Here is a 47,268-nt window from a genome sequence, read left to right as displayed (position 1 = left end):
CGCCAGGCTCATTGCTCAGTGGAATCACGAGCCCGGCTCCAGGCTCATACCTCGTTGGACAAGACTCGGACTTGCTCGCAAGAGCAGTCCGCGTTATACTTTAAGGCTCTGCGCAAAACGGAAGTCCCTTTGGGGTCGCTGCAAGGCGCGGGTTTTATCAACCTTCTCCCACAGTACGAACGCGTACAAACGCCGCTGCCAATTGAAGTAGCGCGCGGTGGGGGTTTTGGAGAAACAAATGAGTCTGAGCAACTCCCTCGGGTTGCTGGGCCGCAAGGTGGGCATGATGCGTCTGTTCACCGATGACGGGGACGCAGTGCCCGTCACGGTGGTGGATGTGTCCAACAACCGCGTGACCCAGGTCAAAACCCAAGAGAACGATGGCTACGTCGCCCTGCAGGTGACGTTCGGCACGCGCAAGGCATCGCGCGTGACCAAGCCTGAGGCTGGCCATCTCGCCAAGGCGGGAGTCGAGTCCGGCGAAATCGTCCGTGAATTCCAGGTCAGCGCCGAAGCCGCGTCCAAGTACGCCGCTGGCGCTTCGTTGCCAGTGGGCGACCTGTTTGCTGTGGGCCAGAAGGTGGACGTGCAGGGCACCTCCATCGGCAAGGGCTTCGCCGGCACGATCAAGCGCCACCACTTCAGTTCGCAGCGCGCCTCCCACGGCAACAGCCGTTCGCACAACGTTCCGGGCTCCATCTCGATGGCGCAGGATCCGGGACGCGTGTTTCCGGGCAAGAAGATGTCGGGCCACCTCGGCGACGTGACCGTGACCACACAGAACCTGGACGTCATCCGTATCGACGAATCCCGCCAACTGCTGCTGATCAAGGGCGCGATTCCGGGCTCCAGGGGTGGTTTCGTCACCGTGCGTCCGTCCGTCAAAGCCGCGCCGAAGGGAGCGAACTGATGCAGCTCGAACTCCTGAACGAACAAGGCCAGGCCGCATCCAAGGTGGATGCGCCTGAAACGATTTTCGGCCGCGAATACAACGAAGACTTAGTACACCAGCTCGTCGTGGCCTACCAGGCCAACGCACGTCAAGGCACGCGCGCCCAGAAGGACCGCGAACAGGTCAGGCACTCGACCAAGAAGCCTTTCAAGCAAAAGGGCACGGGTAACGCGCGTGCAGGTATGACTTCCTCGCCTCTGTGGCGCGGGGGTGGCCGCATCTTCCCGAATCTGCCGAACGAAAACTTCACGCAGAAGCTCAACAAGAAGATGTACCGCGCGGGCATCGCCGCTATCCTGTCGCAACTGGTGCGCGAAGGCCGCTTGGCCGTCGTCGAATCCTTCAAGGTGGACTCACCCAAGACCAAGCAGTTGGCTGCGAAGTTCAAGGCGCTGAACGTCGAGTCCGTGCTGGTGATCGCCGAGGAAGTCGACGAGAACCTGTACCTCGCATCGCGCAATCTGACCAACGTGCTGGTGGTCGAGCCGCGTTATGCCGACCCCGTCTCGCTCGTGCACTACAAGAAGGTGTTGATCACCAGGGGCGCGGTCGACAAGCTCAAGGAGTTGTACGCATGAGCACCACTGCAAAAATCGACGAAGGCCGCCTGTACCAGGTGCTCGTCGCGCCCATCGTGTCCGAAAAGGCCACGATGGTGGGCGAGAAGTCCAATGCCGTGACTTTCAAGGTGCTGCAAGACGCCACCAAGCCCGAAATCAAGGCTGCGGTCGAGCTGCTCTTCAAGGTGCAGGTCAAGGGCGTGTCCGTCGTCAACATCAAGGGCAAGACCAAGCGTTTCGGCAAGTCGATCGGGCGCCGCGACAACGTTCGCAAGGCCTATGTGACGCTGCAGGCTGGCCAAGAGTTGAACTTCTCCGGGGAGGCTGCGTAAATCATGGCAATCATCAAGATGAAGCCGACCTCGCCGGGCCAGCGCGCCGTGGTGAAGATTTCGCGCGAGCACCTGCATAAGGGTGCTCCGCATGCGCCGCTGCTGGAGCCCCAGTTCCAGAAGGCTGGCCGCAACAACAACGGCCACATCACCACCCGCCACAAGGGCGGCGGCCACAAGCACCACTACCGTGTTGTCGACTTCGTGCGCAACAAGGACGGTGTGCCGGCCAAGGTCGAACGCATCGAGTACGACCCGAACCGCTCCGCCCACATCGCGCTTGTGGTGTACGCGGACGGCGAGCGCCGCTACATCATCGCCCCGCGCGGCGTGGAAGCCGGCGCGACGCTGATCTCCGGCGCGGAAGCGCCGATCCGAGTGGGCAACACGCTGCCGATCCGCAACATTCCCGTCGGCTCCACGATCCATGCGATCGAACTGCAGCCGGGCAAGGGCGCGCAGATCGCCCGCTCGGCGGGTTCGTCGGCTACGCTGCTGGCGCGCGAAGGCACCTATGCGCAGGTCCGCCTGCGTTCGGGTGAAGTGCGCAAGATACACATCGAATGCCGCGCCACCATCGGCGAAGTCGCCAACGAAGAGCACAGTCTGCGCCAACTCGGCAAGGCTGGCGTCAAGCGCTGGAAGGGCATCCGCCCGACCGTACGCGGCGTTGCGATGAACCCTGTGGACCACCCGCACGGTGGCGGCGAAGGCAAGACCGGCGAAGGCCGCCATGCCGTCGACCCGTGGGGCAATCTGACCAAGGGTTACCGCACCCGCAACAACAAGCGCACCCAGGTCATGGTCGTGTCGCGCCGTAAGAAATAAGGGATAGCAAATGACTCGCTCTCTCAAAAAAGGTCCGTTCGTTGACCATCACTTGGTGGCGAAGGCCGACAAGGCCGTGACGACGAAGGACAAGAAGCCGATCAAGACTTGGTCGCGTCGTTCCATGGTCCTGCCCGAGTTCATCGGCCTGACCATTGCCGTGCACAACGGCAAGCAGCACGTGCCGGTCTACATCACCGACCAGATGGTTGGCCACAAGCTCGGCGAGTTCGCCCTGACCCGTACGTTCAAGGGTCACCCGGCGGACAAGAAGGCCAAGAAGTAAGGAGTTCGACATGTCTGAAACACGTGCAGTCCTCCGCGGTGTCCGCCTCTCGGTCGACAAGGGTCGCCTGGTCGCCGATCTCATCCGCGGCAAGAAAGTGGACCAGGCCCTGGACATCCTGACGTTCACGCAAAAAAAAGCTGCGGGCATCGTCAAGAAGGTTCTGGAATCGGCTATCGCCAATGCCGAACACAACGATGGCGCCGACATCGACGAATTGAAGGTCAAGACCATCTACGTCGAACAAGGCACTACGCTCAAGCGCTTCACCGCGCGCGCCAAAGGCCGCGGCAACCGCATCAGCAAGCCCACGTGCCATGTGTACGTGACGGTTGGCAACTGAAAGGCCTGGAAGAATATGGGACAGAAAATCCATCCTACCGGCTTCCGCCTGGCCATCAGCCGTAACTGGTCCAGCCGCTGGTATGCCAACAACCGCGACTTCGCGGGCATGCTGGCCGAAGACATCAAGGTGCGTGAGTACCTGAAGGCCAAGCTGAAGAATGCCGCGGTTTCGCGCATCCTCATCGAGCGCCCCGCCAAAAATGCGCGCATCACCATTTTTTCGGCCCGTCCGGGCGTGGTGATCGGCAAGAAGGGCGAGGACATCGAGAACCTCAAGAAGGAACTCGCGACCCGTCTGGGCGTGCCGGTCGCCGTGAATATCGAGGAAGTGCGCAAGCCCGAAATCGATGCCCAACTGATCGCCGACTCGATCACCCAGCAGCTCGAAAAGCGCATCATGTTCCGCCGCGCCATGAAGCGTGCCATGCAGAACGCCATGCGTCTGGGTGCCCAGGGCATCAAGATCATGTCGTCGGGCCGACTGAACGGTATCGAAATCGCACGTTGCGAGTGGTACCGCGAAGGCCGCGTGCCACTGCACACACTGCGTGCCGATATCGACTACGGTACCTCCGAAGCCAAGACCACCTATGGTGTGATCGGCGTCAAGGTCTGGGTCTACAAGGGCGATACGCTGGGCCGAAATGACCTGCCCGCTGCCGTTGAGCCGCGTGCCGATGAAGAGCGCCGCCCGCGTGGCCCGCGCCGCGATGGCCGTCCGGGGGACCGCCCGGGTTCTGACCGCCGTGGCGGCCCGCGCCGCCCTGTTGGCGCCAATGCCGCCCCTGCCGATGGCAGCGACAAGCCCGTCGAAGCCGGCGGTGCCGATACAAAAACCGTCGTTAAGCGCGTCCGCAAGGTAGGCGCGCCCGCTACAGCAGCGGACGGCAAAGGAGAATAAACATGCTGCAACCCGCTCGCCGCAAATACCGCAAAGAGCAGAAGGGCCGTAACACCGGCATCGCCACCCGGGGCAACTCGGTGGCGTTCGGTGACTTTGGCCTGAAGTGCACGGACCGTGGTCGCCTGACGGCCCGCCAGATCGAAGCCGCGCGCCGCGCGATCTCCCGCCACGTGAAGCGTGGTGGCCGCATCTGGATTCGCGTGTTCCCCGATAAGCCGATTTCCACCAAGCCCGCAGAAGTGCGGATGGGTAACGGCAAGGGCAACCCCGAATACTACGTGGCCGAGATCCAGCCCGGCAAGATCATCTACGAAATCGTGGGTGTTCCTGAAGAGCTGGCCCGCGAAGCCTTCCGCCTGGCTGCCGCCAAGCTGCCGCTGCGCACGACCTTCGTCGCCCGTCAGATCGGCGCCTGATTCAGGAGAATGGATATGACCAAAGCTGCTGAACTGCGCCAGAAAGACGTTGCGGGCCTGGAGGCCGAGATCAAGGATCTGCAGAAGGCCCATTTCGGTCTTCGCATGCAGAAGGCCACGCAACAGTTGACCAACACGACGACGCTGCGCAACACGCGCCGCGACATCGCCCGTGCCAAGACCATCCTTGCCCAAAAGCAAGCCGCCAAGTAATACGGAGCGAACATGACGGAAGCCAAGAAATCCCTCAAGCGCACCTTGATTGGCAAGGTGGTCAGCGACAAGCGCGCCAAGACGGTCACCGTCTTGGTCGAGCGCCGCGTGAAGCACGAGCTGTACGGCAAGATCGTCGGCAAGTCGAGCAAATACCATGCGCACGACGAAAAGGGTGAATACCATCTGGGCGATCTCATCGAGATCACGGAAAGCCGCCCGATCTCGAAGACCAAGAACTGGGTGGCTACCCGCCTGGTCGAGAAGGCCGCGATCGTCTGAGCGCTTTTGCGCTGCAATCAGCACAGTCCCAGGAAACGACCCACAATGTGGGTCGTTTTTCTTTGTGGGCACCCTCCCCGGGAGGCATGCCCGTTCCACATGACCTGCGAGGTGCATTCACATGATCAAAGTTGGCGACTCTCTCCCTGCGGTGACGCTGCAGGAATATTCCGAAGTGGAAGGCGACGGCTGCAGCCTGGGCCCCAACCTGGTCGATGTGCGCCAGGCCGCGACGGGCAAGACCATCGCGTTGTTCGCCGTCCCGGGAGCGTTCACGCCCACCTGCTCGGCCAAGCACCTGCCGGGCTATGTGCAGAAGGCCGCCGAGCTGCATGCCGCCGGTGTCGATGAAATATGGTGCCTGAGCGTCAATGATGCGTTCGTGATGGGCGCATGGGCGCGCGACCAGCAGACCGCTGGCAAGGTGCGCCTGCTGGCCGATGGCGATGCCGCATTTGCCAAGGCGGCGGGCCTTACGCTGGACCTGACCGGCAAGGGCATGGGCCTGCGTAGCTGCCGCTATTCGATGCTGGTGAAAGATGGAAAGGTCGCCACGCTGAATGTCGAGGCGCCGGGAAAATTCGAGGTCAGCGACGCGCAGACGCTGCTTGCGCAGGTGGCCGGCTGAAGTCCTGTGCCGAAACCCAGCGCGCAGGAGGCTACAGTTCGGCGCGCAGGTAGTGCGCGCCTGCGACGGGGTTGTGGTAGTACGGCGGGATTTCCGCAAACCCCAGTTCCTCGTACAGGGCGCGCGCAGCCTCCATGTCGTCGAGCGTATCCAGCAGGATGCATGCATAGCCTGCGCGACGGGCGGTGTCGAGCGTCTCTTCCGCCAGGAGCCTGCCGATGCCGAAGCCGCGGAAAGCGCGGCGTACGTACAGCCGTTTCATTTCGCACGCGTTGGGGTAGTCCACTGTGTCCAGCGGGCGCAGTGCGCAGCAGCCCGCGATCGCGCCACCGACCAAGGCAAGCAGCAGCGTGCCGCGTGGCGCCGCATACTCGCCCGGCAGGCCTGCCAGTTCCTCGGCGAAGCCCTGGAAGCACAGATCGACCTGCAATCCGCGCGCGTATTCCTCGAATATTTCCCGGACAGCTCCCATTTCGTCCGGCTGGGATGCAACGATGAGGCGGATGTCGGTGGAATTCACGGGCAAAGGGCAGTCGGCGTCCTCTACAGTCTAGTGCAGTGTTCAACGCTAAGCAGCACATAAAACCGCGCCTTTTGACGCATGGCGGCGTTGCAAATCCTCGCGATAGCTACGGCTATCGCTGTGGTTTGCGCCTTGCCCTGCGCCAAAACGCATCGCTTTTATTGGTGCCGCCAAGCATCGAACACTGCACTAGCCGAGCGAGGCAACTGCCACTGCCACTGCCACTTCACGCCCGCCGCAACGGCGAACAGCACCTCAAGTGCCAAACCTGGTGCCGGCGCTGAACAGGTTCAGGTGGTTTGCGACAGCAGTTGCTCGATCAACTGGTGCAGTTCCGCGAAGTCGGGCTCGCCTACATAGCGCTTCACGATGCGCCCCTGCTTGTCCACGAGATAGCTGGTCGGCGTCAACTGGACTTCGCCCCAGGCCTTGGCGATCGCGCCTGTATTGTCGATCGCCACGGGAAACGGCAGCTTGCGCGTCTGCGCATAGTTGACGACGTAGCTCGGCGGGTCGTAGCTCATGGCCACGGCCAAGGTGTCGTACCCGCGGTCCTTGTACTTGTCGTAGGTGGATGCGATGCGCGGCATCTCCGCGACACAGGTGGTGCAACTCGTGGCCCAAAAGTTCACCAACGTTACCCGGCCATGGAGGTCGGACGTGGTTGTGCGGCTGCCATCGAGCAGGACGAACGTGGAGTCGGGCGCCACCGTGGTGGTGGAACGCATGGCCCATACGCCGCCCGCCACAAGTACCGCGGCCACGACCGCACCGGTCAGAAAGTGCTTCAGCTTCATCGGGAAATTCCTGGGCTAGGCGGGCAGTGTAGCGGCGGCGCACAAAGCGTGCTTTATCCAGGTCATGGAGTGTGCGGGCGCGGGGAAAGTTCTGCGTGGGCGGCACCTAGTGCAGTGTTCGATGCTTGGCGGCACCAATAAACCTAAATCCGGCAGTTGAACCAACCGAAAAACTGAAAAAACCCAATATCCATGCGGGTTTCCAAAGACTTCGCGTGACTGCAGAGCAGTTCCAAATGGGTGAGTCTGGAAAGCATGGAAACTCAATGCGTGACAGGCACTTGCTCGAATTTTGGGGATTCAACTGCCGGAAATAGGATAAAAGCGATGCGTTTTGGCGCAGGGCAAGGCGCAAACCACAGCGATAGCCGTAGCTATCGCGAGGATTTGCAACGCCGCCATGCGTCAAAAGGCGCGGTTTTATGCTGCTTAGCGTTGAACACTGCACTAGCCCTACTGGGCACGCGACAGTTCCAGCGCCAGCAACTGCGGCAGTTGCGTGCGCAGGCTGGCGCGGCTGACGCGCAGGCGGTGGCCAGCGTCCCAGTTCGGCATGGCCAGCGTGCCGGTCGCGTCGATGATTTCGATGACTGCGGGCGTCGCTGCCGCCGCAGAGGAATGCCCCGGACCGCCGCCGTGGGAGGTACGGGTGTCGACCAGCAGCACGTCGGGCCGGGCGTCATCGCCCGACTGCAGCGCCACGGCGGCGGACTCCGCGCACTCGAGCGACAACTGCAACTGCTCGCACACTGCGCGCACATCCTGTTCAAGCGCGTGGTCGGACGTCACGAGCAAGATCCGGTGCGCCGCCAAGGCATGCAGCTCGCTATGGAGCACGGAATCCGTGCCCGCGTCCGCATCGCCGATGGCCATGTCTTCCATCTGTGCCACGGTGCGCGGGAACTCCAACTGCACGCGGACCTGGTGGGGCGATGTCTGGTGCACCATGGGCACCTCCATGGTCCGCGCCAGCTCGGACAGCAGGTGCCAGCTCAACTGGCCGTGCATCGCCGGATGGGTGCGCGCCAGTGTGCTGTCATCCTCGATGCCCAGTGCATTCAGCGTCAGCAGCGCATGCTGGGGCCAGGAGTTCACCTCCAGCGACACCAGCAGCCGGCATGCCTGGGGGCACATGCAGTCCAGCAGCGCCTCCAGCAGGCTGGCCAGCAGGCTCGGGTCCACCAGCACTTCCACCGGACGGATGCGCTGTGACACCTCCACGCCCGCACGCTGGAAAACGGCGCTGCGCTCGGCCAGCGCTTGGCGCAGGATGTCGTCGAGGCCCACGCGCTCGTGGGACTGCCGCAGCCGCCCCTGGGACAGGCGCGTGAGCTGCTGGCTTTGCATCGCCACGCGGCGCGCAGCGGTGATGCTGGCCAGCAGCGTCAGCACCTGCTGGCGGGAAATCTTGCCCGTGTGCAGCAGCTCCTGCACGATGGCTTCCATCTCGCCCAAGGGCTGCGACAACTGCACGCCGATGGCGTCGGCCAGCGCATAGGCGTCCCCGAGCGCCGCCGCGCTCTCGGCACCCGCTTCGCCAGCGGTGGGGAGTGTTGCATGAACCGTCTGGTCGGGGGCCATGGTCGTGTGCATCTCGGCGAGGGCAGGGTGATACGGTTTGAAACAGTGTAGTGGCAAGGTCAAGGTGATCGGAGCGCACCGGTTTCCATGCAGCGCCGGGTTGTTGCCAGCCATGGAGGCGCTGGCGGTGTACTGCAACTCCACGGCACCGATAATCGCGCCATGCGCTTCCTGCCCCGCGCCGCCGCCATTGTGTTGCTGGCTGCGTGCAATCCTACCCTCAACTGGCGCGACGTGCGCCTAGACGATGGCGCGCTCACGGCCGCGCTGCCTTGCAAGCCCGATCAGGCCGTGCGCGACATGCAGGCCGGCGCCGCGCCGGTTTCCGTGCACATGGCGGGCTGCGATGCCGGCGGCGCCACCTACGCGGTGGCCTACACGGCTTTGAGCGACGCCGCCCAGGTCGCGCTGGTGCTCGAACGCTGGCGCGCGGCCGCGCTGGCCCGCCTGGGCGCGCAGGCGCCCGATGCGAGTGTGTCTTTTGCCCCACTCGGCGCCTTGGCGCTGCCGGGTTCGGTGCGCATCACGGCGTCCGGACATCGCCCGCAAGGCGCCGCCACCACCCTGCATGCAGCCTGGTTTGCCGCCACGGTCCACGGCGCGGTGCATGTGTATCAGGCGGTAGTGCTCGCCGACGCGCCGCGGCCCGAGGCGGCGGATGCGTTCTTCTCCGGCCTGCGTTTGGACCTGGAGCGCCATAATGCGCCGCAGACCCCTGCCCCATGAGCAACGCCATCCTCATCATCGCCCACGCGCCACTGGCGCACGCACTGCGCCAGTGCGCCCTGCATGTGTTCCCCGACGCGGGCGCGCGCATCGGCGCGGTGGACGTGCAGCCCAACGTGACGCCCGACGAGACCCTGGCCGCCGCGCGCATCGCCATGGAGCAGCTCGGCGGCCGGCAGACACTGGTGCTGACCGACCTGTTCGGCGCCACGCCCTGCAACGTGGCCCAGCGGCTCGTGGACGGCGTGCAGTCGCGCCTGATCACCGGCGTCAACCTGCCCATGCTGCTGCGCACCGTCACCTACCTCAACGAGTCGCTCGACGCCCTGGTCACCCGCGCCGTGGTCGGCGGCACACAGGGGGTGATGCAGGTGGCGATCACCGCGCCGCAGAACCAAGCCCGACGCAAACATGATCAAGACCACTATCAGCATCAGCAATAAACTCGGCCTGCACGCGCGCGCATCGGCCAAGCTCACCAAGCTCGCGGGCAGTTTCCCCTGCGAGGTCTGGATGTCGCGCGGCGAACGCCGCGTCAACGCCAAGAGCATCATGGGCGTGATGATGCTGGCTGCGGGCATCGGTACCGAGGTCGAGCTGGAAACCAGCGGCGAGCGCGAGCAGGAGGCCATGGACGCGCTGCGCGCGCTCATCAACGACAAGTTCGGAGAGGGCGAGTGACCCGCGCCCCCGCCCGGCCGCCCGAAGGCGCCGCTCCCTCGTGGTACGGCGAGCCAGGCGTGGGGGCTGCATGACCTTTGCCTTGCACGGCCTGGCCGTCGCCCGCGGCATCGCCATCGGGCGGGCGGTGCTGGTGGCGTCCAGCCGCCTGGATGTCGCGCACTACTTCATCGAGGCCGGCCAGGTCGGCGAAGAGATCGCCCGCGTGCGCGCCAGCCGCAACGCCGTGATCGAGGAAGTGCGCCGCCTGCGGGCCGACATGCCGCGCGACGCCCCGCCCGAACTCGACGCGCTGCTCGACGTGCACCTCATGCTGCTGCAAGACGAGACACTGGTCAGCGGCGTCAAGCACTGGATCGCCGACCGCCTCTACAACGGCGAGTGGGCGCTCACCGCGCAGCTCGAAGTCATCTCGCGGCAGTTCGACGAGATGGAAGACCCCTACCTGCGCGAGCGCAAGGCCGACCTGGAGCAGGTGGTCGAGCGCATCCTGCGCCACATGCGCGGCGTGGCCAGCCCGGTGGCGCCGCCCACCGCGCCGCGCCGCCGCACCCAGCAGGATTTGTTGCTCGGCGACACAGTGGACGTGCCCGTGGTGCTGATCGCGCACGACCTCTCGCCCGCCGACATGCTGCAGTTCAAGAAGAGCGTGTTCGCCGGCTTCGTCACCGACGTGGGCGGCAAGACCTCGCACACCGCCATCGTGGCGCGCAGCATGGACATCCCCGCCGTCGTCGGCGCGCGCAGCGCCAGCCATCTCGTGCAGCAGGACGACTGGGTCATCATCGACGGCGACGCGGGCGTGGTCATCGTCGACCCGTCGCCCATCATCTTGGCCGAGTACGGCTTCAAGCAGCGCCAGGGTGCGCTGGAGCGCGAACGCCTGGCGCGCCTGCGCCACACGCCCGCCGTCACGCTCGACGGCCAGAAGATCGAGCTGCTCGCCAACATCGAGGGCCCCGACGACGCGCCCGCCGCCCTCAAGGCCGGCGCCGCCGGCGTGGGCCTGTTCCGCAGCGAATTCCTGTTCATGGGCCGCCAGGGCCGGCTGCCCGACGAGGACGAGCAGTACGATGCCTACTGCCGCGCCGTCGCCGGCATGCAGGGCCTGCCCGTGACCATCCGCACCGTGGACGTGGGTGCCGACAAGCCGCTGGACCGCAGCCTGCGCGACGACGCGCACCTCAACCCCGCGCTCGGCCTGCGCGCCATTCGCTGGAGCCTGGCCGACCCGGCCATGTTCCGCACCCAACTGCGCGCCATCCTGCGCGCCGCAGCACACGGGCCGGTGCACCTGCTGGTGCCCATGCTGGCCCACGGCGGCGAGATTCGCCAGACGCTCGCGCTGATCGACCAGGCCCGCGGCGAGCTGGACGCGCGCGGCGTGGCCCACGGCCCGGTGCAGGTGGGCGCGATGATCGAGATCCCCGCGGCGGCGCTGGCCGTGGGCATGTTCCTGCGCTACTTCGACTTCCTCTCCATCGGCACCAACGACCTGATCCAATACACGCTGGCCATCGACCGCGCCGACGAATCGGTGGCCCACCTCTACGACCCGCTGCACCCGGCGGTGCTGCGGCTGGTGGCCGACACCATCGCAGCCTGCAACGCGCAGGGCAAGCCGGTCAGCGTCTGCGGCGAAATGGCCGGCGACACGGCCATGACGCGCCTGCTGCTGGGCCTGGGGCTGCGCAGCTTCTCGATGCACCCCTCGCAGATCCTGGCGGTCAAGCAGGAAGTGCTGCGCGCCGACACCCAGCGCCTCGCCACCTGGGCGCAGGCCGTGCTGCAGGCCGAAGACCCCGCCGCGCTGATGGCACAATGATTGGTAGCAAAAAGTGCCTCCAGCGCAGGTAAATACTGCGGCGACAGCTATCAATTCAGGAGCAATCTCAGTACACGTCGCGCCGGTAGCGCCCGCTGCGCGCGAGCGCGGTCACCTGCGCATCGCCGAGCGCCGCGCGCAGCGCGGCATCCACCCCCTGGGCCATGCCCTGCAAGCTGCCGCAGACATAGAGCGCCGCACCGCGCCGCTCCACCCAGTCGCGCAGCGCGTCGGCGGCCTCGGCCAGCCGGTCCTGCACGTGGATGCGCTGCGGCTGGTCGCGCGAGAACGCCACGTCCAGACGCTCCAGCACGCCGCTCGCCAGCCAGCCGCGCAGCTCGTCGCCGTACAGGAAATCGTGCGCCGCGTTGCGCTCGCCGAAGACGAGCCAGTTCGGCCCCGTGCCCGCCGCGGCGCGCGCGCGCAGGTGGCTGCGCAGGCCCGCCAGCCCCGTGCCGTTGCCGATGAAGACGATGGGGGCCGCGGCGTTGCCTTCCAGCCGGAAGGCGGGGTGCGCGCGCAGGCGCATCTGCACCGCACCGCCGATTTCGAGCCCCTTGTCCTGCGTATTCGCCAGCCAGCCCGAGGCCAGCCCCGGCGTGCCGTCGGACCGCGTGGTCGCGCGCACCAGCAGGTGCACACGCCCGTCGCGGGCGATGGAGGCGATGGAGTATTCGCGCGGGTGTTCCGGGTCCGCGGGGACGCGGATTTCCGCCAGATCGCCCGGCTCCCATACCGTGGGCGCCGGGGGCTCGAGTTCGAGGTGCACCACCGGCGCGCCCACGCTGCCGGGGTTGAGCTGCCGGCGCGCCACCAGTGTCCAGGCGGCGAAGGTGGGCGCCTGCCAGTCCGGCAGTTCCGTGAGGCTGGCGAACTGGCTCAACTGGTGCCGCCAGGCCTGCAGCGCGCCGGCGTTGGCATTGTCCATGTCGATGCGCGCAAACAGCGGCGTGGCGCCCGCCCCGTGCAGCCAGGCGTCGAGCGCGCGACCGAAGCCGCAGAAATGCGCGTACTGCCGGTCGCCCAGCGCGAGCAGGCCGTAGCGCAGGTGCGGCAGCAGGGCAGCGCCGGCCTGGCAGCGACACCAGAACGCCGCGGCGTTGTCGGGCGCGTCGCCCTCGCCGTAGGTGCTGGCGATGAACAGCGCGCGCTGGGTCAGCGCGAGCAGCGCGGCGTCGATGTCGTCTAGCGCGGCCAGCCGCACCGGCTCGCCCGCCGCGTGCAGCAGCCGCGCGGTTTCGTGCGCGATCTCCTCGGCATGGCCGGTCTGGCTGGCATAGCCGACCAGCAGCGGCACCGCACCCGTGCGCGCTTCGGCCAGCGCCGCGGCCTCGGTGCGCGCCTGCGCGGCACGGCGGCGCTCGCGCAGCCAGATGCCCGCGCACAGCGCGGCATAGGCCGCAACCAGAAGCGCCGCCGCCGCAACGCGGCCCATGTCCAGGCTCATTGAACCTAGTGCAGTGTTCAACGCTGAGCAGCACATAAAACCGCGCCTTTTGCCGCATGGCGGCGTTGCAAATCCTCGCGATAGCGACGGCTATCGCTGCGGTTTGCGCCTTGCCCTGCGCCAAAACGCATCGCTTTTATTGGTGCCGCCAAGCATCGAACACTGCACTGGAAACGGCAGTTGGATGCGCCTGCCGGTGCCGTGATCGGCGTGCCAGGCAAGACCGGGCGACGCGGCGGGCTGGTGCCCGCAAGGAGGAGCAACGCCGCATGGCGCGCCGAGCGCGGTGCTGGCAGGTGCATGGCGCTCTCACCCACGAGGCGAACCCCATCGAAGCCGTCAACGCTCGATTTCATCCGGCCTGGCAAGGGATACGAAGCGGTCAACTGCCGTTTCCAGGTTGAAGCGCTGCAAATGCCGTGGTGGCCGTCAATACCGGCCCCTGCGGCCCGCGTACGCAAAACAGCGCGGCCACGCCGTACGCTTCGGCGAATGCCGCGCCCTCCTGCGGGCCCAGCACCGTCAGCACGGTGGCCAGCGCGTCGGCGTGCATGCACTCGGCGTGCACCACGGTCACCGCTGCGAGCGCGTGGCGCGCGGGCGCGCCGGTGCGCGGGTCGATGGTGTGGGCGTAGCGTTCACCTGCATGCTCGAATGCATGCCAGTGATCGCCCGAGGTGGCGATGGCCTGCCCGCGCAGCGCCAGCGGTGGTGCCGCTCCCGCTGCGTTGTGAGGCATCGCGGCCACCGCCACGCGCCAGGGCAGCCCGTCGGGCCGCTGGCCGCTGGCGCGCAGTTCGCCGCCCACTTCGACCAGGCAGTCGCTCCAGCCCGCGTCGCGCAGCGCCAGTGCCGCAAGGTCCACCGCATAGCCCTTGGCGATGCCCGAGAAGTCGAGCTGCGCGCCGCCGGGCTGCAGCGCCGCGCGGTCCGCGGGCCGCAGCGCGAGGCGCGCATGGCCGACCTGCGCGCGCGCCGCCGCGATGGCCCGGGCATCCGGCACGCGTGGCCCGCCGGTGCGGGCATGCGGGCCGAAACCCCACAGCGCCACCAGCGGCGCCACGGTCGGGTCCAGCGCGCCGCCGCTCGCGCGCGCCCAGCGCAGCGCGGCATCGAGCACGGTGAAGAACCCGGGCGCGAGCAGGTGCCAGCTTCCGGCGGGCGCGCGGTTGTAGCGCGACAGGTCGGAAGCCGGCTCCCAGTGGCTCATCTGCCGCACCACGGCGGCGAGCGCGGCCTCGACGATGGCGCGGGCCTCCTCCAGCGGGCGCAACCGCGGGTTGGCAAGCCGCACGCGCCAGGTGGTGCCCATGGTTTCGCCCGCCAGCGTGTGCAGCGCCGCCGGGTCGGCGCGGCGCGGCGCCATGGCGCCCGCGTATCCGGGCTGTGCGAACGACGCGCCCGCCATGGCGGGCGCGCGCATGCGCGGCAATTCGGCGCTGTAGCGGAGCTGCATGGGCGGCGGCAGGGCTTAGGGCAGGACCTCGAACGTGCCGACGTAGAACAGCCGGCGCTCCTTGACCTGCGGCAGCGAGGTCTTGTCGTCCTTCGTGTCGGCGTCGATCCAGTACATGCCCGCGGCGGGCCAGGTCACGCTGAACTGGCCGGCGGCGTCGGTGGTGGTCTTGATCTCGTCGATCTTGTCGCGGTAGCGCGTGCCGCCCAGCGCGATGGCGACCCCCAGGCCGGCGGCGGGCTTGCCGTCCACCTGCAAAACGAAGGTGGCCTTCTCGCCTTGCGCCAAGTCGTTAGGGTGCGTCACCGGCACCAGCTCCAGCCCCTGGCCCGTGGGCTTGATGGCGCTGGGCTTGCCCACGGTGACGAAGGTCTCCACGCGGCCCGCGGACTGCGTGACGCGCAGCTCCAGCGCGTCGGTGGGCACTTGCGCCGCGAACATCTCGGGCGTGCCGCGCCAGCGCCGGGGCTGGCCCGTGGCCTTGTCCTTGTAGCTGGCGAACAGCCCGCTGTTGACCACCGCCAGGCGGTAGGTGCCGGTCTGCGTGAGGTTCAGGTCGAACACGCTGCGCAGCTTGCCGCGCCACGCGTTCTCGGGCTGCACGGCGCTGCCGTCGGGCGCGGTGACGGTGAGGTTGTCGAGCGCCAGCGGCACGTGGTTGAAGAAGAACATGTCGTTGGACACGGCGGCGTCCACGGTGATCCATTCGGCCTTGGACAGCACCGTGCTCGACGGCAGCAGCCAGATGTTGTGGGCCTGTGCGCACGAGATGGCGCCGCAGAGCACGGCGGCGCAAAGGGCAAGGCGGGACTTGAGTTGCATGGTGGTTCCTTGGCTGTTCCCGATGGGCGGCGGCGGGGGCTCAGGGCTTGAGATCGAGCTTCACGGCGCCGATCTCGCTGCTGCCCTGCGCGCCGAGCGGCGCGGCGGCCTTGGCGGGCGGCCAGTCGAACGGCACCGACACCACTTCGCGCCCGCCCGCTTCGCGCGCCGCCTCCACCACGAGCCTGTAGCTGCCCGCGGGCAGCTTGGCGAGCGGCGCCGCGTCCTCGGCGAAGGCCAGCTGGTGCGGGCCCGCCGGGCGCGTGGGGCCGGTCACGCCGTCGATCGGCACGGCCAGCTCGCGGCCCGCGCGGCGCCACCACTGGCGCAGGTCCTTCAGCCACTTGGCGCCCTCGCCATCGCGCTTCTTCACGTCGTACCAGACCGCGAGCGTGGCGGCCACGCTGCTGTCGGCGCGCTCGATCCATACGGCCATATAGGGGCGGTGGTATTGCGCCACGTCGAGCCGCGGGATCTCCACGCCCACGTTCAGGCTGGCGGCGAACGCCACGGGCGCGCCCAGGCAGGCGCCGAGCGCCATGGTGTAGCGCAGGAGCGGTGCATTGGTCATGGGCTTTCTCTCTTTCGTCGGGTCAGTGGATGAACAGCAGCGCCAGCAGGACGGGAACGACCAGCCCCAGGCCCACCAGGGGCCAGGTGAAGGGCCGCCGCCCCGCGTGCATCAGCAGGATGAACAGGCCGGTCACGGTGAACACCAGGCAGGCCGCGGCGAAGATGTCGATGAACCAGCCCCAGGCCGCGCCGGTGTTGCGTCCCTTGTGCAGGTCGTTGAGGTAGGAGATCCAGCCGCGGTCGGTGCGCTCGTATTCGGCGGCGCCGTCTTCCAGGCCCACGCGCAGCCAGGCGTCGCCGCCGGGGCGCGGCAGCGAGACATAGAGTTCGCCGGGCGACCACTCGGCCTCGCGGCCCGCGGTATCGATGCCCCATTCGCTGCGCGCCCACGCCTGCAGCGCGGCGGGCACGGCGGCGTGGGCCGGGGCGGCGCGGGCCTGCCGCGCCAGCGCGCCGCGCAGCGCCTCGGGCAGCGTGGCGCGCTGGCTGGTGACCTGCGGCTTGGCCTCGATCTGCCCGGCGTGGTTGAGCGTGAAGCCGGTCACGGCGAACAGCAGCATGCCCAGCAGGCAGGCAGCGGCGCTGACCCAATGCCATTCGTGCAGTGTCTTGAGCCAGTAGGCCCGGTGCCGGTTGTCCTGTGTGCCTTCCATCGCGTTCGCGGCGCGGGTGTCCTGCCGCGATTGCCGATCAGTGAAAGCCCCGGATTTTAATGGCAGCAGATAAAAGTAATTTTCATTTACCGGGTCTTTACATGGACTTGGCGGCGCTTGCGCAGGCGCAGCGCCAGGCCGATCAGCAGCGCGCCGAAGACGATGGCGTAGCTGCCGACGATCCATGCCAGCACCACCGCGCCCACGGCGGGCTGCAGCAGCACCAGCACGCCGAACACGATGGACAGCAGCCCCGACAGCGCCTGCAGCCATTCGCCCGCGATCTTCCGGCGCAGCGCGATGGCAGCGGCGATCTGGAACACCCCGGCGGCCACGGCCCACACGGCCAGCACGAGCACCAGCGTGATCGCCGTGAGCCCCGGCCACAGGAATGTGATCACGCCCGCGGCGATGCCCAGCAGCCCCACGGCGACCAGCGCCCAGAGCGGGCGTCCGTTGTCGCGGATGCGCAGGCCCGCGGCCAGCGACAGCACGCCGTCCACCAGCGCATAGGCGCCCCACACGATGACCAGCGCGGCCAGCGTCGCGCCGGGCCAGGCGAAGGCCAGCGCGCCGAACACCACCGCCGCGGCGCCGCGCAGCGCGATCCAGCCCCATTGGCGCTCCAGCGTGTCCCAGGGCCCTTGCTGCAATTCGTTCGTCGTCATCATCATCTGCTGCCTCCGTGTGTTGATCGGCAAGCCGTATCGTACCGGTGCGGCGGGCGCTGGCGGTGACCTGCGGCAGATACCGTTATACGCAGAGCTTTTTGCTCCTTAAATAATAGCATTCACCGCAGGAAAACAAAGCGCTGGAGCCCGATTTCCCTATAAAGCCTAGGCCCCCAGCGGGCGTAGCAGATCGGCCACGTCGCTCTCGGTGAACAGCGGTTCGCGGCGTGCCGCGGCGCCGCGGTAGAGGCTCTCTGCCAGCGCCGCCTTGCGCGCCTGCAGCGCCAGGATGCGCTCCTCGATCGTGCCTTCGGCGACCAGCCGGTAGACGAACACCCGGTTGCGCTGGCCGATGCGGTGGGCGCGGCCCGTGGCCTGATCTTCCACCGCGGGGTTCCACCAGGGGTCGTAGTGGATCACGGTGTCGGCCTGCGGCAGATTCAAGCCCGTGCCGCCGGCCTTCAGGCTGATGAGGAACAGCGGCACCTCGCCCTGGGTGAAGCGCGCGATCACGCGCTCGCGCTGCTGCGTCTGGCCGGTGAGCTTCGTCCAGGCCATGCCGCGCGTTTTCAGCTCCGCCTCGATCAGCGCCAGCATGCTGGTGAACTGCGAGAACAGCAGCACGCGCCGGCCCTCGGCCAGCATCTCGGGCAGCATCTCCATGAGCAGGTCGAGCTTGGCCGACTGCCGTACCTTGCGCGTGGCCGACGACGCCGGCAGCAGGCGCGGGTCGCAGCAAACCTGGCGCAGCTTGAGCAGCGCGTCGAGGATCTGGATCTGCGACTTCGCCAGCCCCTTGTCCGCGAGCGCCTGGCGCACCGCCTTTTCGGTCGCCAGGCGGATGGTTTCGTACAGGTCGGCCTGCGCGCCCGCCAGCGCCACGAGGGTGGTGCTGTCCACTTTCTCGGGCAGCTCGGCGGCCACGATGGACTTTGTGCGGCGCAGCATGAACGGCGTGACGCGGCGGCGCAGTTGGTCCATCTGCTCGCTGTCGCCGTGCTTCTCGATCGGCGTGCGAAACAGTTCCTTGAAGCGCGCCTGGCTGCCCAGGAAGCCGGGCATGAGGAAATGGAACAGGCTCCACAGCTCGCCCAGGTGGTTTTCCAGCGGCGTGCCCGACAGGCACAGGCGGTGGCGCGCGTCCAGCGCGCCGGCCACCTGCGCGGCGTGGGTGCTGGCGTTCTTGATGTTCTGCGCTTCGTCGAGCACCACCAGGTGCCAGGGCTGCGTCTGCCAGCGCTCGCGGTCGCGCTGCAGCAGCGAATAGGGGACGATGACGAGGTCGTTCTGGGCGATGCGCTCCGCTGCATCGTGGCGGCCATGGCCGTGCCAGACCAGGGTGCGCAGCTCCGGCGCGAAGCGCGCGGCCTCGCGCTGCCAGTTGCCCAGCAGACTGACCGGAGCGACCACGAGGCAGGGTCGGTCCAGGCGGCCCGCCTCTTTCTCGGCCAGTATGTGGGCCAGCGTCTGCAGCGTCTTGCCCAGGCCCATGTCGTCGGCCAGGATGCCGGCCAGCCCGTGCGTGCGCAGGAATTGCAGCCAGTCCAGGCCATGGCGCTGGTAGGGCCGCAGTTCGGCCCGCAGGCCCGCCGGCGGCACGGTTTCGGGCAAGCGGCTGTGGCCACCCAACTGGCGCAGCAGTTCGCGCAGTTGCGCGGCGCCCGACCACTGTGCGCCCTCGCCGAGCGAGGCGCCCGCACGCAGCGCTTCCAGGCGCGACAGGCGCAGCACCTCGCCCTCGAAATCGCGCGCGCCGCGCTCGCCCACCAGTTCGAGCAGTGCCTGCAGCCAGGGTCGCAGTGGTGCGCTGGGCAGGCGCACGTAGCCGCCGTCGTTGCGTCGGCGCCAGATCCATGCGGGCAGGTCGGCGCCGTCCGCAGTGGGGCGCAACTGGGCCAGCAACTCGGGCAGCCAGGGCAGCACGTTCTGGCGCACGCCGTCGATCTCGATGCCCAGCGACAGGTCGAACCAGGGCGAAGGTGCGTGGGCCTCGTCCTGCGGGGCATCCTGCATTGCGAGTTCCGCATCGCCGCCGCTGGCAGCCAGCCGCAGCTCCAGCGTATCCGCCTGCTGGATGAAGCCTTGCAGGCGCGCGTCGAGGTCCAGCGTGAAGCCGGCCTCGCGCAGCGGCGCGAAGTCGTTGGCGGCCCAGTCCAGCCAGGCCGGGATGGCAGTGGCGACGCCCGGCGGCAGGTGGTGCGCGCCCAGGCCGTCGTCCACCAACCCCAGGCGCTGCAGCGCCTGGCGCGCGTCCATCTCGGCGGCCAGTTGGCGGTGCAGCAGCACGCGGTGGCCCGCGTGCTCTGCCAGCACGCGCGCCTCGAAGTGCGGCCAGTAGCCGCGCAGGCCCGCGTAGTCGAAGCGCAGCGTGGCGCGCAGCGGGCCCAGGCGCGGCGCATCCTGCGGCGGCACGGGTTCGATGTGCAGATGCCAGGCGGGGGTAACGCCCTGCAGCACCTCGGGCGGCGTCACGGTCGGCGGCAGCGGCAGGCCGGCCAGCCGTTCGAGCAGCGCCGCTTGCTGCTGCTCGAACGCCGACTGCGGAATGGGCGGCGCGCCCAGCAGCAGCGGCAGGTGCCGGCTGTCGATGCCGGGCGCTTCGGCCAGGCCGCACAGGCCGGCTGCGGCGTCGAGGTAGAACGGCGGCTGGCTGGTGAACAAGCGTACGGCGGACTGCCCGCTGCCGTCCAGCAGGGGGCGCAGGGCCCACAGGGGTTCGGTCGCAGCGGGCCGGACGATCTCTTGCCACTCCCAGCGGATCGGGCGCGGCGGCCCCCATTGCAGGGGCGCGCCGGCGATTTCGCCGTCGGCGTCGGCGGCGAACAGCCGGCCCGTGCGCGCCGCCAATTGCAGGGCCAGCACGCCGGCCTGGCCCTGCACGATGCCACAGCCATGGTGGTACGCGGTCTGCTCCAGCGCGGTGATCAGCCGCACGCATTCCTGGTCATCGGGGGAGCCGTTGGCCGCGCCGTGCCGCGGCGCGTAATAGGCATAGGGGTGCGGCTGCTTCACGCGGGTCCAGCCGCCGCGCTTGAGCGGGCGCGAGTAGCCCCAGGCCAGGGTTAATGTGGGGCTGTTTGCGCTGCGCTGCTTGCGCTCGGCCAGCAGGTAGACGAAGCGGTCCGCCGTGGCGGCGGGGGATGCGGGTATGGCCGGCTCAACGACGTCGAACAGGCCGAGCCACTGGCCTACCTGCTGGCGGGCCTGGTCCGCGCTTTGCTGCGGCGGCGCGGGGGGTGCCGGCGCCTGGGCGCCGCCGGCCTTGTAGGCGGCCTTCAGCGCGAGCGCAACAGCATGCTTGCAGTTGCTGCCCACGGGGCAGCTGCAGTCGCCGTGGAAGAGCGTCACGCGGCCCGCGCCGCCGATCTCCAAGAGCACGCTGGTCTCGTAGGGCGCGCGCTCGCTACCCTGCACTTCGCCTTCGATGTGCCATTCGCTGCTGCTGGCCGGTTGCAGCGTGTAGTCCAGCACCTGCTGGCTGCGGTAGATGTCCAGTCCGCGCGCATAGGTGGGCGCGGGCACATGCGCTTGCAGCGAGCGCACGTCGAGGAAGAAGCCGGAACTGGACATCAGCCGGCCCGCGTCATGGCCGCGCGGTTCGCCTGGCGTGAAATCGACAGGGCAACGGAAATGGGGTGGCGCATGGAAGAAGGGATATATGCGATATATGTCCCCCGCCAAGGGCGGCGTGCGGCGGGGCCCAGCGATTATCGCCGAGCCTCGTGCAGGCCCGGGGCTTTCACGCGTAGCGCGGCGTGGGCGCCTGCAGCTTGCCGTGCGGCAGGCTCGGCAGCCGGCCCAGCAGGCGGCGGCAGTAGCCCGCGACCCCGAGGCATTTGTTGATCTCGTCGACCGGCAGCGGGCCGGAGACGACGACGATGTCCTCCGCCTGTGCCCAGGCGCCCGCCGCGCGCAGACGCCGGCGCATGGTGCTGGCCCAGGACTGGATGCGCATGGGGCAGCCGTGCTGGTGCACCTCGCCGGTGTGCTTGTCGAAAGCGATGGCCACGGTGTCCGTCTTGAGCTTGAAGCGCCGCTCGCCGGTCACGGCGCTCGGGTGCTCGCGCATGTCGTACAGGTAGTAGCTGCCGGCCTTGAGCTGGTATTGCAGGTTCATGGGTGTTCCTCTCCGTCTGTCGTCGATTGTGGCGGGGCCGGCATGTCCCGATGGCCCGGAAAGCAGCCCGAACCGCGCGCTTTTGCGCACATGGCCGCCTGCGTCGGCACCAGGGCGCAGCCATGCGGCGGGCGGCTACAATCTATCCGCTTCTCGCTGTATTTCAACGGATAGAATTCGGCCCTCCGAAGGCTGAGATCCAGGTTCGATTCCTGGCGGCGGGACCAGTCAATATGCTCAAGAATCCCGGCATCGCGGGGTTTTCCGATGGCGGCACGGGCATTCCCATCCACTCCACCGGCACATGAGCAACCCTGCCTCCGCTTTCCTCGGCATCGACTTCGGCACTTCCAATTCCGCCATGGCGATGCTCGGCAGCGACGGCATGGCGCACCCTATCGCGCTCGAAGGCGCGGCCACGGCCATGCCCACGGCGCTGTTCTTCAATTTCGAGGAGCACACCACGCACTTCGGGCGCGCCGCGATGGCGCAATACCTCGCGGGCACCGAGGGGCGGCTGATGCGCTCGCTCAAGAGCCTGCTGGGCAGCGCGCTGCTGCAGGAAAAGACGGCGGTGCACGGGGAACTGGTGAGCTTTCAGGACATCATCGCGCGCTTCCTGCGCGAACTGGCGGCGCGCGCCGAGGCCACGATGGGCCGCGCGCCCCGGCGCGTGGTGATCGGGCGGCCGGTGCACTTCGTGGATGGCGACGCGGCGCGCGACCGGCAGGCGCAAGCCTCGCTGCGCGAGGCCGCGCAGGCCGCCGGCCTGGGCGACGTGACGTTCCAGATGGAGCCCATCGCCGCGGCCTTCGACTACGAACGGCGCGTAGAGCGCGAATCGCTGGTGCTGATCGTGGACATCGGCGGCGGCACCTCCGACTTCACCGTGGTGCGCCTGGGCCCGAAGCGCGCGGTGCGGGCCGAGCGCGCCGATGACATCCTCGCCACGAGCGGCGTGCACATCGGCGGCACCGACTTCGACCACCGGCTCAACCTGGAGCTGGCGATGCCGCTGCTCGGCTACCGCCACACGGGGCCGCACGGGCGCGAGGTGCCCAGCCGCGTGTTCTTCGACCTGTCCACCTGGCACCTGATCCACTGGCTCTACGCGCCGCAGGCCGTGCGCGAGGCGCGCGCGCTGCGTGGCGACTACCGCGACCCGCAGTTGCACGCGCGGCTGATGACGGTCCTCGAGGAACGGCTGGGCCACCGCGTCGCGGCGGAGGTGGAGCGCGCGAAGATCGCGGGCTCGCTCTCGGGCGAGGACGGGCGCATCGACCTCGGCTTCGTCGCGCCGGATCTGGGCGCGCCGCTGTCGCAGGCCGGCATGGCGCGCCACCTGGCCGAGCGCCTCGCGCAGGTGGTGGCCTGCGCGCAGGAATGCCTGCGCCGCGCCGGATTGCCGCAGGGCGCGCTGGGCGCGATCTACCTCACGGGCGGCTCGTCGGCATTGCGGCCGTTCCAGCATGCGCTGCGCGGCGCCTTCCCCGACACGCCGCTGGTCGAGGGCGACCTGTTCGGCGGCGTGGCCGCGGGGCTGGCCTATGCGGCGGGCAGGGGCGCCACGCGCTGAGGCCCGCCTCCGCGGCTGGCGGGCGCGCGGCTGATTTTTAGATAGAAATTGGCCTCCAGCGCTTATTCTACCTGCGGTTGCAGCTATCTATTCGATAGCGTTTCGGTGCCGGGCGGCATGCCGCCGCCCAGCGCCTGGAACAGCGTGGCGTGGTTCGCCAGGCGGTTGAAGCGGTTCTCGGCCAGCGCGATCTCGGCGTTGCGGCGCTTCTCCTGCGCATCCAGCCACACGTTGAGCGACACCGCGCCGCTGCGGTAGCGCACCTCGTAGAGCCGCTCGGCGGTGCGTGCATCGGCCAGCGACTGCGCCAGTTGCGCGGCCTGCTCCTCGTACTGGCGGCGCGCGGACAGCGCGTTGTCCACGTCGCCGAGGGCGGTGTAGAGCGTCTGCCGGAAGTTGACCACCGCTTCCTCGTACTGGGTGCGCGAGATTTCGGTGTTGAGCCTCATCTCGGTGAACTGCAGGAAGGGCAGCGTCAGCCCGGCGCCGAGCGCGGCCACGGGGTTCTGCAGCACGTTGGCCAGCGCCCCGCTGGAGCTGCCCAGGCTGCCGGTGAGCGAGAGCGCGGGGTAGTAGCTCGCCCGCGTGGCGTCCACGTTGGCGAGCGCCTCGCGCAGCCGCAGCTCGGCGGCGCGCAGGTCGGGACGGCGGCCCAGCAGGGCGGCGGGCAGGCCCGCGTCCACGGCGGGCAGCGGGCCGCCGGGCAGGGCCTGCGGCGCGCTCCAGCCCGGCGCCCCGGGGCCCGTCGCCGCACCGTCGAACAGCAGCGCCAGCGCGTTCGCGGTTTCCACGTACTGCTGCTGCAGTTGCGACAGCGCGGCCTTCTGGCTCGCCACGCTCTGGCGCGCTTCGGCCACTTCGAGCGACGAGACGGAGCCCGCGCCGTACTGCGCCTGCACCAGTTGCAGCGTCCGCTCGGCGTAGGCGATGCTCTGGACGGCGGCGTTCACGCGCTGGTTCAGGTAGGCGATCTGCCAGTACAGCGTGGCCGTGGTGCCGGCCAGCGCCTGGGCCGCGCTCTCGCGGTCCTGCACGGTCGCCAGCGCCTCCCAGCGCGCGGCGTCGGTCTGGCTGCCGATGCGGCTCCACAGGTCGATCTCGTAGCTCGCGCCCAGCGTCGCCGCACTGCTGTGCGTGGAGCCGCCGCCGTCGAGGCTGCGGCCGGCCGAGCTGTTCACGCTGCCGCTGAAGGCCGGGCGGTTCTCGGCCAGGCGTGCCTGCAGTTGGGCGCGGCGCACACGGATGGCCGCGGCGGCCAGGTCGTTGTTGCGCGCCAGCGCCTCTTCCTCCAGCGCGTCGAGCGCGGGGTCGCCGAAAGCCTTCCACCATGCGCCGGTGGCGGCCTGCGCGTCGAGCGTGTCGGCGCCGGCATGGCGCCACTGCGCAGGCATGGCGGTGACCGGCGCGCCGTAGGGCGCCGGCGCGCCGGCGCAGCCGCCGAGCAGCAAGGCCAGCCCGAGCAGGCCGGCGGCGAGGGGATTGCGCTTGTTCTTCATTCTCGGGCCAATGCCTCCACAGGGTCGAGCCGTGCCGCGCTGCGCGCGGGCAGGAAGCCGAACACCACGCCGATCAGCGTGGAGCAGGCGAAGGCGGCCACCATCGCGCTGGCCGAATACACCATCGTGAAGTTGCCGCCCGTGCGCGCGAACACCTGCCCGACGGCCAGCGCCGCCAGGATGCCGAGCACGCCGCCGATCAGGCACACCAGCACGGCCTCGATGAGGAACTGCTGCTGGATGTCGCTCTGGCGCGCGCCCACGGCCATGCGCACGCCGATCTCCTTGGTGCGCTCGGTCACGCTGACCAGCATGATGTTCATCACGCCGATGCCGCCCACGATGAGCGAGATGACCGCGATGGAGGAGACCAGCAGCGTCATGGTCTGCGTGGTCGATTCGATCGTCTGGCGGATGCTGTCGGTGTTGAGCACGTAGAAGTCCCGGCGCCCGTGGCGCTGCAGCAGCAGTTGGTTGATGCCCTGCTCGGCGGCGGCGGTGGAGGCGTCGTCGCGCACGCGCACGGTGATGCTGCGCAGGTAGCCCTGGTTCACGATGCGGCTCATGGCCGTGGTGTAGGGCACGAAGACGTTGAGCGCCTCGCTGTTGCCGAAGGCGGAATCCTTCTTTGCCGCCACGCCGATGACGCGCACCGGCACTCTGCCCAGCAGCAGCACCTCGCCCACCGGATCGGGCGTGTTGGGAAACATGGTCTTGCGCGCGTTGTCGTCGATCACCGCCACCTGCGCGCGCTGTTGCACATGGGCGCGCGTGAACGCCGTGCCCTGGGCGACCTCGATGCCGCGCACGCGGAAGTACTGCTCGCCCGCGCCAGTCACGGTGGCAGTGGCTTCCACGTTGCGCCAGCGCGCCGTCAGGCTGCTGTTGAGCGTGGGCGTCACGCTGTCGGCATAGCCCTGGTGTGCGAGCGCGTCGGCGTCGGCGGGCACCAGGGTGCGCACGCGCGCCGAACGCGGGTCGCCGAAGCCGCTGCCCGAGAAGATCTCGATGGTGTTGGTGCCGATGGCGCTGATGTTCTTCAGCACGGTCTGGCGCGAGCCCTCGCCGAGCGCCACCACCGCCACCACCGAGGCGATGCCGATGATGATGCCGAGCATGGTCAGGAAGGTGCGCAGCCGGTGCGCGTTCATGGCCAGCAGCGCCATGTGGAACGCCTCGGCAAAGCGGTCGGCCCAGGCGCGCAGGCCGCCGCTGCGTGCGGCGGCCTGCGGCGAAGGCGCCGCCGACGCGGGCTGCTGTGCGTCGCGCCGGCGGTCGGCCACGATGCGCCCGTCGCTGATCTCGATGATGCGCTGGGCGTGCTCGGCCACCTTCATGTCGTGGGTGACGATGATGATGGTGTGCCCCTCGGCATGCAGCTCCCGCAGGATGCGCATCACCTCCTCGCCGCTCTTGCTGTCGAGCGCACCCGTGGGCTCGTCGGCCAGGATCACGCTGCCGCCGTTCATGAGCGCGCGCGCGATCGACACGCGCTGCTGCTGGCCGCCCGAGAGCTGGCCGGGCCGGTAGCCCGTGCGGTCGGCCAGGCCCAGGCGCTCCAGCAGCGCGCGGGCGCGGGCCTGGCGCGCGGCCTTTGGCGCGCCGGCATAGACGGCGGGCACCTCCACGTTGCCCAGGGCCGACAGGTCCGACAGCAGGTGGTAGCGCTGGAAGATGAAGCCGAAATGCTCGCGCCGCAGCTCGGCGAGCTGGTCGGCGTCGAGCGCACCGGTCTCGCGCCCGGCCACGCGGTAGCTGCCGCCGCTGGGCTTGTCCAGGCAGCCCAGGATGTTCATCAGCGTGGACTTGCCCGAGCCCGACGCGCCGACGATGGCGACCATCTCGCCCGCAGTGATCGCCAGGTCGATGTCCTTGAGTACGGCAATCTTCTCGTCGCCAGCCGGGAATTCGCGCCGCAGGTCGCGCAGCTCCAGCAGGGGCTGCGCCGCCGCTGCCGGCACGGAGGACGGCGTGCCGGTGGTGGCCGAGGGGGCGCTGGCATCGATCTTCATGCGCGGGCCCCGGTCACAACCGCATCGACGGGCCCATGCGGCGCGGCGCGGCGCCCGTGCCCGTGCCCGCACCCGAACCCGCACCCGCCGCCGCCTCGCCCAGCACCACCTTGTCGCCTTCCTTCAGGCCGTCGAGCACCTGGGCGCTCACGTTGTTGTTCATGCCTACCTTGATCTTGCGCGGCGCGGCCTGCCCGTCGGGGCCGACCACGCGCACCACGTAGCGGCCTTCCTTGTCGCGCAGGCCCAGGGCCGAGGCGGGGATGGTCAGCGTGTCCCTGGCCTGCGCGCGCACGATGGAGACCTGCGCCGTCATCGAGATGCGCAGCTTGCCCTCGGGGTTGGGCACGTCGAACAGGCCGTTGTAGTAGATCGCCGTGCTGCTGGAGCTGCTGGAGGACGTGGACAACGAGCTTTCGGTGGAGATCGAGTCGGGCGCCGGCTCGACCGCGCGCAGCGTGGCGTAGTAGCGCTGGTCGGGTTCGCCGAGGATGGTGAAGTACACCTCCTGGCCCGGCTGCACGCGCACCACGTCGGCCTCCGAGATCTGGGCCTTGATGGTCATGGTGTCGAGCTGCGCCAGCTTGATGATGGTGGGCGTGGTCTGGTTGGCGTTGACGGTCTGGCCCTCCTGCACGATGGTGGCGACCACTACGCCGTCCAGAGGCGCCACGATCTTGGTATAGCCCAGGTTCACGCGTGCCGTGTCCGCCGTGATGCCGGCCTGCTTGATCTGCGCCTGCAGCGCGGCTATCTCCGCGCGCGTGGTGGCCAGCGTGGCCTCGGCGTCCTCGAACGCCTGGCGCGAGCCGGCGTCGGCGGCCAGCAGCGTCTGCTGGCGCTGGTAGGCCAGCTCGGCCTGCCGCAGCATGGCCTGGCGCTGCGCGAGCTGGGCGCGCACGTTGTCGAGCGCGGCCTCGGCGTTCTGCAGGTTGTTCTGCTGCGTCAGCGAGTCGATCTCGGCGATGAGCTGGCCCTTCTTCACCGTGTCGCCCAGCGCCACCGCCAGCCGCTTGATCTGGCCCGAGGCCTGCGCGCCCACGCTGACCTGCTTGAACGCCTGCAGCGTGCCGCTGGCGAGCACTGCGTCTTCAAGATCGGCCTTCGTGGCGGTGGCCGTCACGTAGCGCGGGGGCGCCGCCGCCGGGAAGAAGTACATCCTGACGCCGACCCCGACGGCGGCCAGGGCCGCGAGGGCGATGGCGATGCGCAATGCTGGAATTTTCTTGAACATGCTGCTCCCTGGCGAATGCCGCCGCGCGATGGCCTTGCTTGGCCTGCACGCAGCCTACGAGGCCCACAGTGTGCCGCCCCGGCACGGCGGGCTTGTGGAGAAATGGAAAAGCCCGGGTAAAGTTTTGCCAACGGCCTGTGCGTCAGGGCTCGCCCGCATCGCCGCCCGCATCGCCGCGCTGCATGCGCAAGGCCGCGTCGTACAGCCCGTTGCGCGGCGCGCCGGTGATGCCGGCGGCCAGGCGCACCGCGGTTTTCACGGGCAGCTCGGCCAGCAGCAGTTGCAGCACCCGCAGGCCGTCTTCCTCGCCATGCGCAGGCGGCGGCGCGGGATGGACCACCACCACGAACTCGCCGCGCGTGCGCTGGGGCTGGGCGGCCAGCCACGCGGGTATGGCGTGCGCGGGCAGGGTGGCGATCTCTTCGAACTGCTTGGTCAGCTCGCGGCCCAGCGTCACCGGGCGCTCGCCCAGCGGCGCCAGGGCCCGCGCCAGGTCCTCGATGCGGTGCGGCGCCTCCAGCAGCACGACGGCGGCGGGCTCGGCGGCGATGCGCTGCGCGGCGGCCTGGCGCTCGCCGGCCTTGGTGGGCAGAAAGCCCATGAACACGAAGCCACCCGCCTGCGCCCCGGGCGCCCAGGCGCCGGCCACGCTGAGCGCCGCGGTGACGCTGCTGGCGCCCGGCAGCGGCACCAGCGGCAGGCCGGCTGCCTGCACGGCGGCGGCCAGGCGCGCGCCGGGGTCGCTCACGCCGGGCGTGCCCGCATCGCTCGCATAGGCCACGCGCTGGCCCTGCCGCAGGCGCTCCACCACCGCCTGGGCGGCCTGCGCCTCGTTGTGCTGGTGCAGCGCGATCAACTGGCCGTTCGGGCGGTCGATGCCGTAGGCGCGCAGCAGCGTCTGGGTGTGGCGCGTGTCCTCGCAGGCGATGGTGTCGGCGAGCTGCAGCACGTGCAGCGCGCGCAGCGTGATGTCGGCCAGGTTGCCGATGGGCGTGGCCACGACGTACAGCGCGCCCTGCGGATAATGCTGCGCGGCGGCGGCCTCGCGGGCGGCCTGCAACGCGGAAGCGAAGGATGCGCTCAATGAATTTCCTTGGGAAAGCGGCTGGCGGAAAACGGGTCACCACCAAACAGCTCGGCGATGCCGCCGAGGCGCAGGCCCTGGCGCATTTGCAGGCGGCGGGCCTGCGGCTGGTGGAACGCAATTATCGGACGCTCGGGCGCGGCGGCGGCGAGATCGACCTCGTGCTGCGCGAGCGCGATGGCACGCTGGTGTTCGTGGAGGTGCGCCGCCGCCGCGACGCGCGCCATGGCGGCGCGGGCGCGAGCATCGGCGCTGCCAAGCAGCGGCGCATCGTCTTCGCCGCGCGCCACTACCTGATGCGCCTGGGCGCGCCGCCGCCCTGCCGCTTCGACGTGGTGCTGGTCGAGGACGGCGGCGTGGAGTGGCTGCGCGCCGCTTTCGATGCCGGATGAAGTCGCCACCCTCCGAGCGGCTGCGCCGCTGGCCTGGGGTGTGCCGGTTTCATGCGATGCGGGCGGCGCGCAGACACCATGAGAAACAGGTGCGCAAGGGCCCGCGGGTATCATCGCCCCCCATGCTTGAGCAACGCATCCAACAGCATTTCGTCGACAGTGCGGACCTCATCTACCAGGCTGCCCAGACGCTTTCCAAGCCTATCGAAGCCGCCATCCAGGCCATGCTGGCCTGCGTGACCAGCGGCGGCAAGGTGCTGGCCTGCGGCAACGGCGCGGCGGCTGCGACGGCCCTGGGTTTCGCCGCCGATTTCGTGGGCCGTTTCGAGCGCGAGCGCCCCGAGCTGGCTGCGATCGCGCTGCCGGCCGACGGTGCGGTGCTGACGGCGGGAGGCTCCCCCGCGCAGATGTTCGCGCGCCAGGTGCGCGCGCTGGGCCAGGCCGGCGACGTGCTGCTGGCGCTGACGCCGAGCGGCGAGTCCGACAACCTCGCCGAAGCCGTGGTCGCCGCCCACGAGCGCGAAATGACCGTGGTGGCCCTGACGGGGCAGAGCGGCGGGCGCCTGGCCGGGCTGCTGCGCGAAACCGACGTGCACATCGGCGTGCCCCATACCCGCACGGCCCGCATCCGCGAGCTGCACCTGCTGGCGCTGCACTGCATCTGCGACGGCGTGGATGCCCAATTACTTGGTGAACAGGAGCTTCCTACATGATCGACAACACAACCCTATCGCGCCTGGCGCGCGCGGCCTGCGCGGCGCTCGCCGCGGCTGCGGCGGCCGGCAGCCTGACGGCATGCTTTCCGCTGGTCGTGGGCGGCGCCGTGGCCACCGGGCTGATCGCCACCGACCGCCGCACCTCGGGCGCGCAGTTGGAGGATCAGGGCATCGAGCTGCGCGCGTCCAACCGCCTGCGCGAAACCCTGGGCGAGCGCGCGCACATCAACGTCACGAGCTTCAACCGGCAGGTGCTGCTCACCGGCGAGGTGTCCGCCGCGCAGGACCGCCAGACCGCCGAGCAGACGGTGGCGCGCGTGGAGAACGTGCGCAGCATCGTCAACGAGCTGGTCGTGGCCGCGCCGTCCTCGCTGGGCGATCGCTCCAACGACACGCTGATCTCCGGCAAGGTCAAGGCGAGTTTCGTCGACGCCAAGGACCTCTTCTCCAATGCGTTCAAGGTCGTGACCGAGCGCGGCGTGGTGTACCTGATGGGCCGCGTCACCGAGCGCGAAGCCAAGCGCGCAACCGAGATTGCGCGTGGCGTGAGCGGCGTGGTGAAGGTGGTGCGCATCTTCGAGATCATCAGCGAGGAAGAACTGCAGCGCCTGAGCACGCAGGCGCCGGCCTCGTCCGGCAATGCCCAGCGCAGCGAGCCTTGAGGTTCGTGCTTGCCGGCTGCTATTGAAAGAATAGCTGCCACCGAAGGCGCCATGCGCGCCACAGGCTTTTTTATTCCAAACGCTTGATCAGGCTCGACGTGTCCCAGCGGTGGCCGCCCATCTGCTGCACGTCGGCATAGAACTGGTCCACCAGCGCCGTCATGGGCAGGCGCGCGCCGTTGCGCCTGGCCTCGTCGAGCACCAGGCCCAGGTCCTTGCGCATCCAGTCCACAGCGAAGCCGAAGTCGAACTGGCCTGCGGCCATGGTCTTGCCGCGGTTGTCCATTTGCCAACTCTGCGCCGCGCCCTTGCCGATCACTTCGAGCACGAGGTCGATGTCCAGCCCCGCGCGCTGGCCGAAGGCGATGGCCTCGGCCAGGCCCTGCACCACGCCCGCGATGCAGATCTGGTTGACCATCTTGGTCAACTGGCCCGCGCCGCTTTCGCCCATGCGGGCCACGGCCTTGGCGAACGCCAGCGCCAGCGGGCGCATGGCGTCGAACGCGGTCCGGTCGCCGCCGCACATGACCGTGAGCTGGCCGTTCTGCGCGCCGGCCTGCCCGCCCGAGACGGGAGCGTCGATGAACTGCAGGCCCGCCTGTGCCGCAGTGGCGGACAGCTCGCGCGCCACGTTGGCCGAGTCGGTGGTGTGGTCGATGAAGATGGTGCCCGCCCGCATGCCGGCGAAGGCGCCGTCGGCGCCCAGCGTGACGGAGCGCAGATCGTCGTCGTTGCCCACGCAGCAGAACACGAAGTCGGCGTCCTGCGCCGCCTCGCGCGGCGTGGCGGCGTGGCGCGGCGCCACGGTGGCCTGGAACTCGTCCACCCAGGCCCGGGCCTTGGCGGCGGTGCGGTTGTAGACGGTGACGCGGTGGCCGGCCAGCGCCAGGTGACCGGCCATGGGGTAGCCCATCACGCCCAGGCCGATGAAGGCCACGGCGCGCGAGGGCACGGATTCGTAGGGGCGGGGATGCGTGCTCGAGGTCATGGGAGGGTTCGTGCGAAGGAACCCCGCAACCTTACTACACGATGGCGAAATTCTCCGTGCCCGAGGCCAGGTCGCTGTTCTTCGCGCGCTGGCTGGTCAGCTTGATCTGCAGGCGCAGGTCGTTGAGCGAGTCGGCGTTGCGCAGCGCGTCTTCATAGCTGATGACGTTGGCCTCGAACAGGTCGAACAGCGACTGGTCGAAGGTCTGCATGCCGAGGTTGCGGCTCTTCTTCATGATCTCCTTGATCTCGGCCACCTCGCCCTTGAAGATCAGGTCGGAGATCAGCGGCGTGTTGAGCATGATCTCCACCGCCGCCGTGCGGCCCTTGGAGTCCTGCTTGGGGATCAGGCGCTGCGAGATCATGGCCTTGAGGTTCAGCGACAGGTCCATCAGCAGTTGCGCGCGCCGCTCTTCCGGGAAGAAGTTGATGATGCGGTCCAGCGCCTGGTTGGCGCTGTTGGCGTGCAGCGTGGCCAGGCACAGGTGGCCGGTCTCGGCGAAGGCCACGGCGTGCTCCATGGTCTCGCGGTCGCGGATCTCGCCCATCAGGATCACGTCGGGCGCCTGGCGCAGCGTGTTCTTGAGCGCGGCCTCCCAACTGTCGGTGTCGAGCCCCACCTCGCGCTGCGTCACCACGCAGTTCTTGTGCGGATGCACGAACTCCACCGGGTCTTCCACGGTGATGATGTGGCCAAAGGAGTTCTCGTTGCGCCAGTCGACCATGGCCGCCAGCGTGGTGCTCTTGCCCGAACCTGTGGCGCCCACCAGGATGCACAGTCCGCGCTTGGTCATGGCCACGTCCTTGAGCACCTGTGGCACGCCCAGCCCATCGACCGTCGGCAGCGTCATCGGGATGACCCGCAGCACCATGCCCACCTTGCCCATCTGCACGAAGGCGTTGACGCGGAATCGCCCCACGCCTGCGGGCGAGATGGCGAAGTTGCATTCCTTGGTGCGCTCGAACTCCGCGGCCTGCTTGTCGCTCATGATCGAACGCGCCAGCGCCAGCGTGTGCGTCAACGTCAGCGGCTGAGGCGAAACCTTGGTGATCTTGCCGTCCACCTTGATCGCGGGCGGGAAGTCGGCGGTGATGAACAGGTCGCTGCCGCCGCGGCTGATCATCAGCTTGAGCAGGTCGTTGATGAATTTGCTGGCCTGGTCGCGTTCCATCCGTGTTCCTTTCGCGCGGCTGCTTATTTCTGGATTTCGCTCAGGCGCGCGCTCACCATGCGCAGCCGCAGCGACAGCTTGCGCGCCAGCAGCGCGATCAGGCTGGCGGCGAGCTGAGTATCCTTGGTCATCATGTCATCCATGGCCTCGGCGTTCAGCACCGCGATCTCGCAGTCGTTGAGCGTGGTGCAGGCCGAGAAGCGGATGCCGCTGTCGAGCAGCGACATCTCGCCCAGGATATCGCCGGGCCGGGTCTCGGCCAGCCGCAGATGCTCGCCCCAGGGCTGCACCCGGTCCACGGCGATGGTGCCCGACAGCAGCACGACCATGAAGTTGCCGTACTCGTCCTGGCGGATCACGTCGCGGTTGGCCGGCACGGCGGCGAATTCGAAGTAGCGCTCCAGGCGCCCGAGCGCGTCGGTGTCCAGCAGGGCCATGTACTTGTCCTGGGCCCACAGGTTGTGCAGCAGCTTGCCGGCTCGGCTCGCTGGCAGGCGCCGGGCGCCCACTTCCACGGCGCGCGCCTCCCAGGGCACGAGCATCGATGCATCCACGCCCTGGCCCGCGAAGGCCGTGGTGAACAGCACGGAGTCGTTGCGATCGTCTTCCGCGCGGATGCCGGTGCGCGCGCGCAGAAGTCGAAGAATGCCTTTCATGCGGGGTCTCCATCACGCGGCGCGCCACGCCGGACAATGCGGTAGGGAAAAGAGGGCTGCCAGCGCATCGCGGGGTCAGCCGGGGAAGTTTTCGGGGATCTTCGCCTTGCCGCGCGCTTCGGCGGGGCTGATGACGTTGCGGCGCACCAGGTCGGTCAGGTTCTGGTCCAGCGTCTGCATGCCCACGCTGTTGCTGGTCTGGATGGTGGAGTACATCTGCGCCACCTTGGCCTCGCGGATCAGGTTGCGGATGGCGCTGGTGCCCAGCATGATCTCGTGCGCCGCGATGCGGCCCGAGCCGTCCTTGGTCTTGCACAGCGTCTGCGAGATCACGGCCTGCAGCGATTCGGACAGCATGGCGCGCACCATTTCCTTTTCTTCGGCGGGGAACACGTCGATGATCCGGTCGATGGTCTTGGCGGCACTCGACGTGTGCAGCGTGCCGAACACCAGGTGGCCGGTTTCGGCGGCCGTCATGGCCAGGCGGATGGTCTCCAGGTCGCGCATTTCGCCCACGAGGATGGCGTCCGGGTCTTCGCGCAGGGCGCTCTTGAGCGCAGCGGCAAAGCTCAGCGTGTGCGGCCCCACCTCGCGCTGGTTGATCAGGCACTTCTTGGAGTCGTGGACGAATTCGATCGGGTCTTCCACCGTAAGAATGTGGCCGTACTCGGTTTCGTTCAGGTAATTCACCATGGCCGCCAGTGTGGTCGACTTGCCCGAGCCCGTGGGGCCGGTCACCAGCACCAGGCCGCGCGGCTTCAGGGCCAGGTCGCCGAAGATCTTGGGCGCGTTGAGCTGCTCCAGCGTCAGGATCTTGCTTGGGATGGTGCGGAACACCGCGCCCGCGCCGCGGTTCTGGTTGAAGGCGTTGACCCGAAAGCGCGCCAGGCCCTCGATCTCGAACGAGAAGTCGATCTCCAGGAACTCCTCGTAGGTCTTGCGCTGCGCGTCGTTCATGATGTCGTACACCATGCCGTGGACCGTCTTGTGGTCCAGCGCGTCCACATTGATGCGCCGCACGTCGCCGTGCACGCGAATCATCGGCGGCAGGCCGGACGACAGGTGCAGGTCCGATGCCTTGTTCTTGACGCTGAACGCGAGCAGTTGCGTGATGTCCACTATTTCCCCAGCAGTGTTTTGATACGCTTGCGGGCATTATGACGACGATTGCCGGCAACCTCCAGCAAGTTCGCGCGCGCATCGCCCAGGCCTGCGCGGCAGCGGGCCGCGACCCCGCGGACGTGGCGCTGCTCGCGGTCACCAAGGCCGTGGCGCCCGACGCCGTGCGCGAGGCCGCCGCCTGCGGCCAGCGCGCGTTCGGCGAGAACTACATCCAGGAAGGCGTGGAGAAGATCGCCCTGCTCGCCGCCGACGGCGCGGCCCCGCTGCAATGGCACTGCATCGGCCCCATCCAGAGCAACAAGACGCGCCTGGTGGCCCAGCATTTCGACTGGGCCCACACGGTGGACCGGCTGAAGGTGGCGGAGCGCCTGAGCGAGCAGCGGCCCGTGCACCTGCCGCCGCTCGCCGTCTGCATCCAGGTCAACATCGATGGCGGGGCCGCCAAGTCCGGCGTGGCGCCGCAGGACGCGCCGGCCCTGGCGCGCGCCGTGGCGCTGCTGCCGGGCCTGCGCCTGCGCGGCCTCATGACCATTCCCGAGCCCGCGCCGGACTTCGACGCGCAGCTCGCGGTGCACCAGCGCGCGCGCATATTGTTCGACGACCTGCGCGTCGAACTCGGCCTGCCGCATTTCGACACCCTCTCCATGGGCATGAGCGCCGACCTGGAGGCCGCCATCCACGCCGGCAGCACCATGGTGCGGGTGGGCACGGCGGTCTTCGGGCGGCGGGGCGGGGTGGATACTGGTGGGTAGTATGCGGTCAAAGTCGGCATAAAGACTGCGGCGCAGGCATGCAAGTGAGGGAGTATGCCGGTGGCGGGCGCCAGGCCGCGCAAATTCACACTTTCGGGGGACGGCCTGGGCGGGGCGCGTTCGATAAACCTGGAAACGGCAGTTGGATGCGCCTGCCGGTGCCGTGATCGGCGTGCCAGGCAAGACCGGGCGACGCGGCGGGCTTGGTGCCCGCAAGGAGGAGCAACGCCGCATGGCGCGCCGAGCGCGGTGCTGGCAGGTGCATGGCGCGCTCACCCACGAGGTGAGCCCCATCGGAGCCGGCAACGCTCGATTTCATGCGGCCTGGCAAGGGATACGAAGCGGTCAACTGCCGTTTCCAGGAAAAACGACTGCACACTATTTTTGGCGGACGTACTCGGGGTCGCGTTGCAGTGGCTGCCCCAACTCTTCCAGGCGCCAAGCACGCTGGCGCAACAGGTCGAGGACGCAACAGCGAGGACTGCCGGACTGCGTCAGACGGACTGCGACGCCCCAGAGCACCCACGCGGGCTCAAAGATATTGGCCCCTTGTTTGTGCATGGTGGCGCAATAGGAGCGGATGATGCAGTAGTCCTGCGCACCTTGCGGTGTTCGAAAGCAACCCGGTCGGTGCGACGTTTCCTGCCGGGCTAGTGCAGTGTTCGATGCTTGGCGGCACCAATAAAAGCGATGCGTTTTGGCGCAGGGCAAGGCGCAAACCACAGCGATAGCCGTGGCTATCGCGAGGATTTGCAACGCCGCCATGCGTCAAAAGGCGCGGTTTTTTGTGCTGCTCAGCGTTGAACACTGCACGCGCAGCTACAGCATGAAGGCCCCAAGGCCATTGCGCGGCATGTCGTCGGCTTGATGTGCAACGGTCTTGGCATCAACAACGAGGAAAATCACAACAACGCCCGGCCCAGGGCAAAACGTGCGGAGCAGACGTCCCTGCTCCAGGACTGCAAGGAGAAGAAATGATGAAACTGAAAACATGGATGATCCTGTCGGCATTGGTGGTGGGCGCAAGTGCGCAGGCTGCGCAAGAACCTGCGGCAAAGCCGGGCGAGACGGCCGAGGTGTCCATGCTGCAGAAAGCGCAGGAAGCGGCGAAGAAAGCGGCCGACGAAGCCAGGGAAGCGACGCAGAAGGCCGCAGAGGCCGCCAAGCAGGCAGCAGAGAAGGCTGAACAAGCCGTCAGTGAAGCCACGCAGAAAGCCGCCGAAACAGCCCATCAGGCCGCGCGAGATGCTGATGAAGCTGCCAAATTGGCAGTCCGCAAGACGGCACAAGCCACCCGCAAGGCGACCACAGCGACCAAGCAGGCCGCACAGCAGGCCGAGGAAGCCGCCAAGAAGGCCGCCGTAGCGACCAAGGAAGCCGCACAGAAGGCCGGCGAAGCGGCGAAAAAGGCGGCCAGATCGGGCAAAGAGGCTGCGCAAAAAGCGGCCGAAGCCACCAGAGACGCCGCACAGAAAGCCATGCAAGCCACCCGGGACGCTGCCGATAAGGCGCTTGAGGCAACCAAGGAAACGGTCAAGGATGTCAAAGATGCCGTGACGAAATAAGCCTGGCGGGCGGACTGTTTCGAGCGGGCCAGGTGCAGCGCATGCTCACCAACCTGAAAAAGTGGTACACCGATATTTTTCTTGATCACAAAATCACTGATGGAGATTTCCCATGTCTGAATCCAACAAATCCGGCTCCATAACCAAAGACAAACTGATCGCCGACATGAAGCAGATCGTTGCCGATGCCGATGCGCTTTTGCAGGCCACCGCCGATCAAGCCGGCAAGAAGATCGCCGACTTGCGCACCCGCCTTCAGGACAACCTGAAGACGGCCCCAAGCCGGCTTGCCGAGTTCGCGGCCACGGACATCGACAAAACCAGGCAAGACATCCGGGACGCGCTGCAAAAAGCGTCGGACGCGGCTCAGCATGCAGCGGAAGCCGCTGCGGAAGCGGCGCAGAAGGCCGATGAATCGGTCAAAAATGCGGCCGAGTCCGGCAAGGAAGCGGCCCAGCATGCAGCAGAAGTCGCCAGGGATGCAGCCCAGAAAGCAGTCGCCGCCACCAGGGAAGCTGCCGACAAAGCACTGGATGCGCTGCAGAACTGGATGCGTTGACGGAAATGGCCGGCATGGCCAAAGATCCCATCGGCAAGTCGTTCTTGCCCAAGTACAAGTACACCCGCCCACATGAGTGGGCGGGGGGCGGGTGGACGGCATGCGCGCTGGGATGGGACGCAGCGATCCAGGAAGCCATGCCGCATGTCGGCCCGCGCATAGTCCATGCGGTCGGGCCGTTCGATGCTTGGCGAAATGGTCAGGTCGGGATGATGAGGTCGGCGGACTGTATGCGCTTCACGCCCGCGGCCTTCAATTTCTTCCAGGCCGCGGCCAGCGAACCGTCGAGGTCGATGGCGCGCGTGGCGTCCTCGACCACATAGACGTTGAAGCCGAGCTTGCGCGCGTCGAGCGCCGTCCAGGCGACGCAGAAGTCGGTGGCCAGGCCCGTGACGTAGACCGTGCGGATGCCGCGCTCCTTCAGGTAGCCGGCCAGGCCCGTGCGGGTCTTGCGGTCGGCTTCCTCGAACGCCGAATAGCTGTCCACGCTTTTGTGGAAACCCTTGCGCACGATGACCTGGGCCGTGGGCAGGGCCAGGTCCTTGTGCAGCGCCGCGTCTTCCGTGCCCTGCACGCAGTGGTCGGGCCAGAGCACCTGGGTGCCGTAGGAGAGCTTGGCGGTCTCGAAGGGCTTCTTGCTCGCATGGCTGCTGGCGAACGAGGCGTGGCCCGCCGTGTGCCAGTCCTGCGTGACGACGATGTTGGCGAAGGCCGGGGCGATCTTGTTGATGATGGGCACGATCTCGGCGCCCCCCTTCACCGGCAAGGTACCGCCCTCGACGAAGCAGTTCTGCACATCGACGACGATGAGCGCCGCGCGGGTACTGGGCCGAATGGGCTTGGCCAGGGCCGCAGGGCCGGCGCTGGCAAGCGCGGTCAGGGCGGCGGACTGGAGAAGGCTGCGGCGCGAGATGGTCATGAAAAAACTCCATCGTAGTGGGGTTGAAAAACGGTTTTTCTCATACGCTCAGGTAGGCGCGGCGGACCGCCTCGTCGGCGGCCAGTTCCTGCATCGTCGCATGGTGGCGGATCTGGCCCTTTTCGAGCACATAGGCCCGGTCGGACACCAGTTCGGCGAACCGTATGTTCTGCTCCGACAGCAGGAGGCTGACTCCCTGGGACTTTAATTCAAGAATCATGCCAGTCATCTGCTCCACGATGACCGGCGCCACGCCTTCGGAGGGCTCGTCGAGCAAGACGAGATAGGGGTTGCCCATGAGTGTGCGTGCCACGGTGAGCATCTGCTGCTCGCCGCCGCTCATGCGGGCGCCGGGGCGGTCCGGCATTTCGCCGAGGTTGGGGAACAGCGCGAAGAGCCGCTCGGGCGTCCACGCGGGCACCGGCGTGCCGTCGTCCCAGCGGCGCGGCGGCTGGCGGCCCACCTCCAGGTTCTCGGCCACGCTCAGGTCGGTGAAGACGCGCCGATCCTCGGGCACGAAGCCCAGGCCCAGGCGCGCGGCCTGGTACGGCGCGCCCCGCGAAACGTCCCGCCCGCGAAAGACGATGCGCCCGTGCCGGCGCGGCACCAGGCCCATGACGGCCTTGAGCGTGGTCGACTTGCCCGCGCCGTTGCGGCCCATCAGGGCCACCACCTCGCCGCGCCGCACGTGCAGGTCCACACCGTGCAGGATCTGCGCCGCGCCGTACCAGGCGTCCAGGCCCTGCACCTCCAGCAGCGGCGCGGACTCGTCGGTCGTCATGCCGGCTCCTTGCGCTCGAACGTCCTGCCGCTGCCGAAGTACACGGCCTGCACGCGCGGGTCGTCGCGCACGGCCTGCGGCGGGCCTTCGGCGATCAACTGGCCGCGCGCCAGCACGATGATGCGGTCGGCATGGGCGAACACCACGTCCATGCTGTGCTCGGTGAACAGTACGGCCATGCCGCGCTCGACCACCAGGCGCCGCGTGAGCGCCATGAGGCCGCCGCGCTCCTGCGGCGCCATGCCCGCCGTGGGCTCGTCCATCAGCAGCAGCCGGGGCGCGTGGGCCATGGCGACGGCCAGCTCCACGCGCTTCACGTCGCCGTAGGCCAGCGCGCCGCAGGGCCGGTCGGCCTGGGCGCGCATGCCCACCTGATCGAGCAGATCGAGCGCCTGCCCGCGCTGGAAGTCCGCCGCGCGCCGCCACATCGAAAACACCCGCCCGGCATGCGACAGCAGGGCCATCTGCACATTCTGCGCCACGGTGAGCGAGGCGAAAGTCTCGGCGATCTGGAAGGTGCGGCCCACGCCCAGGCGCCAGATGTCGCGCGGCCTGCGGCCCACCAGTTCCACGCCGCCGAGCCGCACGGAGCCGCTATCGGCCCGCAACTGGCCGCCCACCATGTCGAAGGTGGTGGACTTGCCCGCGCCGTTGGGGCCGATCAGCGCCAGCATCTCGCCCGCGTGCAGCGCAAAGCCCACGCCGTCCACGGCGCGCACGCCGCCGAAGGACTTGCACAGGCCGCGCACTTCGAGCAGCGCGGTCACCGCCCGCCCTCCGCCGCGCCGTCTTCCTGGCCGCGCAGGAGACGCCCGCCCGCCTGCCGCGCAAAGCCCGCCAGCCCCTGTGGGAACAGCAGCACCAGCAGCAAGATGATGCCGCCCAGCACCGCGCGCCAGTAGTCGGTGTTGCGCGCCACCGCGTCGTGCAGCCAGGTGAAGGCCACGGCGCCCACCACCGGGCCGGCCAGGGTCTGGATGCCGCCCAGCAGCACCATCACCAGCCCGTCGACCGAGCGCGTGATCGACAGCACGTCCGGCGAGATGCTGCCCTTGGAGAACGCATACAGCGCCCCCGCCAGGCCCGCCGCCGCGCCAGCCACCACGAAGGCCGCCCACTGCACGCGCCGCACGTCGATGCCGATGGCCTCGGCCCGCAGCGCCGAGTCGCGCCCCGCGCGCAGCGCGTAGCCGAAGGGCGCATGCAGCACGCGGCGCAGCAGCAGGATGGCCGCCGCCGCCAGCGCCAGCGTGAGCCCGTAGTAGGCGCCGCCCTGCGCCAGCCATGGCGCGGGCCACACGCCGGTCAGGCCGTTGCTGCCGCCGGTGACGCCGTCCCACTGGTAGGCCACGGCCCAGGCAATCTGCGCGAAGGCCAGCGTGAGCATGGCCAGGTACACGCCCGACAGCCGTACCGCGAACCAGCCGAACAGCGCCGCGCCCAGGGCCGCCACGGCGGGCGCGCACAGCAGCGCCAGCTCCATGGGCCAGCCGGCGGCGCGCGCCAGCAGCGCCGCGCCGTAGGCGCCGAGCCCGAAATACGCCGCGTGGCCGAACGAATGCATGCCCCCCGGCCCCATGATGAAGTGCAGGCTGGCCGCGAACAGCGCGGCGGTCAGCAGGTCGGTGGCCAGCACCGTGGCGTAGGGCGCGCCCGCCGCCAGCCAGGGCAGCGCCGCGAGCGCGAGCAGCAGCGCGGCCACCGCCGCCACGAAGGCCGCGCGAGGCCGGCGCAATGGCTGCTCGGCCCCGCCGGGCGCGCGGCTGGCGGCCTGCGGGCGCCCCAGCAGTCCCCAGGGCCGCGCGATGAGCACCGCGGCCATGACGAGGAATTCCGCCACCAGCGTGAGCTTGGAGAACGACAGGCTCACGCCCGCCACCTCCACCACGCCGAGCCAGATGCAGACCGCCTTGACTTCGGCGATCAGCAGCGCCGCCACGTAGGCGCCCGGCACCGAGCCCATGCCGCCCACCACCACCACCACGAAGGCCGAGCCGATGGTGGCCAGGTCCATCTCCAGGCTGGCCGGCTCGCGCGGCAGTTGCAGCGCGCCGCCCAGGCCCGCCAGCGCGGCGCCCAGCGCGAACACCGCCGTGAACAGCCAGGCCTGGTTGACGCCCAGGGCGCCGACCATCTCGCGGTCCTGCGTGGCCGCGCGCACCAGCGTGCCCCAGCGCGTGCGCGTGAGCAGCAGCCACACCGCGCCCAGCACCACGGGCCCGACGACGATGAGGAACAGGTCGTAGGACGGGAACGGCCGCCCCAGGATCGTGACGGAGCCGCGCAGCCCCGGCGCGCGCGGGCCCAGCAGCTCCTCCGGCCCCCAGAGCCAGAGCGCGGCGTCCTTGACCACCAGCACCAGCGCGAAGGTGGCGAGCAACTGGAACAGCTCGGGCGCCTTGTAGACGCGGCGCAGCAGCAGCACCTCGACCAGCGCGCCGAGCGCGCCCACCACCACGGCGGCCAGCGGCAGCGCGGCCCAGAAGCCCATCGGGCCCAGCCAGCCCGCGAGGCTGTAGGCCGCATAGATGCCCAGCATGTAGAACGAGCCGTGGGCGAAGTTGACGATGCGCGTGACGCCGAAGATCAGCGACAGCCCCGCCGCCACCATGAACAGCGACGACGCGCCAGCCAGGCCGTTGAGCAGTTGGACGATGAAGCCCGTGAAGCTCATCGCCGGCGGGTTGCTTTGTGCTTACGCAAAAAAGGATGCCCTCCTACTGCGGACGCGGAGCGCGGCGGTCGATGGAGCATGTTTTGCGCAAGCACTATGTTTTTGATAGCTGCCACCGCAGGCGATGAAAGCGCTGGAGCCACTTTTTACATATGAGCCGCATGCCCCGCGCAGCGCCGTGGTGGATCAGTCCGCCGCGCGCAGCTTCTTCACTTCCTCGTCGGAGGGCTGGTACTTGGCGCCGCTCTGGTAGCTGAAGTCCACCATCACGCCCTTGCCGCCCTCGTTCTTCGTCTTGCCGACGAAGGCGCCCATGGTGGACTGGTTGTCCTGCGCACGGTAGGCAATCAGACCGAAGGGCGTGACAACCTCCAGTCCCTTGAAGGCCGCGACGAGCTTTTCGGTGTCGGTGCCGCCGGCCTTCTTCACGCCCGCGGCGATCGACTTGATGGCGCTGTAGCCCACCACCGATCCCAGGCGCGGGTAGTCCTGGTACTTGGCGTGGTAGGCCAGGAAGAACGCCTTGTGCTCGGGCGTCTGGATGGCGTACCAGGGGTAGCCGGTGACGATCCAGCCGTTGGGCGTCTCGTCCTTGAGCGCGTCCAGATACTCGGGCTCGCCGCTCAGCACGCTCACCACCTCACGGCCTTGGAACAGGCCGCGCGTGTTGCCCTCGCGCACGAACTTGGTCAGGTCGGCGGCGAACAGCACGTTGAAGATGGCGTCGGGCTTGGCGTCGGCCAGGGCCTGTACCACGCTGCCCGCGTCGAGCTTGCCCAGCGGCGGCGCCTGCTCGGCGACGAACTCCACGTCGGGCTGCGCGGCCTTGAGCAACTGCTTGAAGGTGGCGACCGACGACTGCCCGTATTCATAGTTGGGGTAGACCAGCGCCCAGCGCTTCTTCTTCAGCTTGGCGGCCTCGGGCACCAGCATCGCCACCTGCATGTAGGTGGAAGGGCGCAGGCGGTAGGTGTAGCGGTTGCCGTTGCTCCAGACGATCTTGTCGGTCAGCGGCTCGGCGGCCAGGTAGAAGAACTTTTTCTGCCGGGCGAAGTCGGCCAGCGCCAGGCCGGTGTTCGAGAGGAAGGAGCCGGCCAGCACGTCGACCTTCTCGCGCGCTACCAGCTCTTCGGCCAGGCGCACGGCGTCGCCGGGGTTGGCGTTGTCGTCGCGGGTCAGCAGCTCCAGCTTCCGGCCGTTCACGCCGCCGGCGGCGTTCACCTCTTCCACCGCGAGGTCCATGCCCTTCTTGTAGGGCTCCAGGAACGCGGGCTGCGCCTTGTAGCTGTTGATCTCGCCGATTCTGATCACGCCCTGCGCCAGCGCGGCACCGGACAGGGCCAGGCCCGCGGCCATGGCAACGCCGAAATGCAGCTTCGTCTTCATGGGAACTCCAGGAGAAAAGTGGGAAAAAGGAAAGGCCGCCATGATGCCGCATGCGCGCGGCCCGGCGGTATACAGCGCGGACGCGTCAGATGCGCTGCGCCCACTCGGCCATGCGCTGGGGCATCGCGGGGGCGGCCTGCGCCAGCCGCCGCTCCCAGCGCTCCACGTGGTCGAGCAGCACCTCGATGGCGTTCAGCATGGCCGCCGCCGTGGCGTCGGGCAGCGCCAGCGGCAGGTGCAACACCGCGTGGCCCTGCGCATCGGTGCCGCACCAGCCGCCGCCGAAGCCTGCGCCCATGTGGTTGCCCTGCATCAGCACCTGCAGGCCATCGGCATCGACGCGCTGGCCGCGCAGCGCGCAGGCCACGAGCCAGCGGCCCTGCGCGGGGGCGCAGCGCAGCTCCACCACGCGGTCGCCGTCGAACAGCAGGCGGCAGCAGCCCTGCGCATCGGGCCGCAGCGCGGGAATGCCGATGGCCTCGCCCAACGCGGCAATCAGGGGAGACGCAGGGTTTTCCGACATGTCACAAATGCTGGGAGTGGGCCAAGGCTGGAGTCCGGGCGCGGCGACGCTGGTCAATGACGATGATACGACGGTACACTTTGCTACACGCCATCGGCCTCGCCCTGCGCTTGCCGCGCGGGCCATGTCCGCGACAGCGTGACTTCATTGACATCACCGTCCCGGCGGTAAACGAACCGGTCCGCCAGCTTACGCACGAAATGCACGCCCAGCCCGCCCACGCCACGGTCCTCCAGCGACGCCTCGACATCGGGCGCCGCCAATGCCGTCGGATCGAAGGCCACGCCCCGATCGCGCAGCACGGCCTGCAGGGAAAGCGGCGCATCGAAGCGCACGCGCACCTCCACCGGGCCGCCATTGCCGGCATAGCCGTGCATCGCCACGTTGGTCAGCAGTTCGTCGAGCATGAGGCCAAAGGAGGACGCCAGCGGCAGCGGCACGCCATGCCCGTCGGCCCATTCCTCGAGACGCTCGAAGAACGCGGGAAGCTCCGCAACGGTACCGTGCAGGGCGCACTGCAGTTCAGCCGGTTGGTTCATGGGCAGCATGGACGCGGGAAAGCCGTGGATGGCGGTGCGCACCGCCGCTCCCGCGTCGGCCTGTGCGCGCTCCGGCGCATTGTGGCATGAGCGCAGCGCCTGGCAGCCCCCGACACGCGAGCGCCCCCCCGGGGGGCAGCGAACCACACGCAGTGGGGAGCGTGGGGGCACCGAGCGCAGCGCCTGGCAGCCCCCGACACGCGAGCGCTCCCCCGGGGGGCAGCGAACCACACGCAGTGGGGAGCGTGGGGGCACCGAGCGCAGCGCCGGGCCGCCCCCAGCAAGCGAGCGCCCCCCCGGGGGGCAGCGAACCACACGCAGTGGGGAGCGTGGGGGCATTGTGGGAAATCGCAGGCCTGTGGCTGCTGGTCGTGCTCGCGGGCATCGTGCTCATCGCCTGCCTGCTGCTCGACATCCGCACCCAGGAGGAAGAAGCCATCCAGCGCGCCCGGCTCTCGCTCACGCTCGCGGAGCTGCAGGAGTCCATCGAGGGCGACCTGGCCCTGGGCTTCGACCTGCCCGACAACCGCGGCATTCCGCCGCAACTCGACAAGGCGCTCGCAGGCGACGCGCAGCTCCACGCCATCGACGTAGTGGACCGCGCGGGCATCGCCCTGTTCAGCACCGACCGCGGTGCCGTGGGCGAGGCCCTGCAGCCGCGCGTGGCCCAGGCCGCCGCGGCCGGCACGCGGCAGGACCGCATCTGGAGCGCGCCCCTGGGCACCGAGGCGGTCATGGGCCTGCCGCTGCACGGCCCGTTCGGCGAGGTGGTGGGCCACATCAGCGCCACCTACGCGGCGCTGCCGGGCCGCACGCAGGCGCAGAGGGCCGCCGGACACCTGCGGCCATGGCTGGACAGCCCCATCCTGACGGCCGCCGCTGGCATGCTGTTGTTCGCGGTGCTCGCCGGCTGGCTCGCGGCGCTGTGGGCGCTGCGCCCGCAGGCGCGCCTGCTCGCCGTCGCGCGCCAGGGCCGGCCGGGACGGGCCCTGGCGCGGGCGGCGGCGGTGCGCCAGCGCATGGACGACTGTCTCGTGCGGCTCGATGAAAGCGAGCGCGCCGAATGAAGCACCGCCGCGACGAAGTCCATGCCAGCGCCGCCGCGCGCCTGGGCGCCGCCGCGCTGCTGCTGCTACTGCTGGCCGCGTGCGTGCTGGCGGCACAGACTTACGAGCAACTGCGCGGCATGCAGCAGGACGGCGAGCGCACGCGCGCCCAGCTCATGGCGCAATCCATCGGCGCGCGCATCGCCCACGCCGTCGAGATCGGCATCCCGCTGCAGTCGCTGGTGGGCGTGGACGCGCTTTTCAACCAGCGCCTCGGCGCCCATGCCGACGTGCAGTCCATCGCGCTGCTGCTGCCGCGCGGCGAGATGCTGTGGACCGCCGCGCGCGACACTGCCCCCGGCACCATGGCCGAGGCGCCGGTCACGGTGCGCGGCCAGGCCATCGCGACGGTGCGCCTGGCGCTGCGCGAAACCGGCGCCGGCGCATTCGCGCGCACGGCTGCGGCGCTACTGCTGCCCGCCGTGCTGCTGCTTGCGGTGCTGGCCTTCCTGGCCGCGCGCTTTTCGCAGGCGCACGGCCCGCTGCTGCGCAACCATGCCACGCGCCTGGCCGCGCGCGACATTGCGCATGGCCACTACGACCGCACGGTCGTGCTGCCGTACCGGCGCGGCTTCGACCTGCGCGTGCAGCAGCTCGGCCACGCCGTGCGCGGCGTCCACGAAACCCTGGTCCGCGTGCGCCGGCTCATCGCCTCGCTGCGGCAGACGGAGCCCCAGCATCTGCGCCGCGAACACCTGGACCGCCTGCTGGCCGAGGCCGAGGGGCCGGACCGCTTCGCCGAGCATGGGCTGCGCCAGGTGCGCGTGGTCGCCACCGAGGCCCAGTCGTTCTGGGCCGCGCTGCTGGTCACGTTGAGCGCCAGCGCGCTGCTGGGCCTGGCCTTGCGCGCGGCGCAGGCGCAGGGCGCCGCCGTGCTGCCTGGCGCGGCGGCCCTCAGCCTGTTCTTCGCTGCGGCTGCGGCGGGCTGGACGGTCGCGCGCTGGCGCCACTGGCCTGCCCTGAGCGTGCTGCTGCCGGCCTGTGCGGCCCTGGGCGCGCAAGCGCTGGCCTATGCCGTCGGGTTGCCAGCGCTTGTCGGCGAGCTGGGCGCGGTGTACGGCACGGCGGCCTGGAACGGCGTTTTCGCCGGGGCCGCGCTCGCGGCCTGCAGCGCCGTGGAGCGCGTGCCTTTCAGCAAGGACGGTTTCGAGCACGCCCGCCCGCGCTGGCCTGCCGCAGCTGCAGGTGCCTGGATGTGCGGCACGGTATGGCTGGGCCCGGCGCTCGGCACGCTGGCGTTCGCGGCGCTGGGCGCGGGCTACGGCGTGCTCGCGCTCGTGTTGCCGGCGGCCTGCGCGGTCTTCTTCCTGTTGCGCTGGAACGAACCGCGCAGCCCCTGGCGCAGCCGCATCGTGTTTCCCGCGCCCGAGGGCAACGCCTCCGGGGTCGCCGCCGAGGCCGGCCGCGCACTGGCCGGCGGCCTGCTGGCCGGGCAGGCCGCCATGGCAGCGCTGGCAGGCCCCGCCGCCGTACCCGCCACCGTGCTGGCCTGCGCGCTGGGGCTGGGGCTCATCGCAGGCGTGCTGGCGCGCCGGCGCCTGGCCCCGGCCGCGCCCGCGGCGGTGGCCGCGGCCTTGCAGGCCATGGCGCTGGCCGTCGCGTGGTGGCTGCCGTCCATGGTGCCGGCGCTGGCCGTGACCCAGGGCGCGGCGGCGCTGGCCACGGCCCATGCCCTGGGCGGCGCGCTGCTGCCGGGGCGTCGGCGGCAGCAGCCCATGGGCGCCGCGGCGCTGGGCC

At 69.0% G+C, this 47,268-nt stretch carries 50 protein-coding genes, 1 tRNA gene and 1 pseudogene; 25 read left to right on the top strand and 27 right to left on the bottom strand.

Translation table 11 applies throughout. The features are described from left to right. Positions 1-238 precede the first annotated feature (238 nt). The 11 genes from rplC (at position 239) to PY257_RS11765 (ending at position 5,746) form a co-directional block, all read left to right on the top strand. Complete coding sequence (rplC, locus tag PY257_RS11815) at positions 239-910, top strand: 50S ribosomal protein L3 (protein ID WP_275742023.1); 672 nt, start codon at positions 239-241, stop codon at positions 908-910. Continuing rightward, the gene (gene rplD / locus PY257_RS11810; RefSeq protein ID WP_275742021.1) at positions 910-1,530 is read left to right on the top strand and encodes a 50S ribosomal protein L4; all 621 of its coding nucleotides are present in this window, start codon (positions 910-912) and stop codon (positions 1,528-1,530) included. The genes rplC and rplD overlap by 1 nt, the downstream gene beginning before the upstream one ends. Further along, entirely contained in the window at positions 1,527-1,844 is a 318-nt protein-coding gene (gene rplW, locus PY257_RS11805; protein WP_275742019.1) for a 50S ribosomal protein L23, read from the top strand. Before rplD ends, rplW begins: the two co-directional genes overlap by 4 nt. Before the next feature lie 3 nt (positions 1,845-1,847). Continuing rightward, complete coding sequence (rplB, locus tag PY257_RS11800; protein ID WP_275742017.1) at positions 1,848-2,672, top strand: 50S ribosomal protein L2; 825 nt, start codon at positions 1,848-1,850, stop codon at positions 2,670-2,672. 10 nt (positions 2,673-2,682) lie between these two features. Further along, positions 2,683-2,958, top strand: coding sequence for a 30S ribosomal protein S19 (gene rpsS, locus PY257_RS11795; RefSeq protein ID WP_275742015.1), 276 nt, complete (start codon positions 2,683-2,685; stop codon positions 2,956-2,958). Between the two features lie 10 nt (positions 2,959-2,968). Continuing rightward, positions 2,969-3,301: a 50S ribosomal protein L22 gene (rplV, locus tag PY257_RS11790; RefSeq protein WP_275742013.1), complete on the top strand. Its 333-nt coding sequence runs from the start codon at positions 2,969-2,971 to the stop codon at positions 3,299-3,301. Between the two features lie 15 nt (positions 3,302-3,316). After that, positions 3,317-4,204 (top strand): 30S ribosomal protein S3, encoded by an 888-nt coding sequence (gene rpsC, locus PY257_RS11785; protein WP_275742011.1) that lies wholly within the window; start codon positions 3,317-3,319, stop codon positions 4,202-4,204. 2 nt (positions 4,205-4,206) lie between these two features. Next, complete coding sequence (gene rplP, locus PY257_RS11780; protein WP_275742009.1) at positions 4,207-4,623, top strand: 50S ribosomal protein L16; 417 nt, start codon at positions 4,207-4,209, stop codon at positions 4,621-4,623. Between the two features lie 15 nt (positions 4,624-4,638). Beyond that, the gene (rpmC, locus tag PY257_RS11775; RefSeq protein WP_275742007.1) at positions 4,639-4,836 is read left to right on the top strand and encodes a 50S ribosomal protein L29; all 198 of its coding nucleotides are present in this window, start codon (positions 4,639-4,641) and stop codon (positions 4,834-4,836) included. 12 nt (positions 4,837-4,848) lie between these two features. Continuing rightward, positions 4,849-5,118 (top strand): 30S ribosomal protein S17, encoded by a 270-nt coding sequence (rpsQ, locus tag PY257_RS11770; RefSeq protein ID WP_275742005.1) that lies wholly within the window; start codon positions 4,849-4,851, stop codon positions 5,116-5,118. 121 nt (positions 5,119-5,239) lie between these two features. Further along, complete coding sequence (locus PY257_RS11765; RefSeq protein ID WP_275742003.1) at positions 5,240-5,746, top strand: peroxiredoxin; 507 nt, start codon at positions 5,240-5,242, stop codon at positions 5,744-5,746. A gap of 31 nt (positions 5,747-5,777) precedes the next feature. Here PY257_RS11765 and PY257_RS11760 read toward each other — a convergent pair whose 3' ends face one another. The 3 genes from PY257_RS11760 to PY257_RS11750 form a co-directional block, all read right to left on the bottom strand. Further along, on the bottom strand, positions 5,778-6,218 hold the full coding sequence (locus PY257_RS11760) for a GNAT family N-acetyltransferase (protein ID WP_419095703.1): 441 nt from the start codon (positions 6,216-6,218) through the stop codon (positions 5,778-5,780). A 341-nt stretch (positions 6,219-6,559) separates the two neighbouring features. Further along, entirely contained in the window at positions 6,560-7,066 is a 507-nt protein-coding gene (locus PY257_RS11755; protein WP_275741999.1) for a peroxiredoxin family protein, read from the bottom strand. Positions 7,067-7,519: 453 nt separating this feature from the next. After that, the gene (locus PY257_RS11750) at positions 7,520-8,659 is read right to left on the bottom strand and encodes a histidine kinase (RefSeq protein WP_275741997.1); all 1,140 of its coding nucleotides are present in this window, start codon (positions 8,657-8,659) and stop codon (positions 7,520-7,522) included. A gap of 150 nt (positions 8,660-8,809) precedes the next feature. Between PY257_RS11750 and PY257_RS11745 the strand changes: the two genes are divergently transcribed. The 4 genes from PY257_RS11745 to ptsP all read left to right on the top strand — a co-directional run bounded on the left by PY257_RS11745 (position 8,810) and on the right by ptsP (position 11,879). Beyond that, positions 8,810-9,373 (top strand): hypothetical protein, encoded by a 564-nt coding sequence (locus PY257_RS11745; RefSeq protein ID WP_275741995.1) that lies wholly within the window; start codon positions 8,810-8,812, stop codon positions 9,371-9,373. Beyond that, complete coding sequence (locus tag PY257_RS11740) at positions 9,370-9,816, top strand: PTS sugar transporter subunit IIA (RefSeq protein WP_275741993.1); 447 nt, start codon at positions 9,370-9,372, stop codon at positions 9,814-9,816. The genes PY257_RS11745 and PY257_RS11740 overlap by 4 nt, the downstream gene beginning before the upstream one ends. Continuing rightward, a complete protein-coding gene (locus PY257_RS11735) occupies positions 9,785-10,054 on the top strand; it encodes an HPr family phosphocarrier protein (RefSeq protein WP_275741991.1) in 270 nt (89 codons plus the stop codon). Before PY257_RS11740 ends, PY257_RS11735 begins: the two co-directional genes overlap by 32 nt. 70 nt (positions 10,055-10,124) lie before the next feature. Beyond that, complete coding sequence (ptsP, locus tag PY257_RS11730; protein WP_275741989.1) at positions 10,125-11,879, top strand: phosphoenolpyruvate--protein phosphotransferase; 1,755 nt, start codon at positions 10,125-10,127, stop codon at positions 11,877-11,879. A 67-nt stretch (positions 11,880-11,946) separates the two neighbouring features. Here the strand turns inward: ptsP and PY257_RS11725 are convergent, their stop codons facing one another. The 9 genes from PY257_RS11725 to PY257_RS11685 all read right to left on the bottom strand — a co-directional run bounded on the left by PY257_RS11725 (position 11,947) and on the right by PY257_RS11685 (position 21,618). After that, complete coding sequence (locus PY257_RS11725; protein ID WP_275741987.1) at positions 11,947-13,326, bottom strand: sulfite reductase subunit alpha; 1,380 nt, start codon at positions 13,324-13,326, stop codon at positions 11,947-11,949. 17 nt (positions 13,327-13,343) lie between these two features. Next, positions 13,344-13,682 carry a hypothetical protein gene (locus PY257_RS11720; protein WP_275741985.1) on the bottom strand — a complete coding sequence of 113 codons (339 nt, stop codon included), beginning with the start codon at positions 13,680-13,682 and terminating at the stop codon, positions 13,344-13,346. Positions 13,683-13,708: 26 nt separating this feature from the next. After that, positions 13,709-14,749 (bottom strand): FAD:protein FMN transferase, encoded by a 1,041-nt coding sequence (locus PY257_RS11715; protein ID WP_419095702.1) that lies wholly within the window; start codon positions 14,747-14,749, stop codon positions 13,709-13,711. 48 nt (positions 14,750-14,797) lie between these two features. Further along, a complete protein-coding gene (locus PY257_RS11710) occupies positions 14,798-15,604 on the bottom strand; it encodes a DUF4198 domain-containing protein (protein WP_275741981.1) in 807 nt (268 codons plus the stop codon). A 40-nt stretch (positions 15,605-15,644) separates the two neighbouring features. After that, positions 15,645-16,175, bottom strand: coding sequence for a DUF2271 domain-containing protein (locus tag PY257_RS11705; protein ID WP_275741979.1), 531 nt, complete (start codon positions 16,173-16,175; stop codon positions 15,645-15,647). Positions 16,176-16,197: 22 nt separating this feature from the next. Next, positions 16,198-16,830, bottom strand: coding sequence for a PepSY-associated TM helix domain-containing protein (locus PY257_RS11700; RefSeq protein ID WP_275741977.1), 633 nt, complete (start codon positions 16,828-16,830; stop codon positions 16,198-16,200). Positions 16,831-16,916: 86 nt separating this feature from the next. Continuing rightward, positions 16,917-17,504: an HdeD family acid-resistance protein gene (locus PY257_RS11695; RefSeq protein WP_275741975.1), complete on the bottom strand. Its 588-nt coding sequence runs from the start codon at positions 17,502-17,504 to the stop codon at positions 16,917-16,919. Positions 17,505-17,666: 162 nt separating this feature from the next. Beyond that, positions 17,667-21,071 carry a DEAD/DEAH box helicase gene (locus tag PY257_RS11690; protein WP_275741973.1) on the bottom strand — a complete coding sequence of 1,135 codons (3,405 nt, stop codon included), beginning with the start codon at positions 21,069-21,071 and terminating at the stop codon, positions 17,667-17,669. Positions 21,072-21,240: 169 nt separating this feature from the next. Continuing rightward, entirely contained in the window at positions 21,241-21,618 is a 378-nt protein-coding gene (locus tag PY257_RS11685; protein ID WP_275741971.1) for a hypothetical protein, read from the bottom strand. 152 nt (positions 21,619-21,770) lie between these two features. On the opposite strand from PY257_RS11685, the gene PY257_RS11680 reads away from it, so the two are divergent. After that, a tRNA-Arg gene (locus PY257_RS11680) sits at positions 21,771-21,845 on the top strand. A 77-nt stretch (positions 21,846-21,922) separates the two neighbouring features. Further along, positions 21,923-23,194: an Hsp70 family protein gene (locus PY257_RS11675; RefSeq protein WP_275741969.1), complete on the top strand. Its 1,272-nt coding sequence runs from the start codon at positions 21,923-21,925 to the stop codon at positions 23,192-23,194. An 83-nt stretch (positions 23,195-23,277) separates the two neighbouring features. Here PY257_RS11675 and PY257_RS11670 read toward each other — a convergent pair whose 3' ends face one another. The 4 genes from PY257_RS11670 to rsmI all read right to left on the bottom strand — a co-directional run bounded on the left by PY257_RS11670 (position 23,278) and on the right by rsmI (position 29,020). After that, entirely contained in the window at positions 23,278-24,690 is a 1,413-nt protein-coding gene (locus PY257_RS11670) for an efflux transporter outer membrane subunit (RefSeq protein WP_275741967.1), read from the bottom strand. Continuing rightward, entirely contained in the window at positions 24,687-26,702 is a 2,016-nt protein-coding gene (locus PY257_RS11665; protein ID WP_275741965.1) for a MacB family efflux pump subunit, read from the bottom strand. Before PY257_RS11665 ends, PY257_RS11670 begins: the two co-directional genes overlap by 4 nt. A gap of 13 nt (positions 26,703-26,715) precedes the next feature. Beyond that, positions 26,716-27,936, bottom strand: coding sequence for an efflux RND transporter periplasmic adaptor subunit (locus tag PY257_RS11660; RefSeq protein WP_275741963.1), 1,221 nt, complete (start codon positions 27,934-27,936; stop codon positions 26,716-26,718). A gap of 142 nt (positions 27,937-28,078) precedes the next feature. Further along, positions 28,079-29,020 (bottom strand): 16S rRNA (cytidine(1402)-2'-O)-methyltransferase, encoded by a 942-nt coding sequence (rsmI, locus tag PY257_RS11655; RefSeq protein ID WP_275741961.1) that lies wholly within the window; start codon positions 29,018-29,020, stop codon positions 28,079-28,081. On the opposite strand from rsmI, the gene PY257_RS11650 reads away from it, so the two are divergent. From PY257_RS11650 to PY257_RS11640, 3 genes are all read left to right on the top strand, one after another. Then, positions 29,020-29,412, top strand: coding sequence for a YraN family protein (locus tag PY257_RS11650; RefSeq protein ID WP_275741959.1), 393 nt, complete (start codon positions 29,020-29,022; stop codon positions 29,410-29,412). The genes rsmI and PY257_RS11650 overlap by 1 nt on opposite strands. 122 nt (positions 29,413-29,534) lie before the next feature. After that, the gene (locus PY257_RS11645; RefSeq protein ID WP_275741957.1) at positions 29,535-30,125 is read left to right on the top strand and encodes an SIS domain-containing protein; all 591 of its coding nucleotides are present in this window, start codon (positions 29,535-29,537) and stop codon (positions 30,123-30,125) included. Continuing rightward, positions 30,122-30,790: a BON domain-containing protein gene (locus PY257_RS11640; protein WP_275741955.1), complete on the top strand. Its 669-nt coding sequence runs from the start codon at positions 30,122-30,124 to the stop codon at positions 30,788-30,790. The genes PY257_RS11645 and PY257_RS11640 overlap by 4 nt, the downstream gene beginning before the upstream one ends. 70 nt (positions 30,791-30,860) lie before the next feature. On the opposite strand, the gene PY257_RS11635 is transcribed toward PY257_RS11640, so the two are convergent. The 4 genes from PY257_RS11635 to PY257_RS11620 form a co-directional block, all read right to left on the bottom strand. Then, on the bottom strand, positions 30,861-31,778 hold the full coding sequence (locus PY257_RS11635; protein ID WP_275741953.1) for an NAD(P)-dependent oxidoreductase: 918 nt from the start codon (positions 31,776-31,778) through the stop codon (positions 30,861-30,863). Positions 31,779-31,812: 34 nt separating this feature from the next. After that, the gene (locus tag PY257_RS11630) at positions 31,813-32,949 is read right to left on the bottom strand and encodes a PilT/PilU family type 4a pilus ATPase (RefSeq protein WP_275741951.1); all 1,137 of its coding nucleotides are present in this window, start codon (positions 32,947-32,949) and stop codon (positions 31,813-31,815) included. A 23-nt stretch (positions 32,950-32,972) separates the two neighbouring features. Then, complete coding sequence (locus PY257_RS11625; RefSeq protein WP_275741949.1) at positions 32,973-33,605, bottom strand: cyclic nucleotide-binding domain-containing protein; 633 nt, start codon at positions 33,603-33,605, stop codon at positions 32,973-32,975. 75 nt (positions 33,606-33,680) lie between these two features. Next, on the bottom strand, positions 33,681-34,724 hold the full coding sequence (locus PY257_RS11620) for a type IV pilus twitching motility protein PilT (protein WP_275741946.1): 1,044 nt from the start codon (positions 34,722-34,724) through the stop codon (positions 33,681-33,683). 38 nt (positions 34,725-34,762) lie between these two features. On the opposite strand from PY257_RS11620, the gene PY257_RS11615 reads away from it, so the two are divergent. From PY257_RS11615 to PY257_RS11605, 3 genes are all read left to right on the top strand, one after another. Continuing rightward, positions 34,763-35,479, top strand: a complete 717-nt coding sequence (locus PY257_RS11615) for a YggS family pyridoxal phosphate-dependent enzyme (protein ID WP_275741943.1) — start codon at positions 34,763-34,765, stop codon at positions 35,477-35,479. A gap of 974 nt (positions 35,480-36,453) precedes the next feature. Beyond that, positions 36,454-37,044 (top strand): hypothetical protein, encoded by a 591-nt coding sequence (locus PY257_RS11610; RefSeq protein ID WP_275741941.1) that lies wholly within the window; start codon positions 36,454-36,456, stop codon positions 37,042-37,044. 112 nt (positions 37,045-37,156) lie between these two features. After that, positions 37,157-37,603 carry a DUF883 domain-containing protein gene (locus PY257_RS11605; protein WP_275741939.1) on the top strand — a complete coding sequence of 149 codons (447 nt, stop codon included), beginning with the start codon at positions 37,157-37,159 and terminating at the stop codon, positions 37,601-37,603. Between the two features lie 199 nt (positions 37,604-37,802). Here the strand turns inward: PY257_RS11605 and pncA are convergent, their stop codons facing one another. The 7 genes from pncA to PY257_RS11570 all read right to left on the bottom strand — a co-directional run bounded on the left by pncA (position 37,803) and on the right by PY257_RS11570 (position 44,425). Continuing rightward, positions 37,803-38,522: a bifunctional nicotinamidase/pyrazinamidase gene (gene pncA / locus PY257_RS11600; protein ID WP_275741937.1), complete on the bottom strand. Its 720-nt coding sequence runs from the start codon at positions 38,520-38,522 to the stop codon at positions 37,803-37,805. 40 nt (positions 38,523-38,562) lie between these two features. After that, the gene (locus tag PY257_RS11595) at positions 38,563-39,303 is read right to left on the bottom strand and encodes an ABC transporter ATP-binding protein (protein WP_275741934.1); all 741 of its coding nucleotides are present in this window, start codon (positions 39,301-39,303) and stop codon (positions 38,563-38,565) included. Next, positions 39,300-40,070: an ABC transporter ATP-binding protein gene (locus tag PY257_RS11590; RefSeq protein ID WP_275741932.1), complete on the bottom strand. Its 771-nt coding sequence runs from the start codon at positions 40,068-40,070 to the stop codon at positions 39,300-39,302. Before PY257_RS11590 ends, PY257_RS11595 begins: the two co-directional genes overlap by 4 nt. Beyond that, on the bottom strand, positions 40,067-41,977 hold the full coding sequence (locus PY257_RS11585; RefSeq protein WP_275741931.1) for an ABC transporter permease: 1,911 nt from the start codon (positions 41,975-41,977) through the stop codon (positions 40,067-40,069). The genes PY257_RS11590 and PY257_RS11585 overlap by 4 nt, the downstream gene beginning before the upstream one ends. Before the next feature lie 186 nt (positions 41,978-42,163). Then, entirely contained in the window at positions 42,164-43,363 is a 1,200-nt protein-coding gene (locus tag PY257_RS11580; RefSeq protein ID WP_419095701.1) for an ABC transporter substrate-binding protein, read from the bottom strand. Between the two features lie 85 nt (positions 43,364-43,448). Next, complete coding sequence (locus PY257_RS11575) at positions 43,449-43,886, bottom strand: type III secretion system chaperone (RefSeq protein WP_275741929.1); 438 nt, start codon at positions 43,884-43,886, stop codon at positions 43,449-43,451. 83 nt (positions 43,887-43,969) lie between these two features. After that, positions 43,970-44,425 carry an ATP-binding protein gene (locus PY257_RS11570; RefSeq protein ID WP_275741927.1) on the bottom strand — a complete coding sequence of 152 codons (456 nt, stop codon included), beginning with the start codon at positions 44,423-44,425 and terminating at the stop codon, positions 43,970-43,972. A 338-nt stretch (positions 44,426-44,763) separates the two neighbouring features. On the opposite strand from PY257_RS11570, the gene PY257_RS11565 reads away from it, so the two are divergent. Then, the gene (locus PY257_RS11565; RefSeq protein ID WP_275741925.1) at positions 44,764-45,492 is read left to right on the top strand and encodes a hypothetical protein; all 729 of its coding nucleotides are present in this window, start codon (positions 44,764-44,766) and stop codon (positions 45,490-45,492) included. After that, positions 45,489-47,268, top strand: a pseudogene (locus tag PY257_RS11560) (hypothetical protein); the annotation flags it as partial. The gene PY257_RS11565 and the pseudogene PY257_RS11560, both read left to right, overlap by 4 nt.

Origin of the sequence: Curvibacter soli (genome assembly GCF_029211125.1) — a bacterium.
GTDB lineage: Bacteria > Pseudomonadota > Gammaproteobacteria > Burkholderiales > Burkholderiaceae_C > Curvibacter_A > Curvibacter_A soli.
The sequence above is the reverse complement of the archived record's forward strand: the minus strand, read 5'-3'. Positions and strand labels throughout refer to the sequence as shown.

What these genes read in the sequence shown, in the direction of transcription:
- PY257_RS11695 (WP_275741975.1), bottom strand. Translation starts at nt 17,504, where the DNA reads ATGATGATGACGACGAACGAATTGCAGCAAGGGCCCTGGGACACGCTG.
- PY257_RS11610 (WP_275741941.1), top strand. Translation starts at nt 36,454, where the DNA reads ATGATGAAACTGAAAACATGGATGATCCTGTCGGCATTGGTGGTGGGC.
- PY257_RS11715 (WP_419095702.1), bottom strand. Translation starts at nt 14,749, where the DNA reads ATGCGCGCGCCCGCCATGGCGGGCGCGTCGTTCGCACAGCCCGGATAC.
- PY257_RS11640 (WP_275741955.1), top strand. Translation starts at nt 30,122, where the DNA reads ATGATCGACAACACAACCCTATCGCGCCTGGCGCGCGCGGCCTGCGCG.
- rplP (WP_275742009.1), top strand. Translation starts at nt 4,207, where the DNA reads ATGCTGCAACCCGCTCGCCGCAAATACCGCAAAGAGCAGAAGGGCCGT.
- rpsS (WP_275742015.1), top strand. Translation starts at nt 2,683, where the DNA reads ATGACTCGCTCTCTCAAAAAAGGTCCGTTCGTTGACCATCACTTGGTG.
- PY257_RS11760 (WP_419095703.1), bottom strand. Translation starts at nt 6,218, where the DNA reads ATGGGAGCTGTCCGGGAAATATTCGAGGAATACGCGCGCGGATTGCAG.
- rpmC (WP_275742007.1), top strand. Translation starts at nt 4,639, where the DNA reads ATGACCAAAGCTGCTGAACTGCGCCAGAAAGACGTTGCGGGCCTGGAG.
- rpsQ (WP_275742005.1), top strand. Translation starts at nt 4,849, where the DNA reads ATGACGGAAGCCAAGAAATCCCTCAAGCGCACCTTGATTGGCAAGGTG.
- PY257_RS11570 (WP_275741927.1), bottom strand. Translation starts at nt 44,425, where the DNA reads ATGAACCAACCGGCTGAACTGCAGTGCGCCCTGCACGGTACCGTTGCG.
- PY257_RS11765 (WP_275742003.1), top strand. Translation starts at nt 5,240, where the DNA reads ATGATCAAAGTTGGCGACTCTCTCCCTGCGGTGACGCTGCAGGAATAT.
- PY257_RS11745 (WP_275741995.1), top strand. Translation starts at nt 8,810, where the DNA reads ATGCGCTTCCTGCCCCGCGCCGCCGCCATTGTGTTGCTGGCTGCGTGC.
- PY257_RS11635 (WP_275741953.1), bottom strand. Translation starts at nt 31,778, where the DNA reads ATGACCTCGAGCACGCATCCCCGCCCCTACGAATCCGTGCCCTCGCGC.
- PY257_RS11645 (WP_275741957.1), top strand. Translation starts at nt 29,535, where the DNA reads ATGCTTGAGCAACGCATCCAACAGCATTTCGTCGACAGTGCGGACCTC.
- PY257_RS11725 (WP_275741987.1), bottom strand. Translation starts at nt 13,326, where the DNA reads ATGAGCCTGGACATGGGCCGCGTTGCGGCGGCGGCGCTTCTGGTTGCG.
- PY257_RS11685 (WP_275741971.1), bottom strand. Translation starts at nt 21,618, where the DNA reads ATGAACCTGCAATACCAGCTCAAGGCCGGCAGCTACTACCTGTACGAC.
- PY257_RS11605 (WP_275741939.1), top strand. Translation starts at nt 37,157, where the DNA reads ATGTCTGAATCCAACAAATCCGGCTCCATAACCAAAGACAAACTGATC.
- PY257_RS11650 (WP_275741959.1), top strand. Translation starts at nt 29,020, where the DNA reads ATGAATTTCCTTGGGAAAGCGGCTGGCGGAAAACGGGTCACCACCAAA.
- PY257_RS11575 (WP_275741929.1), bottom strand. Translation starts at nt 43,886, where the DNA reads ATGTCGGAAAACCCTGCGTCTCCCCTGATTGCCGCGTTGGGCGAGGCC.
- rplB (WP_275742017.1), top strand. Translation starts at nt 1,848, where the DNA reads ATGGCAATCATCAAGATGAAGCCGACCTCGCCGGGCCAGCGCGCCGTG.
- rplV (WP_275742013.1), top strand. Translation starts at nt 2,969, where the DNA reads ATGTCTGAAACACGTGCAGTCCTCCGCGGTGTCCGCCTCTCGGTCGAC.
- PY257_RS11595 (WP_275741934.1), bottom strand. Translation starts at nt 39,303, where the DNA reads ATGACGACCGACGAGTCCGCGCCGCTGCTGGAGGTGCAGGGCCTGGAC.
- rplD (WP_275742021.1), top strand. Translation starts at nt 910, where the DNA reads ATGCAGCTCGAACTCCTGAACGAACAAGGCCAGGCCGCATCCAAGGTG.
- PY257_RS11585 (WP_275741931.1), bottom strand. Translation starts at nt 41,977, where the DNA reads ATGAGCTTCACGGGCTTCATCGTCCAACTGCTCAACGGCCTGGCTGGC.
- rplW (WP_275742019.1), top strand. Translation starts at nt 1,527, where the DNA reads ATGAGCACCACTGCAAAAATCGACGAAGGCCGCCTGTACCAGGTGCTC.
- PY257_RS11630 (WP_275741951.1), bottom strand. Translation starts at nt 32,949, where the DNA reads ATGGAACGCGACCAGGCCAGCAAATTCATCAACGACCTGCTCAAGCTG.
- PY257_RS11665 (WP_275741965.1), bottom strand. Translation starts at nt 26,702, where the DNA reads ATGAAGATCGATGCCAGCGCCCCCTCGGCCACCACCGGCACGCCGTCC.
- PY257_RS11670 (WP_275741967.1), bottom strand. Translation starts at nt 24,690, where the DNA reads ATGAAGAACAAGCGCAATCCCCTCGCCGCCGGCCTGCTCGGGCTGGCC.
- PY257_RS11735 (WP_275741991.1), top strand. Translation starts at nt 9,785, where the DNA reads ATGATCAAGACCACTATCAGCATCAGCAATAAACTCGGCCTGCACGCG.
- PY257_RS11710 (WP_275741981.1), bottom strand. Translation starts at nt 15,604, where the DNA reads ATGCAACTCAAGTCCCGCCTTGCCCTTTGCGCCGCCGTGCTCTGCGGC.
- PY257_RS11755 (WP_275741999.1), bottom strand. Translation starts at nt 7,066, where the DNA reads ATGAAGCTGAAGCACTTTCTGACCGGTGCGGTCGTGGCCGCGGTACTT.
- PY257_RS11705 (WP_275741979.1), bottom strand. Translation starts at nt 16,175, where the DNA reads ATGACCAATGCACCGCTCCTGCGCTACACCATGGCGCTCGGCGCCTGC.
- ptsP (WP_275741989.1), top strand. Translation starts at nt 10,125, where the DNA reads ATGACCTTTGCCTTGCACGGCCTGGCCGTCGCCCGCGGCATCGCCATC.
- PY257_RS11580 (WP_419095701.1), bottom strand. Translation starts at nt 43,363, where the DNA reads ATGAAGACGAAGCTGCATTTCGGCGTTGCCATGGCCGCGGGCCTGGCC.
- PY257_RS11750 (WP_275741997.1), bottom strand. Translation starts at nt 8,659, where the DNA reads ATGCACACGACCATGGCCCCCGACCAGACGGTTCATGCAACACTCCCC.
- PY257_RS11700 (WP_275741977.1), bottom strand. Translation starts at nt 16,830, where the DNA reads ATGGAAGGCACACAGGACAACCGGCACCGGGCCTACTGGCTCAAGACA.
- PY257_RS11690 (WP_275741973.1), bottom strand. Translation starts at nt 21,071, where the DNA reads ATGTCCAGTTCCGGCTTCTTCCTCGACGTGCGCTCGCTGCAAGCGCAT.
- PY257_RS11740 (WP_275741993.1), top strand. Translation starts at nt 9,370, where the DNA reads ATGAGCAACGCCATCCTCATCATCGCCCACGCGCCACTGGCGCACGCA.
- PY257_RS11675 (WP_275741969.1), top strand. Translation starts at nt 21,923, where the DNA reads ATGAGCAACCCTGCCTCCGCTTTCCTCGGCATCGACTTCGGCACTTCC.
- PY257_RS11625 (WP_275741949.1), bottom strand. Translation starts at nt 33,605, where the DNA reads ATGAAAGGCATTCTTCGACTTCTGCGCGCGCGCACCGGCATCCGCGCG.
- PY257_RS11720 (WP_275741985.1), bottom strand. Translation starts at nt 13,682, where the DNA reads ATGAAATCGAGCGTTGACGGCTTCGATGGGGTTCGCCTCGTGGGTGAG.
- PY257_RS11615 (WP_275741943.1), top strand. Translation starts at nt 34,763, where the DNA reads ATGACGACGATTGCCGGCAACCTCCAGCAAGTTCGCGCGCGCATCGCC.
- pncA (WP_275741937.1), bottom strand. Translation starts at nt 38,522, where the DNA reads ATGACCATCTCGCGCCGCAGCCTTCTCCAGTCCGCCGCCCTGACCGCG.
- rpsC (WP_275742011.1), top strand. Translation starts at nt 3,317, where the DNA reads ATGGGACAGAAAATCCATCCTACCGGCTTCCGCCTGGCCATCAGCCGT.
- PY257_RS11660 (WP_275741963.1), bottom strand. Translation starts at nt 27,936, where the DNA reads ATGTTCAAGAAAATTCCAGCATTGCGCATCGCCATCGCCCTCGCGGCC.
- rplC (WP_275742023.1), top strand. Translation starts at nt 239, where the DNA reads ATGAGTCTGAGCAACTCCCTCGGGTTGCTGGGCCGCAAGGTGGGCATG.